At 74.3% G+C, this 57048-nt stretch carries 48 protein-coding genes and 1 pseudogene (2 of these 49 only partly in view); 28 read left to right on the top strand and 21 right to left on the bottom strand.

What is annotated here, in order from left to right; translation table 11 throughout:
• The 4 genes from ACFYWQ_RS16025 to ACFYWQ_RS16010 form a co-directional block, all read right to left on the bottom strand.
• Positions 1–1535: the 5' portion of a flavin monoamine oxidase family protein gene (locus tag ACFYWQ_RS16025; RefSeq protein ID WP_389516805.1), read on the bottom strand. It extends 472 nt beyond the left edge of the window; 1535 of the gene's 2007 nt are visible here — the first part of the coding sequence; its start codon is at positions 1533–1535; its stop codon lies beyond the left edge, outside the window.
• Between the two features lie 202 nt (positions 1536–1737).
• On the bottom strand, positions 1738–2463 hold the full coding sequence (locus tag ACFYWQ_RS16020; protein ID WP_389516803.1) for a metallophosphoesterase: 726 nt from the start codon (positions 2461–2463) through the stop codon (positions 1738–1740).
• Positions 2460–2783, bottom strand: coding sequence for a BON domain-containing protein (locus tag ACFYWQ_RS16015; RefSeq protein WP_389516800.1), 324 nt, complete (start codon positions 2781–2783; stop codon positions 2460–2462). The genes ACFYWQ_RS16020 and ACFYWQ_RS16015 overlap by 4 nt, the downstream gene beginning before the upstream one ends.
• Complete coding sequence (locus tag ACFYWQ_RS16010; RefSeq protein WP_389516797.1) at positions 2780–3472, bottom strand: nucleotidyltransferase domain-containing protein; 693 nt, start codon at positions 3470–3472, stop codon at positions 2780–2782. The genes ACFYWQ_RS16015 and ACFYWQ_RS16010 overlap by 4 nt, the downstream gene beginning before the upstream one ends.
• Positions 3473–3647: 175 nt before the next feature.
• Between ACFYWQ_RS16010 and ACFYWQ_RS16005 the strand changes: the two genes are divergently transcribed.
• Positions 3648–3959 carry a hypothetical protein gene (locus ACFYWQ_RS16005; protein WP_389516795.1) on the top strand — a complete coding sequence of 104 codons (312 nt, stop codon included), beginning with the start codon at positions 3648–3650 and terminating at the stop codon, positions 3957–3959.
• A gap of 408 nt (positions 3960–4367) precedes the next feature.
• Here the strand turns inward: ACFYWQ_RS16005 and hypE are convergent, their stop codons facing one another.
• From hypE to hypA, 6 genes are all read right to left on the bottom strand, one after another.
• Positions 4368–5357, bottom strand: a complete 990-nt coding sequence (gene hypE / locus ACFYWQ_RS16000) for a hydrogenase expression/formation protein HypE (RefSeq protein ID WP_389517430.1) — start codon at positions 5355–5357, stop codon at positions 4368–4370.
• Positions 5358–5421: 64 nt separating this feature from the next.
• Positions 5422–6525, bottom strand: a complete 1104-nt coding sequence (gene hypD, locus ACFYWQ_RS15995; protein WP_389516793.1) for a hydrogenase formation protein HypD — start codon at positions 6523–6525, stop codon at positions 5422–5424.
• Positions 6522–6818 carry a HypC/HybG/HupF family hydrogenase formation chaperone gene (locus ACFYWQ_RS15990; RefSeq protein WP_389516791.1) on the bottom strand — a complete coding sequence of 99 codons (297 nt, stop codon included), beginning with the start codon at positions 6816–6818 and terminating at the stop codon, positions 6522–6524. The genes hypD and ACFYWQ_RS15990 overlap by 4 nt, the downstream gene beginning before the upstream one ends.
• Positions 6818–9280 (bottom strand): carbamoyltransferase HypF, encoded by a 2463-nt coding sequence (hypF, locus tag ACFYWQ_RS15985; protein ID WP_389516789.1) that lies wholly within the window; start codon positions 9278–9280, stop codon positions 6818–6820. Before hypF ends, ACFYWQ_RS15990 begins: the two co-directional genes overlap by 1 nt.
• Positions 9277–10170: a hydrogenase nickel incorporation protein HypB gene (gene hypB / locus ACFYWQ_RS15980; protein WP_389516788.1), complete on the bottom strand. Its 894-nt coding sequence runs from the start codon at positions 10168–10170 to the stop codon at positions 9277–9279. The genes hypF and hypB overlap by 4 nt, the downstream gene beginning before the upstream one ends.
• On the bottom strand, positions 10170–10523 hold the full coding sequence (gene hypA / locus ACFYWQ_RS15975; protein WP_389516786.1) for a hydrogenase maturation nickel metallochaperone HypA: 354 nt from the start codon (positions 10521–10523) through the stop codon (positions 10170–10172). Before hypA ends, hypB begins: the two co-directional genes overlap by 1 nt.
• Before the next feature lie 145 nt (positions 10524–10668).
• On the opposite strand from hypA, the gene ACFYWQ_RS15970 reads away from it, so the two are divergent.
• From ACFYWQ_RS15970 to ACFYWQ_RS15925, 10 genes are read left to right on the top strand one after another with little or no spacing between them, the layout of a single operon-like run.
• Complete coding sequence (locus ACFYWQ_RS15970) at positions 10669–12393, top strand: enoyl-CoA hydratase-related protein (protein WP_389516784.1); 1725 nt, start codon at positions 10669–10671, stop codon at positions 12391–12393.
• Between the two features lie 50 nt (positions 12394–12443).
• Positions 12444–13499: a hydrogenase expression protein HypE gene (locus ACFYWQ_RS15965; protein ID WP_389516782.1), complete on the top strand. Its 1056-nt coding sequence runs from the start codon at positions 12444–12446 to the stop codon at positions 13497–13499.
• 43 nt (positions 13500–13542) lie between these two features.
• Positions 13543–15345 carry a nickel-dependent hydrogenase large subunit gene (locus tag ACFYWQ_RS15960; protein WP_389516780.1) on the top strand — a complete coding sequence of 601 codons (1803 nt, stop codon included), beginning with the start codon at positions 13543–13545 and terminating at the stop codon, positions 15343–15345.
• Positions 15345–15875, top strand: coding sequence for a NifU family protein (locus ACFYWQ_RS15955; RefSeq protein ID WP_389516778.1), 531 nt, complete (start codon positions 15345–15347; stop codon positions 15873–15875). The genes ACFYWQ_RS15960 and ACFYWQ_RS15955 overlap by 1 nt, the downstream gene beginning before the upstream one ends.
• Positions 15872–16528, top strand: coding sequence for a DUF5947 family protein (locus ACFYWQ_RS15950; RefSeq protein ID WP_389516776.1), 657 nt, complete (start codon positions 15872–15874; stop codon positions 16526–16528). Before ACFYWQ_RS15955 ends, ACFYWQ_RS15950 begins: the two co-directional genes overlap by 4 nt.
• Positions 16513–16719, top strand: a complete 207-nt coding sequence (locus ACFYWQ_RS15945) for a hypothetical protein (RefSeq protein WP_385069196.1) — start codon at positions 16513–16515, stop codon at positions 16717–16719. Before ACFYWQ_RS15950 ends, ACFYWQ_RS15945 begins: the two co-directional genes overlap by 16 nt.
• The gene (locus tag ACFYWQ_RS15940) at positions 16716–17417 is read left to right on the top strand and encodes a DUF6084 family protein (RefSeq protein ID WP_389516774.1); all 702 of its coding nucleotides are present in this window, start codon (positions 16716–16718) and stop codon (positions 17415–17417) included. The genes ACFYWQ_RS15945 and ACFYWQ_RS15940 overlap by 4 nt, the downstream gene beginning before the upstream one ends.
• Positions 17414–18439, top strand: a complete 1026-nt coding sequence (locus ACFYWQ_RS15935) for a hypothetical protein (RefSeq protein WP_389516772.1) — start codon at positions 17414–17416, stop codon at positions 18437–18439. Before ACFYWQ_RS15940 ends, ACFYWQ_RS15935 begins: the two co-directional genes overlap by 4 nt.
• Positions 18436–19200, top strand: coding sequence for a hydrogenase maturation protease (locus tag ACFYWQ_RS15930; protein ID WP_389516770.1), 765 nt, complete (start codon positions 18436–18438; stop codon positions 19198–19200). The genes ACFYWQ_RS15935 and ACFYWQ_RS15930 overlap by 4 nt, the downstream gene beginning before the upstream one ends.
• Before the next feature lie 8 nt (positions 19201–19208).
• The gene (locus tag ACFYWQ_RS15925; RefSeq protein WP_385069203.1) at positions 19209–19340 is read left to right on the top strand and encodes a DUF6893 family small protein; all 132 of its coding nucleotides are present in this window, start codon (positions 19209–19211) and stop codon (positions 19338–19340) included.
• A 310-nt stretch (positions 19341–19650) separates the two neighbouring features.
• Here the strand turns inward: ACFYWQ_RS15925 and ACFYWQ_RS15920 are convergent, their stop codons facing one another.
• On the bottom strand, positions 19651–20961 hold the full coding sequence (locus ACFYWQ_RS15920) for an MDR family MFS transporter (protein ID WP_389516768.1): 1311 nt from the start codon (positions 20959–20961) through the stop codon (positions 19651–19653).
• A 301-nt stretch (positions 20962–21262) separates the two neighbouring features.
• On the opposite strand from ACFYWQ_RS15920, the gene ACFYWQ_RS15915 reads away from it, so the two are divergent.
• Together ACFYWQ_RS15915 and ACFYWQ_RS15910 are read left to right on the top strand one after the other, a co-directional pair.
• Positions 21263–22459: a glutamate--cysteine ligase gene (locus ACFYWQ_RS15915; RefSeq protein ID WP_389516766.1), complete on the top strand. Its 1197-nt coding sequence runs from the start codon at positions 21263–21265 to the stop codon at positions 22457–22459.
• A gap of 370 nt (positions 22460–22829) precedes the next feature.
• On the top strand, positions 22830–24611 hold the full coding sequence (locus tag ACFYWQ_RS15910; protein WP_389516764.1) for an N-acetylglutaminylglutamine amidotransferase: 1782 nt from the start codon (positions 22830–22832) through the stop codon (positions 24609–24611).
• Here the strand turns inward: ACFYWQ_RS15910 and ACFYWQ_RS15905 are convergent.
• Positions 24593–24811, bottom strand: a complete 219-nt coding sequence (locus tag ACFYWQ_RS15905; protein ID WP_389516763.1) for a hypothetical protein — start codon at positions 24809–24811, stop codon at positions 24593–24595. The two genes, ACFYWQ_RS15910 and ACFYWQ_RS15905, sit on opposite strands and share 19 nt — an antisense overlap.
• A gap of 246 nt (positions 24812–25057) precedes the next feature.
• Here ACFYWQ_RS15905 and ACFYWQ_RS15900 point away from each other — a divergent pair, with 246 nt between their 5' ends.
• On the top strand, positions 25058–27196 hold the full coding sequence (locus ACFYWQ_RS15900; RefSeq protein ID WP_389516761.1) for a S9 family peptidase: 2139 nt from the start codon (positions 25058–25060) through the stop codon (positions 27194–27196).
• 350 nt (positions 27197–27546) lie between these two features.
• Here ACFYWQ_RS15900 and ACFYWQ_RS15895 read toward each other — a convergent pair whose 3' ends face one another.
• Positions 27547–30909, bottom strand: a complete 3363-nt coding sequence (locus ACFYWQ_RS15895) for a hypothetical protein (protein ID WP_389516759.1) — start codon at positions 30907–30909, stop codon at positions 27547–27549.
• Positions 30906–31364, bottom strand: a complete 459-nt coding sequence (locus ACFYWQ_RS15890; protein WP_389516757.1) for a hypothetical protein — start codon at positions 31362–31364, stop codon at positions 30906–30908. Before ACFYWQ_RS15890 ends, ACFYWQ_RS15895 begins: the two co-directional genes overlap by 4 nt.
• Positions 31365–31658: 294 nt before the next feature.
• On the opposite strand from ACFYWQ_RS15890, the gene ctaD reads away from it, so the two are divergent.
• The 3 genes from ctaD (at position 31659) to ACFYWQ_RS15875 (ending at position 35062) form a co-directional block, all read left to right on the top strand.
• On the top strand, positions 31659–33380 hold the full coding sequence (gene ctaD, locus ACFYWQ_RS15885) for a cytochrome c oxidase subunit I (RefSeq protein WP_389516755.1): 1722 nt from the start codon (positions 31659–31661) through the stop codon (positions 33378–33380).
• A gap of 3 nt (positions 33381–33383) precedes the next feature.
• The gene (locus ACFYWQ_RS15880) at positions 33384–33935 is read left to right on the top strand and encodes a hypothetical protein (RefSeq protein WP_389516753.1); all 552 of its coding nucleotides are present in this window, start codon (positions 33384–33386) and stop codon (positions 33933–33935) included.
• Between the two features lie 434 nt (positions 33936–34369).
• Positions 34370–35062: a response regulator gene (locus ACFYWQ_RS15875; protein WP_389516751.1), complete on the top strand. Its 693-nt coding sequence runs from the start codon at positions 34370–34372 to the stop codon at positions 35060–35062.
• 207 nt (positions 35063–35269) lie between these two features.
• Here the strand turns inward: ACFYWQ_RS15875 and ACFYWQ_RS15870 are convergent.
• Positions 35270–35470, bottom strand: a pseudogene (locus ACFYWQ_RS15870) (hypothetical protein); the annotation flags it as partial.
• Between the two features lie 192 nt (positions 35471–35662).
• On the opposite strand from ACFYWQ_RS15870, the gene ACFYWQ_RS15865 reads away from it, so the two are divergent.
• Positions 35663–36703, top strand: a complete 1041-nt coding sequence (locus tag ACFYWQ_RS15865) for an Acg family FMN-binding oxidoreductase (RefSeq protein WP_389516749.1) — start codon at positions 35663–35665, stop codon at positions 36701–36703.
• A gap of 114 nt (positions 36704–36817) precedes the next feature.
• Here the strand turns inward: ACFYWQ_RS15865 and ACFYWQ_RS15860 are convergent, their stop codons facing one another.
• Positions 36818–37240, bottom strand: a complete 423-nt coding sequence (locus tag ACFYWQ_RS15860) for a pyridoxamine 5'-phosphate oxidase family protein (RefSeq protein ID WP_389516747.1) — start codon at positions 37238–37240, stop codon at positions 36818–36820.
• Positions 37241–37435: 195 nt separating this feature from the next.
• On the opposite strand from ACFYWQ_RS15860, the gene ACFYWQ_RS15855 reads away from it, so the two are divergent.
• Positions 37436–37789: a VOC family protein gene (locus tag ACFYWQ_RS15855; protein ID WP_389516746.1), complete on the top strand. Its 354-nt coding sequence runs from the start codon at positions 37436–37438 to the stop codon at positions 37787–37789.
• Between the two features lie 117 nt (positions 37790–37906).
• Here the strand turns inward: ACFYWQ_RS15855 and ACFYWQ_RS15850 are convergent, their stop codons facing one another.
• From ACFYWQ_RS15850 to ACFYWQ_RS15840, 3 genes are all read right to left on the bottom strand, one after another.
• Positions 37907–38704 carry a hypothetical protein gene (locus tag ACFYWQ_RS15850; protein ID WP_389516744.1) on the bottom strand — a complete coding sequence of 266 codons (798 nt, stop codon included), beginning with the start codon at positions 38702–38704 and terminating at the stop codon, positions 37907–37909.
• Between the two features lie 333 nt (positions 38705–39037).
• A complete protein-coding gene (locus tag ACFYWQ_RS15845; RefSeq protein WP_389516741.1) occupies positions 39038–40819 on the bottom strand; it encodes a GAF domain-containing protein in 1782 nt (593 codons plus the stop codon).
• Positions 40820–41041: 222 nt separating this feature from the next.
• A complete protein-coding gene (locus ACFYWQ_RS15840; protein ID WP_389516739.1) occupies positions 41042–41593 on the bottom strand; it encodes a winged helix-turn-helix transcriptional regulator in 552 nt (183 codons plus the stop codon).
• Positions 41594–41880: 287 nt separating this feature from the next.
• Between ACFYWQ_RS15840 and ACFYWQ_RS15835 the strand changes: the two genes are divergently transcribed.
• The 3 genes from ACFYWQ_RS15835 (at position 41881) to ACFYWQ_RS15825 (ending at position 45305) form a co-directional block, all read left to right on the top strand.
• Positions 41881–43197, top strand: coding sequence for an MFS transporter (locus ACFYWQ_RS15835; protein WP_389517428.1), 1317 nt, complete (start codon positions 41881–41883; stop codon positions 43195–43197).
• Positions 43198–43296: 99 nt separating this feature from the next.
• Positions 43297–43929, top strand: coding sequence for an O-methyltransferase (locus ACFYWQ_RS15830; RefSeq protein ID WP_389516737.1), 633 nt, complete (start codon positions 43297–43299; stop codon positions 43927–43929).
• 350 nt (positions 43930–44279) lie between these two features.
• Positions 44280–45305, top strand: coding sequence for an amidohydrolase family protein (locus ACFYWQ_RS15825; protein ID WP_389516736.1), 1026 nt, complete (start codon positions 44280–44282; stop codon positions 45303–45305).
• Positions 45306–45378: 73 nt separating this feature from the next.
• Here the strand turns inward: ACFYWQ_RS15825 and ACFYWQ_RS15820 are convergent, their stop codons facing one another.
• Both ACFYWQ_RS15820 and ACFYWQ_RS15815 read right to left on the bottom strand, forming a co-directional pair.
• The gene (locus ACFYWQ_RS15820) at positions 45379–45807 is read right to left on the bottom strand and encodes a RidA family protein (RefSeq protein ID WP_389516734.1); all 429 of its coding nucleotides are present in this window, start codon (positions 45805–45807) and stop codon (positions 45379–45381) included.
• An 86-nt stretch (positions 45808–45893) separates the two neighbouring features.
• Positions 45894–46457 carry a GNAT family N-acetyltransferase gene (locus ACFYWQ_RS15815; protein ID WP_389516732.1) on the bottom strand — a complete coding sequence of 188 codons (564 nt, stop codon included), beginning with the start codon at positions 46455–46457 and terminating at the stop codon, positions 45894–45896.
• Positions 46458–46696: 239 nt separating this feature from the next.
• On the opposite strand from ACFYWQ_RS15815, the gene ACFYWQ_RS15810 reads away from it, so the two are divergent.
• The 6 genes from ACFYWQ_RS15810 to ACFYWQ_RS15785 form a co-directional block, all read left to right on the top strand.
• Positions 46697–46849 carry a hypothetical protein gene (locus tag ACFYWQ_RS15810; RefSeq protein WP_389516730.1) on the top strand — a complete coding sequence of 51 codons (153 nt, stop codon included), beginning with the start codon at positions 46697–46699 and terminating at the stop codon, positions 46847–46849.
• Between the two features lie 90 nt (positions 46850–46939).
• Positions 46940–48931 (top strand): non-ribosomal peptide synthetase, encoded by a 1992-nt coding sequence (locus ACFYWQ_RS15805; RefSeq protein WP_389516727.1) that lies wholly within the window; start codon positions 46940–46942, stop codon positions 48929–48931.
• A complete protein-coding gene (locus ACFYWQ_RS15800) occupies positions 48928–52101 on the top strand; it encodes a condensation domain-containing protein (protein ID WP_389516724.1) in 3174 nt (1057 codons plus the stop codon). The genes ACFYWQ_RS15805 and ACFYWQ_RS15800 overlap by 4 nt, the downstream gene beginning before the upstream one ends.
• Positions 52098–52460, top strand: coding sequence for a phosphopantetheine-binding protein (locus ACFYWQ_RS15795; protein ID WP_389516722.1), 363 nt, complete (start codon positions 52098–52100; stop codon positions 52458–52460). The genes ACFYWQ_RS15800 and ACFYWQ_RS15795 overlap by 4 nt, the downstream gene beginning before the upstream one ends.
• 25 nt (positions 52461–52485) lie before the next feature.
• Positions 52486–56046, top strand: coding sequence for a beta-ketoacyl synthase N-terminal-like domain-containing protein (locus ACFYWQ_RS15790; RefSeq protein ID WP_389516720.1), 3561 nt, complete (start codon positions 52486–52488; stop codon positions 56044–56046).
• A gap of 197 nt (positions 56047–56243) precedes the next feature.
• Positions 56244–57048, top strand: partial view of a 3-hydroxyacyl-CoA dehydrogenase family protein gene (locus ACFYWQ_RS15785; RefSeq protein ID WP_389517426.1) — the 5' portion only. It continues 29 nt past the right edge of the window; the window shows 805 of its 834 coding nt (coding positions 1–805); its start codon is at positions 56244–56246; the stop codon falls past the right edge of the window.

The raw sequence follows: 57048 nt of genomic DNA, 5'->3' as shown, positions 1-57048 counted from the left end.
GCGGCGTAGTGCACGCGCTGCGCCGGACTGATGTGGCCGCGCGGTACGGACGGGTGGGCGCCCAGCAGGCTCCCGTCGTCGGGCACCCGGCCCGCCCGGTAGTCGTCGTACAGCCCGGCGCGCACGGCGTCCAGTTCCCGCTTCCAGTCGGCCTCCGTGAACTCCCACCAGCGGCGGGCGAACTCCAGCAGCACCTTGGTCGCGCTGTCGTAGTGCAGCTCGGCCACGGCCCGCCGCTTCTTGTACGACATCAGCGGCCTGACCTGCACCTGACGCAGCCCGGAGAACGGCACCGTGACGATCGCGGCGTCCCCCGTGAACTGCTCGCGCACGACCTCGCCGTCGCGGCCCTCGGAGACGGTGTCGATCCATACGTGCGGGCCGTCCGCGCGCACGTGCGCGGTGCCGTCGGTGCCGCGCCCGTCCGGCGCCCAGTACTCGACGCGGGTCGCGCGCCGGTCCAGCCGCAGCACGTCGGAGACCTCCCGCAGCAACGCGTCCGGGAGCGTGGCCGTGCCGCCGACCAGCTCCCAGAACTCGGTGTCCGGGCTGATCAGCGAGGCGCTGATGAAGCTGTGGATGAAGGAGAGCGGCAGCCGCGAGGTGAGGTTCTCCAGGGTGCCGACGAGATCGATCGTCCGCTCGTCGAGACCGGCCGCCTCGGTCAGGAACCGGTACATCGACCAGTCCCCGTACCGCTGCACGACCCGGGCCCAGCCCTGGACGCGCTCCGGCATCGGCTTGTCGACGCGCTTGCCGTCGGCGCCGACGGTGCTGAACTCGTCGCGGACCGGGTCCAGGGCCGCGCGCAGGATGGCCGAGGAGGGGGTGTCCCAGTACTTCCGGGGCACCCCGAAGGACCGGTTGACCCTGCGGGGCGACGCGGCGTACGCGGAGCGGCGCACGCGGACGCCGTTGACGTGCAGCCAGGCGTTGTTGACCGGCTTGCCCTCGGCGTCCACGTCGATCAGGTGGAACCGGCGGCGCTCCACCCCGAGCCGGTCGGTCAGGGCCATCACCAGCGGGTGGCTGCCGGGGAGCCGCATGGCCCCCGCCTCCGCGTACTGAAGGGGGTCGGCGAACGCCCGCGGCGCCTGCTCGTGCCCGCCGGTGCGGAAGGTCTTGATCCGGCCGCCGACCCGGTTGCCGTTGGCCTCCACGAGGGTCACGCGGTGCCCGGCCCGCTTCAGCAGCCAGGCCGCCAGCAGCCCGGCCGGCCCCGCGCCCACCACGAGCACCTTCTTCGCGGTCCGCGTCCCGGCGCGCGGCAGACCGGAGTCGAGGATCTTGAGATAACCGGGGACCAGCGGCCGGTCCTGCTCGTCGACCACCAGCAGCGCCCGCGCGACGGCGAGGCAGGTGGCCCAGTCGGCCGTCGACCTCGGCGCGCTCGGGGCCTGCGGGGCCGGGGCGGCGGTCGCCGGGCTCGGGACCGCGGTCAGGGCGGCGGCACCGGCCGTACCGGCCGCGGCCGCGGCGGTGAACCGCCGGCGGGTGAGGGAAGGGGAGTCGTCAGAGGCACGGAGATCATCCATGCGCTCTGGATACGGGGGAGCGGCCGCCCGGCGGGGAGGTCCCGGGCGATCATCACCTGAACGTGTCAGCGCCCCGGCGTACGCACGGCGCGGCCCGTGCCCCGGGGACACGGGCCGCACAACCGGGCGCTCCCCACGCGACCGGGGAACGGCGCCGGAACGTCCGGGCGGCGCTCCCGGCGGAGGGGAGACCGCCCCGGTGTCAGTCGCCGTGCAGCTGGTACACGTTGAACGCCCGGCGGATGACCGGCTGGGCCACGTTCCTCACCCGCACCCCGCCCGCGGTCATCCCGTGCTCCGTGCCCGCGTGGGCGTGGCCGTGCACGGAGAGGTCGGCACCCGCCGTGTCGATCGCCTCGGCCAGCAGGTAGCTGCCGAGGAACGGGTAGATCTCCAGCGGCTCACCGGCGAGGGTGTCGGCGACGGGGGAGAAGTGGGTGAGCGCGATCCGCACGTCGCAGCCCTCCCGGTCCAGCTCCTCCAGCGCCGTGCGCAGGGCGTCCGCGCTGCGCCGGGTGGTGCGGACGAACTCCTTCATCAGCGGCTCGCCGAACTCCCCGGCGCTGCGCCCGACGAACCCGCCGCAGAACCCCTTCGTCCCGGCGATCCCGACGCGCGTCCCCTCGCACTCGACGACCGTCCCCTCGCCCTCCAGGACCGTCACGTCCGCGTCCCGGAGGATGTCGGTGACCTTCTCGGGCTGTTCGTCGTGGTGGTCGTGGTTGCCCAGCACCGCCACGACCGGCACCGGCAGCCCCTGCACCTCCCGCGCCACGACGCGCGCCTCCTCCGGCGTGCCGTGCCGGGTGAGGTCGCCGGCCAGCAGCAGCAGGTCGGCGCACTCGGGCAGGGTGTCGAAGGCGGGCCGCAGCAGGCCCTGGCTGTCCGGTCCCATGTGGATGTCCCCGACGGCGGCGACCCGGATCATGGCAGGTCCTCCGCGTGGTCCGGGGAGGCGGTCTCCGCCACCACGACATCGGTGTGCACGGCGAGCCCGGCCAGCTCCTCGCGGACGGTCCGCAGCAGTGTCTCCCGGCACTCCGAGGACGGCACCGTGCCGGTCACCACGACCGACCCGGCCCGCACCTCGGCGCGTACGCCCAGCTCGCCCAGTTCCTCCGCGGCGAGCCGGTCGCGCAGATGGGCGACACGGTATTCAGGGTTCTCGGGATTCCCAGGGTTCTGGGGATTCTCGGGGGCGGAGCCGGTGCCCCCGGCTCCGCCCGCGTGCTCCGCGAGGGGCCTCATCGCTGTTCCTCCTTCGGCCTCGGCGGGATGACCTCCAGCCGTTCCAGGAAGTAGAAGAACGCGTCGGGCATCGGATCGTCCCCGCACGCCCGGCGCACCCGGTCCCAGTCGACCCGCTCCCGCAGCGTCCGGGCGATCGGCAGCACCGCCCCGAAGTCGCAGTGGTGCTCGGAGAAGGCGGCCACCAGGCTGTGCACCAGGTCGGTCGGCGACAGCACCGGCATGAACACCGAGTCCACCGACAGCTCCTGGGCCCGCTCCAGCATCTCCGAGGTGACCGGCTGGTGCGCCAGCTCGAAGATCAGGTCGACCTGCTGGCCGAGGCAGCTCGCCTTCAGCAGCCAGTCCTCCGGCGGCGCGTGCACCGGCAGCCCGGCGTCCCGCAGCGTCTCGGCGACGTCCCCCGCGTCCTCGGGCCGGAAGCAGAAGTCGACGTCGTGCTGGAGGTTCTGGGTGCCGCCGTGGGCGTACACCGCGACGCTCCCCGCGAGGGCGAACCGGTGCCCCTTCCGCTTCAGGATCGCGCCGACCTGCTTCGCGGCCTGGAGGATCGCCTGGTTGCGGTCGAGGGGAAGGTCCTCGGCGAGCGGATCGCGCCGCGGGACGAGGCCGTGCTCCCCGGAGGCCAGACGCAGCTCCGCGACGCCGGCGTGCTGTTCGTGAGCGTGGTCGTCCGCGTGCTGCGTCATCTCTGCCCCCTCGTTCCTGTTCCTGGTCGGCCCCGCGGCCCGGCCCGCGTCCGGCGGACCGTCCGGCGAGGCCGTGACGGCGAGCTCATCGAGTACCCGGCCGCGCCCCGACGACACGGACCGCGACGACGGATCCGTACGTCTCCCGCTCCCGCATCGTGGGCACCCGGCCCGCATGAAGAGCGAGGACACGCACCGGCCGGCCCCCACCGGGGAACGCCGGACCGTCGACCGGCTCGTCGAGGCCTGGCTGGCGGAGACCGAACGGCACGACGCGGCGGCCGCCCGCGAGGCCCGCGCCGGCTGGGAGCGGGGCACCCTCCCGGACCGCTCCGCCCAGGACCTGGCCCATTGGGTGACCGCCCGCGTCACCGACACGGCCTTCAACGAGGACGAGGGCCCGTGGATCGGCGCTGCCGTCCGGATCACCCCGGCGGACAAGGAGACGGTCCACCGATGGCTGAAGGACCGCGGCCACCGGATCTGACACCCCGGCACCCGACCGGGACCGCGCCCCACCGACGCGGCCCTCCCCGGACCTGACGGCCACCGGACGGCCCGCCCCCTGAACCCCGACGGCCTGGCGCCCGATCCTCGACGGCCTGGCGCCCGGACCTCGACGGCCTGGCGCCCGATCCTCGACGGCCTGGCGCCCGGACCTCGACGGCCTGGCGCCCGATCCTCGACGGCCCGACGCCCGGACCTCGACGGCCTGGCGCCCGATCCTCGACGGCCCGGCCCCCGATCCTCGACGGCCCGCCGCCCGGACCTCGACGGCCCGCCCGGACGCAGACTGTCCGCCCGGACCCCGAGGGCCCGGCGCCCGGATGCCGACGGCCCGCCCGGACGCCGTACGGCCGGCACGAGCCGCCGCGCGCACGCGCACGCCGCCGCCTCAGCAGATGCGCGGCAGCTGCTCCCCCAGCGGCAGGTCCACGACGCGGGTGCCGCCGAGGCCGGTGCGGGCGACGACCATGCCGGGGTGTTCGGCCACGCAACGGCCGACGACGGCGGCGCCCGCGCCCTGCGGATGGGCGCGCATCGCGGCGAGGACGGCGTCGGCGTGCTCGGGCGGCACGAAGGCCACCAGCCGCCCCTCGTTGGCCACGTACAGCGGGTCGAGCCCCAGGAAGCCGCAGGCGGCGGCCACGGAGCCGGGCACGGGGACGGCGCTCTCGGTGAGCGAGACACCGGTGCCGGAGGCGGTGGCGATCTCGCACAGGGAGGTGGCGAGCCCGCCCCGGGTGGGGTCGCGCAGGACGTGGACGTCCGGTGTCACCGCCAGCATCGCGGCCACCAGCCCGCCCAGGGGAGCGGTGTCGCTGACCACGTCGGAGCCGAACTCCAGCCCCTCGCGCACGCTCAGCACCGCCACACCGTGCGCGCCGACCGGCCCGCTGACGATGATCACGTCCCCCGGTGCGGCGCGCTGCGGACGGATGTCGACGCCCGGCGGGATCAGCCCGATGCCGGAGGTGTTGAGGTACACGCCGTCGCCGTGGCCGGACTCGACGACCTTGGTGTCGCCCGTCGCCACCGTCACCCCGGCGGCGGAGGCGGCGGCTCCCACCGCCTGGGCGATCCGGCCGACCACGTCCAGGGCGACGCCCTCCTCCAGGATGAAGGCCGTCGACAGGTACGCCGCCCGGGCGCCGCTCATCGCCAGGTCGTTGACCGTGCCGTTCACGGCCAGGTCGCCGATGCTGCCGCCGGGGAAGAACAGCGGGCGCACGACGTAGGAGTCGGTGGAGAACGCCAGCCGCGCCCCGCCCAGTTCGACGGCGGCGGAGTCGGCGAGCGCGGCGAGCGTCTCGTTGCCGTACGCCGCGGCGAACAGGTGCCGCGTCAGCTCGCCGGAGAGCGCCCCGCCGCCGCCGTGGCCCATCACGACCACCGGGTGGTCGCGCAGGGGCGCGGGACAGGACCAGTTCGCCGGGTCCACGGTCGTCTCAGCCAACGGGGGCCACCTCCAGCCGCCGGTACAGGTAGTACGCGGCACAGGCCCCCTCGCTGGAGACCATCGTCGCGCCCAGCGGGGTGCGCGGGGTGCACGTCGTGCCGAAGGCCGGGCACTCGTGGGGCTTGATCAGGCCCTGGAGCACCTCGCCGCTGCGGCACTCGGGGGACTCGGCGGTCCGTACGTCGCCGACGTCGAAGCGGTGCTCGGCGTCGTACGCCCGGAACGCCTCCGACAGCCGCCAGCCGCTGTCCGGGATGGTCCCGATGCCGCGCCAGGAGCGGTCGGTGACCTCGAAGACCTCCTCGATCATGCGCAGCGCGGCCGGATTGCCGGCCTCGCGCACCGCGCGCGGGTAGGCGTTCTCCACCCGGTGCTCCCCGCGCTCCAGCTGGTGGACCGTACGGCGGACGCCCTCCAGGATGTCCAGCGGCTCGAAGCCGGTCACCACGATCGGGACGCGGTGGCGCGCGGCCAGTTCGGGGTACTCGGCGGTGCCCATCACGCTGCACACGTGACCGGCGGCGAGGAAGGCCTGCACCCGGCACCCGGGCGCCCGCATGATCGCCTCGACCGCGGGCGGCACCCGTACGTGGGACACCAGCAGGCTGAAGTTGCGGATGCCCTGCCGGCGGGCCTCGTGCACGGTCATCGCGTTGGCGGGGGCCGTGGTCTCGAAGCCGATGCCGAAGAACACGACCTCCTTGTCCGGCTCGCGGCGGGCGATGTCCAGGGCGTCCAGCGGCGAGTAGACCACCCGGACGTCGCCGCCCTCGCCCCGCACCCGGAACAGGTCGCGGCCGGTCCCCGGCACGCGCAGCATGTCGCCGAAGGAGCAGAAGACGACGTTCGGGCGGGACGCGATCTCCAGCGCCTTGTCGATCATCTCCAGCGGGGTCACGCACACCGGGCAGCCGGGGCCGTGGATCAGCTCCACCTCGTCGGGGAGGAGCTGGTCGATGCCGTGGCGGATGATGGAGTGGGTCTGCCCGCCGCAGACCTCCATCATCGCCCAGGGGCGGGTCACGGTGGCCCGGATCTCGGCCAGCAGCCGCCGGGCCAGCGCGGGGTCGTTGAACTCCTCGATGTACTTCACCGGACGTCCTCCTGCTCCGTGGCCGCCTCCGCCTCGGCGCGCGCCCAGGCGTCGCCGAACTCCTCCTCCAGCAGCCCGAGCTGCTCGAACAGGTCCAGCGAGGCGCGGGCCGACTCCTCGTCCAGCCGCTGGAGCGCGAAACCGACGTGGACGATGACGTACTCGCCCACCTCGGCGTCCGGGACGTAGGCCAGGCACACGTCCTTGACCACGCCGCCGAAATCGACCCGCGCCATGCGCGTGCCGTCCCGGTCCTCGATCCCGACCACCCGGCCGGGCACCGCCAGGCACATCAGCGTCCTCCTTGTCGTTGCGGAAGTTCTCGTCGCGGAAGTCCGTGGTGCGGAAGCTCGCGTTGCGGAAGTCCTCGTCGCGGACGTTCCGTGCGACGGCCGCGGGCCGCCACGACCAGCTGGCCGAGCGCGAGACCGCCGTCGCCCGGTGGCACCCGCCGGTGGCGCAGCACCGTGAAGCCGTCCGCGGCCAGCAGCGCGGCGCACTCGGCGTCGAGCAGCGCGTTGGCGAACACCCCGCCCGACAGCGCGGCCACCCCGGTCCCCGTCCGCCGGCGCGCGGACCGGCAGACCGCCAGGACCGCCCGGGCGACCGCCCGGTGGAAGCGGGCGGCGATCACCGGCACCGGCACCCCGCGCCGCAGGTCGGCCACGATCGCGGCCAGCGCGGGCCCGGGGTCCAGGCCCTCGGCGAAGGCGTACGCCCCGGTCGCCTCCGGCCAGGCGGGCAGCGCCGCCGACTCCAGCTCCAGCGCGGCCTGCGCCTCGTAGCGGGTCCGGTGGCAGACCCCGACGAGGGAGGAGACCGCGTCGAAGAGCCGGCCCATGCTGGAGGTCGGCACGCACGCCGTGCCGCGCTCCAACTGCTGTCGCAGCAGCCGCAGTTCACCCGGCTCGCAGGCGGCGACGCACGGCAGGTCCGCGTCCCAGGGCAGACCGGCGGCGCGCAGCCGGGCCAGCGCGGTGCGGCACGGGTTGGCCACCCCGGCGTCACCGCCGGGCAGCGGCGCGTACGGCAGATGCGCCAGCCGGCGGTAGCCGTCGTAGCCCGCGAGCAGCACCTCGCCGCCCCAGACCGCGCCGTCGTCGCCGTACCCGGTCCCGTCGAAGGCCACGCCGATGACGACGGCGTCGCCGTCCAGCCCGTGCTCCGCCATCAGGGAGGCGACGTGGGCGTGGTGGTGCTGCACCGGCCGCAGGGCGAGACCGGCGGCGTCCGCGGCACGCCGGGCCCACCGGGCCGAGTGGTACCCGGGATGCCGGTCCGCCGCCAGCAGCCCGTGGTCGATCCCGGTCAGCGCGCCCAGCCGCCGCGCCGCCCCCTCGAAGGCCCGTACGGTGGCCAGGTCGCCCATGTCGCCGATGTGCGGGGAGAACCAGGCCCGGTCCTGCGCGCCGAGGCACAGGGCGTTCTTGAGGTCGCCGCCCACCGCGAGGGCCGGGGCGACGGGGACGGGCAGCGCGACCGGCTCGGGGACGAGACCCCGTGACCGGCGCAGGACGACCGCGCCGCCGCCGTCCGCGCGGACGCGTACCACGGAGTCGTCGCAGGGCGCCTCGATGACCCGGTCGTGCCAGAGCCAGGCGTCGGCGAGGCCGGCGAGCCGCTCCCGCGCCTCGGTGTCGTCGGTGACGATCGGCTCCCCGGACCGGTTGCCGCTGGTCATCACCAGGACGCGGGGCCCCGGCGGATCACCCGGCAGACCGAACAGCAGTTGGTGCAGGGGGGTGTACGGCAGCATCACGCCGATGTAGGGGGCGCCCGGGCAGACCGACTCGGCCGGTCCCGCGGTGCCCGCCGCCCGGCGCAGCAGGACGATCGGCCGCCGCCGGCCCGTCAGGACGGCGCGTTCCTCGGGTCCGATGCGCGCCAGCCGCTCGGCGTCCGCCAGGTCGGCGCACATGACGGCGAACGGCTTGCCGCCGCGCCGCTTGCGGGTGCGCAGCGCGGTGACGGCCCGCTCGTCGCGGGCGTCGCACGCCAGGTGGTACCCGCCGAGCCCCTTGACGGCCAGCACGGCGCCCCGCGCCAGGAGCCGGCGCGCCTCCGCCAGGGCCGCCTCGCCCTCCCGGGGCCGCCCGCCGGGCAGGGTGAGCCGCAGCCGGGGACCGCAGGCGTGGCACGCCACCGGCTGGGCGTGGAAGCGGCGGTCGGCCGGGTCCGCGTACTCGGTGGCGCACTCCCGGCACAGCGGGAACACCGCCATGGTGGTGGTCGCCCGGTCGTAGGGCAGCCCGGTGGTGATGGTGAAGCGGGGGCCGCAGTGCGTGCACGTGATGAAGGGGTGCCGGTGGCGGCGGTCCGCCGGGTCGGCCAGTTCCCGCAGGCAGTCGTCGCAGGGCGCGGTGTCCGGCGGGACGAGCGTCCGGCCCGTGCTCCCGCCGGCGCCGCCGCCGGCGCCGTCCTCGTCCCCGTCCTCGGAGGGGTGGATGACGAAACCGGGCGTACCGAGCGCCGGGACCGTCTCGTGGACCACCTCCCGGACGTCCGCCAGGGGCGGTGGCCGTTCGGCCAGGGCCCGGCAGAACTGGGCCACGGCCTCCGGGGCGCCCTCGACCTCGGCGACCACGCCCGCCGCGCCGTTGCGCACATGACCGGCGAGGTCCAGCTCCGCCGCCAGACGGTGCACGAAGGGCCGGAACCCCACGCCCTGCACGGTGCCCCGCACGACGACCCGTCGCCGTTCCGCGGACGGGCCGGCGGCGCCCCCGGCGCCCCCGGCGGTGGCCGTGGAGGTCACGCGGGGGTGGCCCGGGAGGCGTGCCCGTGCCCGTGGTCGCGTCCGGCGCCGTGGTCGTGCCCGTGGTCGTGCCCGTGCCCGTCGTCGTACGCGTGAGCGTGAGCGCGCGCGTGGTCGTGGTGGTGTCCGTCGGAGTCGTCCGGCCCGTGGTGGTGTCCGTCGGAGTCCTCCGGCCCGTGGTCGTGCGCGTGCCGGCGGAGGTGGTCCGCCGCGAGGAGCGGGGCGTGCGGCGCCCCTCCGTCGGCCACGACGAGGATCCGGTCGAGCAGGATGTCGACGCCCTGCCCGGTCCGGGCCGAGGTGGGCAGGATCTCCACCCCGGGATTGACGCGCTCCACGGCCGCCCTGAAGGCGGCGTCGTCGAAGCCGACGGGTTCGGCGAGGTCCGTCTTCGTCAGCACCACCAGCTGGGCCGCGCCGAAGGCGGTCGGGTACTTCAGCGGCTTGTCCTCGCCCTCCGTCACCGACATCAGCGTCACGCGCAGGGTCTCGCCCAGGTCGTAGGAGGCGGGACAGACCAGGTTCCCGACGTTCTCCACGAACAGCAGACGCGTCGCGGGCGGGAGCCAGCCGTCGATCAGGCCGCGCACCTGCGCCGCCTCCAGGTGGCACAGGCCGCCGGTCAGCACCTGCTTCACCGGCGCCCCGGAGCGCGCCAGCCGGCGGGCGTCGTTCTCGGTGGCCAGGTCGGCGGTGAGGGCGGCGACGGTCACACCCCGTTCGCGGGCCCGGCGCAGCGCCAGTTCGAGCAGCGCGGTCTTGCCGCTGCCGGGGCTGGAGAGCAGGTTGACGGCCGTCACCCGCCGTCTCGCCAGGTCGGCGCGGAGCTCGGCCGCCAGACCGTCGTTCTTCGCCAGTACGGCCGTCCGTACGTCGACGCTGCGGCACATCACGGGTTCCCTGCCATTCGTACCTCCGCCAGTTCCAGTTCCCGCCCGGTCAGCAGTTCGGCCGCGGCGGTGTCGCAGTGCGGGCACCACAGCGCGGGGGGCGATCCGACCGCGAACCGCGCCTCGCAGCCGCCGCACCGGGCCCGCGCGGGCACCTCCTCGATGACCAGCTCCGCGCCGGCCAGCGCCGTGCCCTCGGCGACCAGCGAGAAGGAGAAGCGCAGGGCGTCCGGGACGACCCCCGCCAGCTCGCCGATGCGCAGCGTCACGCCCGTCACCGCGGCCGCCCCGTGGTCGCGGGCCACGCCCTCGGCGTTCTCCACCACCGCGGCGGCGATCGACAGCTCGTGCATGCCCCGCACGGTAGGCACGGCCGGGGCCCCGCCCGGTCACGCGGAGACGGACGGGGGGTGTTTTCCCCCGGGCGGCGCAAGCCCGCCCGGCCCGGGGCGTGCCTACCGCGCCGGGCGCGGGTCGTCGGGGGAGCATCGCCGGGTGATGCGGATTCTGCTGCTTGCGAGCGCGTTCAACAGCCTCACCCAGCGGGTCTTCGTGGAGCTGCGCGACCGCGGGCACCCCGTCGCCGTGGAGCTGGCCCTCGGGGACGACGAGCGACTCACCGCCGCCGTGCGCCGTCACGCGCCCGACCTGGTGATCGCCCCCATGCTGACGACCGCCGTGCCGGAGGCGGTCTGGTCGGCGTACTGCTGCCTGATCGTCCATCCGGGGCCGCCCGGCGACCGGGGCCCGTCGTCCCTCGACCGGGCGGTGCAGGAGGGCCGCGGCCGCTGGGGCGTGACGGTCCTTCAGGCGGTGGCCGAGATGGACGCGGGACCGGTGTGGGCGTCGGCCGGCTTCGGCGTGCCGCCGGACGTCGGCAAGAGCGACCTGTACCGGGGCGAACTGGCCGACGCCGCCCTGAGGGCGGTCCTGCTCGCCGTCGAACGCTTCGCCTCCGGCACGTACGCCCCGCTCACGCCGCCCGAGCACACCTGGCAGCCGTACCTGCGCCAGGAGGAGCGCCGGATCGACTGGCACCACGACCCCACGGACACGGTGCTGCGCAAGCTCCGTGCCGCCGACTCGCAGCCCGGTGTGCTGGACGCCTTCCTGGGCGGTGAGTGGTACCTGCACGGCGGCCTGCCCGAGTACCGCCTCACCGGCCCGCCGGGCGAGCTCCTGGCCACCCGCCACGGGGCGATCTGCCGGGCGACGACGGACGGCGCGGTCTGGATCCCGGAGCTGCGCCCCCGCCGACGCCCCGGGGAACCGGCGACGTTCAAACTGCCGGCGACCACGGCCCTGGGCACCGCGCTGCCGACAGCGCCCCGACAGGGGCGCGGGGAACTGCCCGAGCAACCCCCCACGGCGGACAGCCGGAACCCGACAGGCGGGAGCTACGAGGACATCACCTACGAGGAACACGGCACCGTCGGCCACCTCCGCTTCCGCTTCCCCGGCGGAGCCATGAGCACCGGTCAGTGCCGCCGTCTCCTCGACGCCTACCGCCACGCCCGCACCCGCCCCACCGACGTCGTCGTCCTCGGCGGGACCCGGGACTTCTTCTCCAACGGCATCCACCTGAACGTCATCGAGGCCGCCCCCGACCCCGCCGCCGAGTCGCTGGCCAACATCGAGGCCATCGACGACCTGGTCGAGGAGATCCTCACCACCACCGACCGCCTGGTGATCGCCGCCCTGCCCGGCAACGCGGCCGCCGGCGGCGCCATGCTCGCCCTCGCCGCCGACGAGGTGTGGTGCCGCGAGGGCGCCGTCCTCAACCCGCACTACCGCCTGATGGGCCTGTACGGATCCGAGTACTGGACCTACACGCTGCCCCGCCGGGTCGGTCCGGCGGCCGCCGAGCGGCTCACCCGGGACGCCCTGCCGGTCGGCGCCCACGCGGCCCGCACCCTCGGGCTGGTCGACCGGGTCCTGGGGTGCGGGCCGGGGGACTTCACGGCGGAGGTCACCCGGATGGCCGACCGGCTGGCCCGTTCCGCCGGGCTGTCCACCCGGCTGGGCGTGAAGAAGGCCGCGCGGGAGCGCGACGAGGGCGTCCGCCCGCTGCGCGCCCACCGCGCCGCCGAGCTGGAACGCATGCGCGCCGTCTTCGACGACCCCGCCGCGCCCTACCACGCCCTGCGCTCCGCCTTCGTACGCAAGCGGCGGCCGGACGGGACGCCGGAGCACCTCCTAATGGACTTTTCGAATGGTGGCTGATTGTCCGGTATGTCAGCCTGCTGCGGGGGACGCCGCCAGGAAGGGATCCCATGAGCACCGACACCGAGGCCCCCGCGGCCGTGGAAGAGGTCCACATCCTGTGGACCTCCGAGGGAATGAGCTGTGACGGTGACACCGTCTCGGTCACGGCCGCCTCGCTGCCCAGCCTCGAGGACGTGGTCCTCGGCGCCATCCCCGGACTGCCCAAGGTCCACCTGCACAACAAGGTCCTCGCCTACGAGACCGCCGACGACTTCACCCGCCCCTTCCACCAGGCGGCCGACGGCACCCTGGGCGCCCCGTACGTCCTCGTCGTCGAGGGCTCCGTCCCCAACGAGCGCATCAACGGCGACGGTTACTGGACCTCGATGGGCAACGACCCGCGCACGGGCGAGCCCATCACCTTCAACACCTGGATCGACCGGCTCGCCCCAGGAGCCTTCGCCGTCGTCGCGGTCGGCACCTGCGCCACGTACGGCGGCATCCACGCCATGGCGGGCAACCCCACCGGCTGCATGGGCCTCGCCGACTACCTCGGCTGGGACTTCCGCTCGGCCGGCGGGCTGCCGATCGTCAACGTGCCCGGCTGCCCGGTCCAGCCCGACAACTTCATGGAGACCGTGACCTGGCTGCTCTACCAGGCCGCCGGCATGGCCCCGCCCATCCCGCTCGACGAACAGCTCCGGCCCACCTGGCTGTTCGGCAAGACCGTGCACGAGGGCTGCGACCGCGCCGCCTACTACGAGCAGGGCGACTTCGCCAAGGACTACAACTCGCCCAAGTGCCAGGTGAAGATCGGCTGCTGGGGCCCCGTGGTCAACTGCAACGTCACCAAGCGCGGCTGGATGGACGGCATCGGCGGCTGCCCCAACGTCGGCGGCATCTGCATCGGCTGCACGATGCCCGGCTTCCCCGACAAGTTCATGCCGTTCATGGACGAACCGCCCGGCGGCAGCGTCTCCTCCGGCGTGCTCTCCTCCACCTACGGCCCGCTGGTGCGCACGCTGCGCGCCATCACCAACCGCTCGGTCAACAAGGAGCCCAAGTGGCGCCACAACCGCGGCGAGCTGACCTCCGGCTTCGCGCCGCGCTGGCCCGGCAAGTGACCCCTCACCTCCCGCACCGCCTCGTGTGAAAGGAACCCGTCGAGTGACGACGAGCCAGGCCGCCCCGGCGCAGCAGCGCACCCTCACCGATGTGGCGTTCGATCCGATCACCCGGATCGTCGGCAACCTGGGCATCTACACGAAGATCGACTTCAATGCCCGTGAGGTCGTGGAGTGCAAGAGCACCTCATCGATCTTCCGCGGCTACAGCGTCTTCATGAAGGGCAAGGACCCCCGCGACGCGCACTTCATCACCAGCCGCATCTGCGGCATCTGCGGGGACAACCACGCCACCTGCTCGGTGTACGCGCAGAACATGGCCTACGGCGTGAAGACCCCGCCGCTCGGCGAGTGGATCGTCAACCTCGGCGAGGCCGCCGAGTACATGTTCGACCACACGATCTTCCAGGACAACATGGTCTTCGTCGACTACTGCGAACGCATGGTCAAGGAGACCAACCCGGGCGTGTGGGAGCGGGCCGAGCGCACCCCCGCGCCGCGCGGCGACCGGCACGGGCACCGCACCGTCGGCGACATCATGCGCTCGTACAACCCCTTCGAGGGGTCCACGTACAAAGAGGCGCTGGTCATGAGCCGGCTCACCCGCGAGATGATCTGCCTCATGGAAGGGCGCCACGTGCACCCCTCCACGCTCTACCCGGGCGGTGTGGGCACGGTCGCCACCCCCCAGCTGTTCACCGACTACCTGGTCCGCCTCACCCGCTGCCTGGACTTCGTCAAGCGGGCCGTCGCCATGAACGACGACGTCTTCGACTTCTTCTACGAGGCCCTGCCCGGCTACGAGGAGGTCGGCCGGCGCCGCACGCTGCTCGGCTGCTGGGGCGCCTTCCAGGACCCCGAGATCGTCGACTACAGCTACAAGAAGATGAACGAGTGGGGCAACCGCATGTTCGTCACCCCGGGCATCGTGGTCGACAACCAGCTCGTCACCACGGACCTGGTCGACATCAACCTCGGCATGCGCATCCTGCTCGGCAGCTCCTACTACGAGGACTGGACGGGCGAGGAGACCTTCGTCGACAAGGACCCGCTCGGCAACCCGGTCGACAAGCGGCACCCCTGGAACCAGACCACCCTGCCCGCCCCGCAGAAGCGCGACCTGGACGGCGGCAACTACAGCTGGGTGATGAGCCCCCGCTGGTTCGACAAGCGCACCAACGACTTCCTCGCCCTGGACACCGGCGGCGGCCCCATCGCCCGCCTGTGGGCCACCGCCCTCGCCGGGAAGGTCGACACGCCGTACGTGCGCTCCACCGGCCACAGCGTGCAGATCGACCTGCCGAAGACGCCGTCGTCGGCCGAGGTCCGGCTGGAGTGGACGCCCCCGCCGTTCCCCAACACCATCGAGCGCAACCGGGCCCGCATGTACTTCGTCGCCTACGCGGCGGCCATGGCCCTGCACTTCGTCGACCAGGCCCTCAACGAGGTCCGCTCCGGCGTCACCAAGACCTTCCAGGACTTCAAGGTCCCCAAGGAGGCCATCGGCGTCGGCTTCCACGAGGCCGTCCGCGGCGTCCTCAGCCACCACCTGGTCATCCGCGACGGCAAGATCGCCAACTACCACCCGTACCCGCCGACCCCGTGGAACGCCAGCCCGCGCGACTTCTACGGCACCCCCGGCCCGTACGAGGACGCGGTGCAGGGCTGTCCGATCTTCGAGGAGAACGGGCCGGACACCTTCAAGGGCATCGACATCATGCGCACCGTCCGCAGCTTCGACCCCTGCCTGCCCTGCGGCGTGCACATGTACCTCGGCGGCGGCCGCACCCTCACCCAGTCCCACTCGCCGACCTTCGGCGCCCTCGCGGACCAGGGCGGCCGTTGATGCCCTGGGAACCCTGGGACGACACCCACGCCCGCCGCCAGGTGGCGCTCGCCGAGGAGCGGCTGTCCGGCCTGGACGCCCTGCCGGACGGCCTGGCCGCGGCACGGGCCGGACAGACCGTCGAGACGCTCGTCGGACTGTACGGACAGTGCCTGGGACGGATCACCGCCCATCTGGCCGGCCACCCGGACCTGCTGGACCGGCTGGCCGCCGACGACCTCGTCGGCCACCTGCTGCTCGTGCACGACCTGCACCCCGACCCGGTGGAGACACGGGTCCGGCAGGCCCTCGCCGCGCTGCCCGAGCCGCCCGAGATCCTCGAACTGACCGGCACGGCGCTGCGGGTCCGGGTGACCGGCGGCGGATGCGGCGCGGCCGGGGCCGAGCAGGCCGTATGCGACGCCGTGGCCGCCCGCGCCCCGGAGATCGACGACGTCCGGGTGGAGACCGCGGGCCCGGCCGAACCGCTGATCCCCGTCGACTCCCTGTTCCGGGACCGTACGCCGGTCGGCGGGGGAGCCTGCGGATGAACGGGCTGCGCCGGGTGGCTCGGCAGGCGGCCCGGGCCGACGGCCGGGACGCCGTGGAGCGGTGCGACCTGTGCGCCCAGCCACTGCCGCCCGGCCACCCGCACCGCCACGTCCTCCAGCCCGCCACCGGCACCGTCTCCTGCGCCTGCCCCGCCTGCGCCGTGCTCTTCGACCACGACGCCGGGGCGGCCGGCGGCCACCGGCTGCTGCCGCGGGAGCGGCGACGGCTCGACGGCTGCCGGATCGACGACGCGGCGTGGGCGGGCCTGGGCGTCCCCGTCTCCCTCGCCTTCTTCACCCGCTCCGGCGGGAGCGGCGAGGTCACCGCGGCCTACCCGAGCCCGCTGGGCGTGCTGCGGGCCCCCGTCCCCCCGGACAGCTGGCGCGACGTCGAGACCTGCCACCCCGACCTGCCCGAGCACGTCACCGACGTACGGGCCCTGCTGGTCGACCGGGGCCACGGGGCGAGCGAACACTGGCTCGTCCCGCTCGACGACTGCTACCGCCTGGCCGCCGTCGTGCGCGCACACTGGAAGGGACTGGACGGCGGCCCCGAGGTGTGGCAGCGGGTCGAGGACTTCTTCCGAGCACTGGCCGACCCCACCGACCCCACCCCCTTCTCCCCCCAGGAGGCGTCATGGGCATCACCGTAGGCACACCCGACGTCGAGCCCGACAAGCCCGCGCACGTCGCGGGCGTACGGCGCGGCAACCACCGGGGCCTGTACAAGCGCCAGCCGGGGCACCGCCGCGACGACCGCTCCACGGCCCGCCGCTCCACCGGCATCAACGCCCGCCACCGCAACCCGGTCGACCGGGACATGCCGAACCTGTCACCCGCATGACGGCGCCGCCCGCGCTGTCCGCCCCCGCCGCCCCGGTCCTGGCGTTCACCGTCACCGGGGCGGAGGAGGAGCGCTTCGCCGCGCTGCCCGTCCTCCGCTTCGACCTGGAGATCACCCGGACCGCCGGCCGGCCCGTCGGCTCCGTCGCCCTGACCACCGTCGTCCGCATCGACGTCGCCCGCCGTCGCTACCGCCCCGAGGCACGGGAGGCGCTCGGCGAGCTGTTCGGGGAGCCCGAGCAGTGGGCGGCCGGCATGCGCCCGCTCGTCTGGGCCCGCACCACCGTGCACGTCCCGGCCTTCGACGACCGCACGACGGTCCACCTCCCCGTCGAGTGCTCCTACGACACCGAACTGGCCGTCACCAAGTACCTGCGCGCGGTCGGCGACGACGGCGACGTGCCCCTCGACTTCCTCTTCAGCGGCACCGTCTTCCACCGCACACCCGACGGACCCGGACTCGTGGCGTCCCGCGTCTCCTGGGCCGACGGCGACACCCGCTACGACCTGCCCGCCGCCCTCTGGCACTCCCTGACCGACCGCTACCACGCGGGCAGCCCCTGGCTGCGGCTGACCCGCGCCACCTACGACCGCCTCGACGCCTACCGCGCCCGGCACGTCCTCACCACGCCCGACGACGCCGTGCGCGCCCTGCTCGACGGCACCGCCCACCACCACTCGGGGACCTCCAGCACATGACCCTCACCGACCACCGCGACCACCCGGACCTCTCCGACGTCGAGAAGATCACCCGGACCTGCCTGTACGAGGGCTACCTGCTGTGGCCCTACCGCAGGTCCGCGCTGAAGAACGCCAAGCGCTGGACCTTCGGCGGCGTCTTCCCCGCTTCCTGCGCCGACGCGCTCGGCGAACCGGACACCATGACCACCCAGGTCCTCCACGAAGGACCCCTGGACGACCTCACCGTACGGGTGCGGTTCCTCCAGGTGGTGGACCGCACGGTCACACGGGACGGCCGTCCCGTCGACGAGCTGACCGTCGCGGGGGAGCGGTACCTGAGCTGGCAGGAGGCGACCGAGCGGGAGGTCGTGCTGACCGGCGCCCCCGCCCGCGCGGCCGTCGACGTCCCCGAGGGCACCGACACCGAGGAGCTGCCCGGCGGGACCGCCCGGCTCGTCCGCGGCTGGCGCCGCCTCACCGGCACCGTCGAGGTCACGGCCGAACCGGTCGCCGACGGGGTGCACCGGCTGACGGTGCGGATCGGCAACAGCACGCCCTGCCCGGTGCCGGACCCCGGGACCCGGCACGCGCGGGAGGCCACCGCCCCCTACGCCTTCGTCTCCACCCACACCGTCCTGCACGCCGGCACCGGCCGCTTCGTCTCCCTCCTCGACCCGCCCGCCTCCTTGCGCGAGCACGCCGCCGCCTGCCGCAACCAGGGCACCTGGCCGGTCCTGGCCGGCACCGACACGGGCGACGGCCGGGCCGGCACCGTGCTCTCCTCGCCGGTCACCCTGTACGACTTCCCGCGGGTCGCGCCGGAGAGCCCGGGCGACCTGTTCGACGGGACCGAGATCGACCAGCTGCTCGTGCTGAGCGTGCTGAGCCTGACCGAGGAGGAGCGCGCCGAGGCACGGGCCTGCGACCCCCGGGCGCGCGAGATCCTCGACCGCTGCGCCGGGCTCGGCACCGAGGACCTCATGGCCCTGCACGGCACGATCCGCGAGTTCCGCGCGGCCGGCCCGGGGGAGGAGCGGTGAACGGCGTCTCCTACCGTCCCGGCACCCGCGTGCGGCTCCGGCCGTCCCGGCGCGCCGACATCATGGACCTCGCCCTGACCGGCCGGATCGCTGAGGTCGCCGCCGTGGAGGAGGACTTCGAGGGGCAGGTGCACGTCGCCGTCGTCCTGGAGGGCGACCCGGGCCGCGACCTGGGCGCCGCGAGCCAGATCGGCCACCGGTTCTTCTTCGCCCCCGACGAGCTCGAACCGCTCCCCGGCACCGACGGCGGCCCGCCGGCCCACCGGGTGCTCGTCGCGGGCGTCGGCAACCTCTTCCTGGCCGACGACGGCTTCGGCCCCGAGGCCGCCGCCCTCCTCGCCCGCCGCACCCTGCCCGACGGCGTCCACGTCGCCGACTTCGGCATCCGCGGCATGGACCTCGCCTACCGCATGCTGGACGGCTACGACACCGTCGTCCTGCTGGACGCCACCCCGCACGGGCAGCCGCCCGGCACCCTCAGCGTCATCGAGCCCGACCTCGACGCGCTCCCCGCCGCGGGCGCCCCCGAGGCCCACGCCATGGACCCGGTCAAGGTCCTCGGCCTCGCCCGGCAGCTGGGCGACGGGCGGCTGCCCCGCGTCCTCGTCGTCGGCTGCGAGCCCGAGGTCCGGATGCGCGGCGACGAGGTGGACGTCGTCGTCGGCCTCAGCGAACCGGTCCGCGAGGCCGTCACCCGTTCCGTGCCCTTCGTCGAGTCCCTGGTGGCCGACATCCTGGCCGACGCGGCCGAGAGGAGGTGAACCCTGCCATGAAGAGAGGCATCTTCATCCCCGCCGGCGTCGTGCGCGCCGTGGTCGGCGCCGTCGGCGCCGCAGCCGTACTGATCGCACTGACCGAACTGCCGGAGGTACGCCGGTACATCAAGCTCAAGACCATGTGACCCGGGCGCCCGGCGGCGCGGGCATCCGCCCGGTGCGGGCGCCGTGCGGGCATCTGCTCTTTCCGGGCGTCCGGCGGTGCTCTCGCACCGGGTGCGCTCCGGCACCGGCGGCGCTCCGGCACCGGGTGCGGTCCGGGCGCGGGCGCGGAGCTCGGTCCCGCGCCCGGTCGGGGTGGTGGGCGGGAGCTCGGTCGTCTCGGGTGCGGTCGGGGTGCTGGGCTGGAGCGGTCTCGGGTGCGGTCCGGGTGGTGGGCGGGAGTTCGGTCCGGCGTCCGGTCCGGGTGCCGGGTGCCGGGTGCCGGGAGGGCGATCAGCGTGCCGTGTCCGGCTCACCGGCACGCCCGGTCCCCGGCGTCGCGCGCCGTGGCACCGACGCCACCGCCAGCGCGGGGACGGCGGCGAGGACGAGCCAGGGGACGGCGGGCGGGAGGCCCAGGTCGAGCAGGGAGCCGGTGGCCGCGCTGCCGACGAGGACGATCAGTCCCGAGACGGAGGACAGCGCCCCGGTGTAGAGGCCGATCCTCCCCTCCTCGGCGAGGTCGGGCACCCAGGCGCGGGCGGCGGGGACGACCAGCATCTGGCCGAGGGTGAGCAGCACGACGAACCCCGCGGCGGGGAGCAGCCCGGCGGCGCCGGTCCAGCCGGCCGGGCGGGCCGCGGCCACGACCGCGAACCCGGCGGCGATCGTCAGCAGCCCGGCGGTCAGGGAGCGGCGCAGGCCGAGCCGGTCGCCGGCCCAGCGGGTGACCGGCAACTGGGCGAGGACGACCAGCAGGGAGGAGAGGGCGAACAGCCAGGACAGCGGCGCCTGGGAGCCCGCCGCCCGCCGCACCTCGTCCGGCAGGGCCAGGTAGAGCTGGTTGTAGGCGAGCAGGTAGCTGCCGTAGGCGCAGCACAGGGCGAGGAAGCGGCGGTTGCGCAGCAGGGCGCGCGTGCCGCCCCGTCGCGGTGACCGGTCACGGCCGGGGACGCGCTGCGGCATCAGCCGCGCGTGTCCGGCGAGGACCAGGACGAAGACGGCGGCCCCGGCCAGGCAGGCGGTGCGGAAGTCCACCGCGAGCAGCAGCGCGCCGAGCAGCGGTCCGACGAACGCGCCGGCCTGGCCCGCCACACTGAACAGGGCCAGGACCCGGGTGCGCGGTCCGTGGCCCGCCGCCTCCCACGCCACCGCCTGACGGGCGACCTCGGACTCCACCGCGGGGGAGAACAGGGCGGCGGCGAAGCCGATCACGAGCACCGCGCCGATCACCGCCCCGGTCGCCTCCGCGGACCCGAGCCAGGCGAACCCGGCGATCCGCAGGCCGCAGCCCGCCAGGACGACCGGGCGCACCCCGTACCGGTCGACGAGCCGGCCGCCGACCACGAACATCCCCTGCTGGCTGAAGGTCCGCAGGCCGAGGACGAAGCCGACCAGCCACCCGGCCATACCGATGCCGCTGCCGAGATGTTCCGCGAGGAACGGCAGCACCGCGTAGAAGCCGACGTTGAAGGCGAGCTGCGTGAGGATCAGCAGCCGCAGCAGGGGTGACAGGCTCCGGCAGGTGTCCAGGGTGCGTTCCCGTGGGGGCCCGGGAGCACGGGCGGCTCGGCGGCGGGGGGTACGGGAGACGCGGTCTGTCATGGGGTGGTGTCCGTCACTCGGCGGGCTCGGGGCGGGCGGCGCATGCACTCATGCACATGTAGATGCACATGGCTTGCACTTGCGCAATCTTATGGAGGAGGTCGCAGAGGGAGGCGATGCGGCCCCGAAGCGACCGTCGTCGGCGCTCAGGTGAGGGGGGCGCGCTCCTGAAGAGCACCCATGCTTGGGCCTTGGCCAAAGGGGAACTCCGGGAGGGATAGCTCGCCGCCCCGTACCACCGACGGGACCGGATGCCGGAGCACGGCGGCGAAGCGTCCGCCCGTCACCTCTAGGAGTAGCTGTGACCGTTCGCATCGGAGTGGAGGAGGAGTTCCACCTCGTGGAGGTGGAGACCGGCCTGCTGGTGCCCCGCGCCGACACAGTGCTGGAAGGACTGTCCGCGCAGACCTTCACGACCGAGTTGCAGCAGACGACCGTGGAGTCGAACAGCGGCGTCCACGCCACCCTGGACGACCTGTACGACGACGTGACCGGCACCCGGCGGCAGCTGGACACGGCCGCATCCGCCAACGGCCTGGCCGTCGTGGCCGCGGGCACGGTACCCCTCGCGCGCCCGGAGGCGATCCACCCCACCGCCGGTCTCCGCTACCGCCACATGGTCGACGAGTACCGGAAGGTCGCCGACGAACAGCTCATCTGCGGGGCCCACGTCCATGTGGACGTCCCCGACCGCGACACCGCCGTACGGATCATGTGCGAGGTGTCGCCGTGGCTGCACGCCCTGCTCGCCCTGTCGGCGAGCTCACCGTTCTGGCTGGGCGCCGACACCGGCTACGCGAGCTGGCGGACGATGCTGTGGCAGCGCTGGCCGACCGCCGGGCCGGTGGGATGCTTCGCCGATGCCGCCGCGTACGACGCGGCCGTGCGGCAGCTCATCGACTCGGGCGTCATCAGCGACACCGGGATGATCTACTACGACATCCGGCCCTCGGCACACCAGCGGACACTCGAACTGCGTATCTGCGACTCCTGCCCGCGCGCGGAGACGGTCGTGCTCGTCGCGGCGCTCTTCCGCGCCCTGGTGACCGACGCCGGGCAACGCCTGGAAGGCCCCGGCGCACCCCGTTGCGAGGGCCGGCACGAGTGGCTGCGCGCCGCCACCTGGCGGGCCGCCCGGTCCGGCCTCGAAGGCTCCCTGGTCGACCCGGTCACCCGCCACGAGGCGTCCGCGGCGCACGTCGTCCGCGGCCTGCTGGCGCGGGTGCGCCCGGCGCTCGAGGCCGCCGGGGACTGGCAGACCGTCCAGGCGCTCACGGAGAAGGCCCTGTCCGACGGCAGCGCCGCCCACCGGCTGCGCCGCACGGCCGCGGAGGAGGACCTCCTGGCCTGCACCGATCTGGCGATCGCCGAGACCCGCGGCGACAACGGCAGGCGCCGTCGGCCCGCTCCCGCCCCGAACGGGCGCGTCCCCTCCCACCCGCTGGGCACGGAAGGCGTCGCCCGCGGCGGCCGGCCGGTGAGGATGCCCGGCCGTTGAGACGCCCGCACCCCGCCCGGACGGCCGCCCCCGGCGGACCCCGCGTGGACCCTGCGCGGACCCCGCACGGGCGGCCGCTTCGGCGGAGCCCGCGCGGACCCCGCGCGGACCTCGCCCGGACGGCCGTTCCGGCGGAGTCCGCCCGTCCCGCACCGTCCCCGCCACCTCGGCGAGCCTCGGCGAGCCTCGGCGAGTCATGGCGAACCACGCCCGTGTCCACCCCCACGCCTCACCGGCCCACTGCCCCCACCACCCCACCGCGAAGGAGACGTACCACCATGGCCATCAGCCCGGACCAGGCCTCGACGGGGAGCTCCGCGCGCGTCGGACCTCCCCGGACCGCTGACGCGCCCAGGGGAGGTGGTGCGTGATGTGCGGCCTGAGCGGGGAGATCCGCTTCGACGGCGAGCGGCCCGACCTCGCGGCCGTGGAGCGCATGAGCGACCGGCTCGCCGCCCGTGGCCCCGACGGCGAGGGCCTCTGGTCACAGGGCGCTGTCGCGCTGGCACACCGGCGACTGAAGATCATCGACCTGTCCGAGTCCGGGGCCCAGCCGATGACCGACGCCCGGCAGGCCATCACCGGCGTCTTCAACGGATGCGTCTACAACTACCGGGAACTCCGTGAAGAGCTGACGTCCCTCGGCCACCGCTTCCGGTCGACCTCCGACACCGAGGTCGTCCTGACGGCGTACCGGGAGTGGGGCACCGCCTGCGTCGACCGCTTCTACGGCATGTTCGCCTTCGCCCTCGTCGAGCACCGGACCGGCCGGCTGGTCCTGGCCCGCGACCGGCTCGGCATCAAGCCGCTGTACCTGGCGCGGACCCCCGGGCGGCTGCGGTTCGCCTCGTCGCTCCCGGCCCTGCTCGCGGGCGGAGACGTCGACACCTCGCTGGATCCGGTGGCCGTCCACCAGTACCTCAGCTGGCACGCGACCGTGGCCGCGCCCCGCACCGTGCTGGCCGGGGTGCGCAAGCTGCCCCCCGCCACCGTACGGGTCGTCGAACCGGACGGCAGCCACCGCGACCACCGTTACTGGCAGCCCTCGTACACCCGGCGCCCCGAGCACGCGGGCATGGGCCCGAGCGAATGGCGGGACGCGGTGCTCGAGGCTCTGCGGACCGCCGTACGCCGGCGGATGGTCGCCGACGTGCCCGTCGGCGTCCTGCTCTCGGGCGGTCTGGACTCCAGCCTGATCGTGGCGCTGCTGGCCGAGGAGGGGCAGCGGGACCTGGCGACGTTCAGCGTGGGCTTCGAGTCGGAAGGCGGCGCCGAGGGGGACGAGTTCGCGTACTCCGACCTGGTGGCCCGGGAGTTCGCCACCGACCACCACCAGCTGAAGGTCCCCTCCCAGCGGGTGTCGGCGGCGCTGGACGGCGCGGTGGCGGCGATGAGCGAGCCGATGATCAGCCACGACGTGGTCGCGTTCCACCTGCTGGCCGAGCAGGTGGCGAAGGAGGTGAAGGTCGTCCAGAGCGGGCAGGGCGCCGACGAGGTGTTCGCCGGCTACCACTGGTACCCCCGTCTGGCCTCGGCCGCCCGCGACCGGGCGGCCGACCGGTACACCGACACCTACGCCGACCGGCCGCACGCCGACCTCGCCGGGATGCTCCAGCCGCACATGCTGCTCCCGGACGACGTCTCCGGCGGCTTCGTCCGCGCGCACATGGCGGAGCCGGGCGCGGAGACCTCGCTCGACGCGGCGCTGCGGCTGGACACGCACGTCATGCTCGTGGACGACCCGGTGAAACGGGTCGACAACATGACCATGGACTGGGGCCTGGAGGCCCGTGTGCCCTTCCTGGACCACGAACTGGTGGAGCTGGCGGCCGCCTGTCCGCCGGAGCTGAAGCTGGCCGACGGCGGCAAGGGCGTCGTCAAGGAGGCCGGCCGCAAGCTGCTGCCCCACCAGGTGGTCGACCGTCCCAAGGGCTACTTCCCCGTCCCGGCCATCACCCACATGGCCGGGCCCGTCCTGGACCGGGTGCGGGAGGCGCTGAACGCCCCCGAGGCACGGCGGCGCGGGCTCTTCCGGGACGCCTACCTCGACGAACTCCTCGCGGCCCCCGACGAGCACCGCACCCGGCGCGGAGCGAACGCGCTGTGGCAGGCGGCTTTGCTGGAGATATGGCTTCAGACGCACGGAACATGACCGACGGACGCGCCGCGTACGACAGGGACGCGTACGGCGGTGACGCGCGCGGTGGTGACGCGCGCGGTGGGGATACCCACAGCGGCGACGCGTACGACAGGGACGCCCACGGCGGGGACGTGCGTGGCGGGGATGCCCACGGCGGGGACGTGCGCGGTGGGGATGCCCACGGCGGGGACGTGCGTGGCGGGGATGCCCACGGCAGGGATGCGCGCGGCGGGGACACCCACGGCGGTGACGCGCGCGGCCCTCGCGCGGGCGCTGCCGGTCCGTCCTCCGCTCCCCGCGCGGCCGCCGCCGCTCCGCCCCCCGTCGCCGACCCGGCGGGGGACCCGAGCCGGGCCCCGGCGGGAGGCCGGAGCCGGGCCCCGGCGGGAGGCCGGAGCCAGGCACCGGCGGGCGCGGACAGCCGTACCCCGTCCACCGCCTTCGCCGCCCCCGCCCGCGTGCCCCTGCCGGACGCCTCCGGCCCGCGCGACGCCACGACGCGGCTCACCGCCCACGGCTGCTGGTATCCGTCCGCCGATCCCGGCGGGGCGCGGGTGGCTTTCATCTGCGACCGCGGCGGTGTGCCCCAGGTGTGGGCGGGGTCCGTCGACGGCGACGAGGTGCGGCTGCTCGACTCGGAGCCGGACCCCGTCCGCGAGGTGTCCTGGTCGCCCGACGGCCGCTGGATCGCGTACACCACGGCCCCCGGCGGCGGCGAGCACACCCGGGTGCTGTGCGTACGCCCCGACGGCACCGGCCGCCACATCCTGGCCGGGGCCGAGCCGGGCACCTCGGCCCACCTGGGCTGCTGGGCGCACGACGGATCGGCCGTCGCGGTCACCGTCGCCGTCCCGACCGGCCTGCCCGCGCCCCGGTCCGGGGACACCGCGGCCGGCGTCCCGGCCGAGTCCGGCGCGTACGCCGACCGCCTGCCGGCCGGCTGGTCCGGCCGCGGCGGTGACGCGGTCCTCCTCGGCGCCGCACCCCTCACCGGCACGGGGACCGGGACGCCGTCCGGTTCCGTGACCGTCGGCGCCCCGGCCTCCCTCGACCCGCGGGCCGCGCGGACCGCCCCGACGGCCGGTTTCGGCGACGGTCTGTCCGCCTACCTGATCGATCCCGACGGGGTGGCCGCCGCGGTCCTCCTCGCCACCGAGGCGGACGCCGCGACCCTGCGCGTGTGCGACCTCAGCCGCGACGGCCGGCTGGCGCTCCTGCGCCGTGGACCCCGCGGACGGCGCGAGGCGGTGGTGATCCGTACCACCGACCGCGCCACGACACAGGTCGTGCCGGTGGCCGACGGCGACCCGTGGATCGGCCGGTTCTCGCCCCGGGCGGACGTCCTCTGGCTGCGCAGCGACCTCGACCGGGAGTTCGCGGCCCTGCTCGCGGTCGGCCTCGACCCCGAGGGCCGTCCGCGCGGCCGGTCCGTCGCGGCCGAGCGGGACGGCTGCGACCTGGAACTGCTGGGCTTCGCCCGCGACGGCCGTGCCGCCGTCCTGGCCTGGAACGTCCGGGGCGCGAGCGAACTGGAGATCGTCGACACGCACCCGCCCGGCACGACGGAACCGCTCACCGAACCGCTCACCGAATCGCTTGCCGAACCGCTCACCGGGCTGCTCACCGGGCCGCCGCGGCCCGTGCCCCTGCCCCACGAGGTGGTCACCCGGATCGTGCCGGCCGGCACCGGGCGGCTCGCACTGGCGCTGTCCGGATCGCAGCGCCGCCCGGGAATCTGGTGGCTCCCCGGCGGCGTGTCCCTGCTGCGCACCCCGTGGTCGTCCCTGGACGAGGACGCCGTTCCGCCGGGCCGCCCGCCCGTGCGGCCCTTCCCGCTGCGCCCGACCGCACGCGACGGACTGCCCCTGCACGGCTGGTACTACCGCGCGCCGGGGCGGGGACCGGCCGAACCGGCGCCCTGCGTCATCCACCTGCACGGCGGACCCGAGGAGCAGGAACGCCCCATCTTCAACCCGCTCTACCACGAGATCCTGGGACGCGGAGTGGACATCTTCGCGCCCGACGTCCGGGGTTCGTCAGGCCACGGGCGGTCGTTCGTCGACGCCGACCTGGGCACGGGCCGGTTCGCGGCACTGGACGACGTGGCCGACTGCGCCGCCCACGCGGTGGCGGCGGGCCCGGCCGACCCGTCCCGGCTGGCGGTCATGGGCCGCTCGTACGGCGGCTACCTCACGTTCGCCTCCCTGGTGTGGCATCCCGCCCTGTTCCGCACGGGGGTGGCGGTCTGCGGCATGTCCGACTTCGCGACGTTCTTCGAGGGCACCGAACCGTGGATCGCGCAGTCGGCGGCCCACAAGTACGGCCATCCCGAACGCGACCGCGAGCTGCTGCACTCCCTGTCGCCGATGAGCCGGGTCGACGCGCTGCGCGTCCCGGTGCTCGCCGTCCACGGGGAACACGACACCAACGTCCCGCCGCGGGAGTCGGAGCAGTTCGTACGGGCGGCACGCGAACGCGGCCGCACCGCCGAACTGCTCACGCTGCTCAACGAGGGGCACGACTTCCAGCGCGCCGACAACCGGCGGCTGTTCCGCCGCGCCGCCGCGGACTGGCTGCAACGGCACCTGACCGGCTGATCGGCGACCGGCGACCGGCGACCGGCGGACCGGCGACCGGCGGACCGGCTGATCGGCGACCGGCGAACCGGCAGACCGGCTGATCGGCAGACGGCAGACGGCAGACGGCAGACGGCAAACGGCAAACGGCAGACGGCAGACGGCAGACGGCAAACGGCAGACGGCAGACGGCTGATCGCCTGATCGGCGGACCGGCAGACGGCTGATCGGCGGACCGGCCCTCGCCCGTGCGGCGGGCCGCCGGGCACGGCCGCCGCACCGCCCGGCTCGGTCCTCCTCCCGGGCGGTCCCCCCGGGCCTCGCTCCCGCGGCGCGGCGCGGCGTGGCGCGGGAGCGAGGCCCGGCGGGAGTCAGTCGGTCTCGCGCAGACGCACGAGGGCGGCCACCGCGTCACGGCACAGCACGCCGTCGTCGAGGAGCGCGTGCAGCAGCGGGCTCCAGGCGCCGCCGCCCGCCGTCTGGACGAGCGCCCCGACCGCGGTGCACTGCCCGCCGCACCGCCAGGAGCGTGCCAGCCGGGCGAGCTCCTCCGGGGTGACGACGCCGTGGTTCACCGCGCGCACCAGCAGTTTGACGCCCAGGGCCGCGGCCGGCCCCCGGGTGGGGAGCGCGCCGGCCGCGGCCGCCGCGCCGTACACCCCGAACGCGGCGCGGGCCTCGGCCGCGCGCCGCTCCTCGGGGAGTTTCAGGGCGGACTCGAAGCAGGTCCGGGTGAGCGCCACCCACGCTTTGGCGGGCTCGCCCGCGCAGTCGCCGCTCTCGGCGGCCCCGCGCAGCACCTCACGCAGGGTGCCGAGGTGTGGCCGCGCGCCCTCGGGGTAGCCGCGCAGCCAGCTGTCCAGCGCCGTGTAGAGCGTCTGCCGTTCGCCCGGCGTCGCGTCGGCGCCGCCGCAGGTGAGGAGGGCGGGGGCGACCAGGCCGGCGGCGGGGTCCTGCGCGCGCAGCAGGGCGTCGAGCAGGGTCACCGCCGAGCGGCGGGTGCCGGACCAGCGGGAGGCCAGGAGCGTGCGCCACTGGCCGGCGGTGAGCAGGGTGCCCTGCTGCGAGGCGGCGCGCAGGCTCCCGGCCGCCTGCCGGGCGGTGACGTCGTGCGCCGTGTCGGCGGCGACTTCCACCAGCCTGTCCAGGGGCAGGTCGCGCAGGGTGTCGCGGTCGGGAGAGTCTCCCCGGCGGCGTTCCGGCTCCCTGCCCCGTCGGCGCGTCGGCGGCGCGAGCCGTGCCAGCCACCGCCCCAGCTCGGCCCGTTCGTCCGGCGAGGCGAGCGAGGGCAGCACCCGCTGGCCGATGCCGTAGAGCACGGCGGCCCCGTCGCCGTCGTCCCCCGGCGCGCCCTCCGCACCCGTCGGCCCGGCGGTGCCCGTGCCGACGTCCGTACGGGGGCCGACGTCCATGGCGACCAGCCGAGCGAACGTGTCCGAGGCGACGGCCGGATCGGCGCAGAGATCGCCCACCACGTTGGCGGCACGCAGCCGGACCTCCGCCGAGCCGGCCGTCGGGCCGAGGTGGGGCCACAGCCGGTCGCGCAGGGCGGGACGGTCGGCGACGAGCCGTACCGCCGCGTGCTGGGCGAGCCGGCTGTCGGGGCAGCCGTCGAGGTCGGTGATCAGCGCGTCGAGCACCGCCTCGGGCGCGCGGCCCGTGCCGAGCATCGCGCCGGTGACGAACTCCGCTCCCGCCGCGCGCGGGACGTGGACCTCCGCCGGCAGCGTCCACAGGAAGCGCAGGAACGCGGCGGTGTGCCCGGGGGGCGTTCCGGGCGCGAGCAGGAGCCGGACGAACGCCTCCCGTGTGGCGCGCCCGGCCTGCGCGAAGTCCTCCTCGACCGCGCGGACGGTCCCGGTGGAGACCGGCGCGCCGACCGCGAGCGCCGGGTCCAGCATCAGCTGGAGCACCTGGTCGGGCTGCCGGGCGACGGTGGTCCCGAGGGGCGGCCAGTCCGCCCGCCGGCCGTGCACGGCACGGACACCGTCCGCGAGATCGACGGCCTCCCCGCCCTCGCCACGGCGGACGGCCAGCAGCCCGTACAGCCCGCCCGCCTCCGCGACCTGGGCGTACGGCAGTTCGCGCAGCCCCCGCAGGGCGGCGGCCCGCGCGGCGGCGAGGCCCCGTCCGGCGACGGTCTCCAGGGCTTCCCACAGGGAGCGCAGCCGTTGGTCGATCCGGCGCGTGGCCTCGGCCGCCAGCGCGGTCACATAGGTGTCGTTGCCGCAGTTCGCCACGGCGAACGCGGTGTTGCGGAAGACGCCGAAATCGCCCAGGGGCAGCAGCGGGAAGACGTCGTCGAGCTGGTGAAGGGTGTCCTCCATGCCGACCAGGTGGCGGAGCACGGGCAGCGCGAAGCCGCGCTCCGAGGGACGCTCGCGCAGCTCGTCGTAGAAATCGCTCCGTTCGTCGTCGAGTTCCACCAGCCACTGGGCCACGGCGTACTCGGCGAGGGTCTGGTGGCGGAACTCGACGACCTGGCCGCGCTCCACCGTGTTCAGGAACCCGTCGTCGCACAGTTCCCTGAGCGCCGCCCGGATCCGGCCGGCGCCGGTGCCCGCCGCGCTGCCGGTGCCCGTCGCGCTGCCGGTCAGCCGTGCCGCGGGGACGCGGTCGTGGAAGCGTGAGCGGGTGCGGGAGGCGTGCCAGAGGAAGGCCGCCATACGGCGGCAGAGCGTCTCCTTGTCCTCGATCCGCTGGTCCGACGCGTCCGCGGACCCGGTGAGCCGGGTGCGCGAGACCTTCTCCTCCCAGTACCTCGCGTACAGGCCGCTGGTGGTCAGGTCCTGCGGGACGTGCCCGCCGGTCTCCCCGAAGACCTCGCACACCATGGCGAGGAGGAGCGGGCTGCTGAGCAGCCGCCGCAGCCGGACGTGCGCGCCGCCGGCGGACAGCGCGACGAGACGCCCGCCGAACTCCTCCTCGCCGACGGCCGGGGGGATGCCGCGGTCGGTGAGGAACTGCCGGGTGAAGTCGACGATCTCGTCCTCGTCGAGGGCGGGCACGTCCTTGAGGACGGCCATCCGCCCGTTGCCCTGGACGGCCGGGATCAGACCGCTCGCGTGGTCCTCGTAGTCCCGTGGACGGCAGGTGAGCACCACGGTGATGCCGATGTCGACGAGTTCGGAGAGGTACGAGCCCAGCGGCTTGCTCCAGCGCGGCGACAGCAGCAGGTCGAGCGTGTCCAGGAGGAGCACGGGGCGCTCGCCCGCGTACTGCTGGACGGCCGCCGTGAGCAGCCCCGACCCGGCCGCCGCTCCGAAGGCGTGGTCGAGGAGGGCGGTGGGGGACACGGCAGGCAGCGGCTCGCCGGGGCGGGGCGCGGGCGGGGCCGGTGACGCGTCGGGGAGGACGACCTGGTCGCAGCGGACGAGGACGGCGGGGGCCGGCGGGGGGCCGAGCGCACTGCCCGGCCCCTCGCCGGCGTGGTCGTTGCCGTCGCTGCGGCTGTCGCTGCGGCCGTCGCTGTCGCACAGGAGCTGGAACAGGTGGCCGAGCAGGACGGTCTTGCCGGATCCGGCTTCCGCGACGACCGACAGCAGGCCGCCCGCACCGGAGGCGCGCATGTCCTGGACGATCGGCAGCAGTACGTCGGTGGCGTACGACCGCGCGAGGAGCGGTACCCGCTGCGGGGCGAACTGTTCGCGGAGGGCCGTCTGCTCGGAGCGGAACCGGCGTTCGGGCGCGCCCCAGTCCGGGCCGCCGGGACGGATGCCGGGGATCGTGGTCACGCGGCGGACACCTCGGTGGTCTCGGCGACCGCCGCCGTCTCCTGGACGGCGTGCGCGAGCGCCTGCGCGCCGGGCAGCGGCGTGTTCAACAGGGCCGCACACAGCGGGAGCTGGGCGTGCAGGCCGGCCAGCGACGCCTGGACCTCGGTGCGGTAGGCGCTCTCCCAGCGCATCTGGTTCAGCCCCGGCGAGTACGCGTCGGCCGCGGCCTGGCGCAGCACGGCGCGCAGCCGGCCGAGTTGATTGCGCTTCTCCAGAACGGCGACCTGGCGATTGGCGTGCTCGGCGAGGCGGTTCGCCTGCGCGGCGAGGAGGTTCGCCCGCTCGGCGACCTGCACGGCCTCTTCTGCCCGCCGCACAGCCTGCCGGGCGGAACGCGCCTGCAACCAGGCGAACACCGCGGCGACGGCCGCCACCGCCAGACTGCCCACCGCGACCAGTTCTTCGCCGTCCACCGCCCGCGCACCCTTCCCCCGTACGGACCACCGCGCCTCACGCGCACCTACCAGGCCGCAGGGTACCCGTGCGCGACCCCGCGGTGCCCGCCCCCCTCCACGGACGCCCGGCTCGGCCGATAAGGGCCGTTGGGCCCCGTCGTGGGGCCGGTGCGGGGGCCGTTCGGCCCTGTCCGGGCAGGGGGTGCCGGCGGTGATCATGTGGCGGCGGCCGGGAGGCGCCGCGCTGTCCCCCGCACCTGAGGCGCCTCCCGGTCCGTGAGCGACATGAGCGGATGGGGAGGACGTCGTCCGATGGACGAAGCGCAACTGGACCAGGCGAAGCACACGGACGGGGCGCCGACGCGCCCCACGCTCCGCGAGGAGGCCGGCCCGGCCGTGCGGGCGGCGGACCGGCCGTCGTGGGCGGCGGACCGGCCGTCGTGGGTGGAGTGGCTGACGACCACCGATCACAAGAAGATCGGGACGCTGTACCTGGTCACCGCGTTCGTGTTCTTCATCGTCGGCGGCGTGATGGCCCTGATGATGCGTGCCGAACTCGCCCGGCCCGGCTTGCAGATCATGTCGAACGAGCAGTTCAACCAGGCGTTCACGATGCACGGCTCGATCATGCTGCTGATGTTCGCCATGCCGCTGTTCACCGGCTTCGCCAACTGGATCATGCCGTTGCAGATCGGCGCCCCGGACGTCGCCTTCCCCCGGCTGAACATGCTCGCCTACTGGCTCTTCCTGTTCGGCTCGTCGATCGCCGCGGCCGGGTTCCTCACCCCGGGCGGCGCCGCCGACTTCGGCTGGTTCCTGTACGCCCCGCTCTCCGACGCCGTCCACTCACCGGGCCTCGGCGCCGACCTGTGGATCATGGGCGTCGCGCTCTCCGGCTTCGGCTCGATCCTGGGCGCGGTCAACTTCATCACCACCATCGTCTGCATGCGCGCCCCCGGCATGACCATGTTCCGCATGCCGATCTTCACCTGGAACGTCCTGCTGACCGCGCTGCTGATCCTGATCGTCTTCCCGGTCCTGGCGGCGGCCCTGTTCGCGCTGGAGTGCGACCGCACGTTCGGCAGCCATGTCTTCGACGCGGCCAACGGCGGGGCACTGCTGTGGCAGCACCTGTTCTGGTTCTTCGGCCATCCCGAGGTGTACATCCTGGCCCTGCCGTTCTTCGGCATCGTCTCCGAGGTCATCCCGGTCTTCGCCCGCAATCCGATGTTCGGCTACATGGGCCTGGTCGCCGCGACGATCGCGATCGCCGGCCTCAGCGTGACGGTATGGGCGCACCACATGTACGTGACGGGCGGTGTGCTGCTGCCGTTCTTCGCCTTCATGACGTTCCTGATCGCGGTGCCGACCGGGGTGAAGTTCTTCAACTGGATCGGCACGATGTGGAAGGGCAGTCTCTCCTTCGAGACGCCGATGCTGTGGACCGCCGGCTTCCTCGTCACGTTCGTCTTCGGCGGTCTGACCGGCGTCATCCTGGCCTCGCCGCCGATGGACTTCCACCTCTCCGACTCGTACTTCGTCGTGGCCCACTTCCACTACACGGTGTTCGGCACGGTCGTGTACGCGATGTTCGCCGGCTTCCACTTCTGGTGGCCGAAGCTCACCGGCAGGATGCTCGACGAACGCCTGGGGAAGATCACGTTCTGGACGCTCACGGTCGGCTTCCACCTCACCTTCCTGGTCCAGCACTGGCTCGGCGCCGAGGGCATGCCGCGCCGCTACGCCGACTATCTGGCCGCCGACGGCTTCACCGCCCTCAACACCCTGTCCACCATCGGCTCGTTCCTGCTCGGCCTGTCGATCCTGCCGTTCCTCTACAACGTGTGGAGGACCGCGAAGTACGGCACGCCGGTCACCGTCGACGACCCCTGGGGCTACGGCCGCTCCCTGGAGTGGGCGACCTCCTGCCCGCCGCCGCGCCACAACTTCACCTCGCTGCCGCGCATCCGCTCCGAGTCCCCGGCCTTCGACCTGCACCACCCGGAGATCGCCGCGGCCGAGACGGCGGGGTGAGCCGTGGCGCACCCCCTCCTGGCCCTGGCCGCCGCGCTGGCGACCGCTTCCGGCTGCGTCTGGTACCTGCCCGCCCTCGCGGAGGTGCGCGCGGGAGCCGACCGGCCGGACTCCCTGCGCAGCTCGGCGGCGGCCTGCCTGAGCGGCTGGACCACGCTCGCCGGCATCGCCGTACTGCTCCTCGTCGCCGACCCGTGGTGGCTGCCCGGCGCCGTGGCCGGGGCGGGCGCGGCCCTCACGGCCGCTCTTCGGACCCGCGCCGCCGTGCAGCGCCGCCGGGAGATCCGGGAGGCCGTCCGTGACCGGGCCGCGTTGGAGCAGGGCCCGCCGCCGGCCGGCCCCGAACCCTCCCGGCACCTCTTCGCCGCCCTCGTGGGGGCCGGCCTCGCCGCCTCGGCGGCCTCGGCGGTCCTCCTGACGGCCGCCGGCCCCGGGGCGAGCCCGGGATGGGTGACGCTCGTGGTGCCCGCCACGACGACGGGACTGTTCCTCACCCTCGCGATCGGCTGGGCCGGAGTGGTCCGCCGGGCCGGGGAGGGCCACCCCAGGCGATGACGCACGGAGGCGGGCGGCACGCCGGGCCCGGTCGGTCGACCGTCACCGACCGGGCCCGGCGTGCCGCCTCCGGACCCACGACGGCGAACGTCCACCGCGCTGCCGCCGCCGTCCCGACGGCCGCCCGCTCCGGCGCGTCGGTGTCGGCGGCCCCTTCCTGCGTCCGGGGCCGGGCGGGCGGCCGCGGTGGCGCCGGTACGGCGGCGCATCACGTCCTCGGGACGCTGCGGAACAGGAATCCGCGCGGGCGGTAGGGCCGACCGGCCCTGGCCCCAGGGCCAGGGATCACGCAGGATCGGTGACAGGCAAGCCGACAGGCAAGCCGCCAGGCAAGCAAGGACCGGTCGTGCTCGGTGGGCCGGACCCGGTGCGGGAATCGGACAGCGCGGAACGCGGAACTCGGACAGCGCGGAACGCGGAACAAGGAGCATGCGATGGCGGACGGTGAGCGGCCCGGACCCGACCACCCGATCCGGGTCTTTCTGCTGGACGACCACGAGGTGGTACGGCGTGGCGTGCACGACCTGCTGGACGACGAGCCGGACATCACGGTCGTCGGGGAGGCGGGCACGGTCGAGCAGGCCCTCGTCCGCGTCCCGGCGCTGCGCCCCCGGGTGGCGGTGCTGGACGTGCGTCTGCCGGACGGCGACGGGGTGACCGTGTGCCGCGAGCTGCGCTCACGCATGCCGGAGCTGGCCTGTCTGATGCTGACCTCGTTCGACGACGAGGAGGCCCTGCTGGACTCGATCATGGCGGGGGCGTCCGGCTACGTGCTCAAGCAGATCCGGGGCTCCGACCTGGTGTCGGCCGTGCGCACGGTGGCCGCCGGCCAGTCCCTGCTCGACCCCAGCGCCACCGCCAGGCTGATGGCCCGCCTGCGCCAGGGCCAGGAGCCGGAACCCGAGCCCGACGCCCTGCCCGGCCTGACCGCGCGGGAGCGGGAGATCCTGGCTCTGATCGGCGAGGGACTGACCAACCGCCAGATCGGCCGCCGGCTCTACCTCGCGGAGAAGACGGTGAAGAACCACATCTCCCGGCTGCTGGCCAAGCTCGGGGTGGAGCGGCGCGTCCAGGCCGCCGTGATCGCCACCCAGGCCCAGGACCGGTCCAGGCACCAAGGCCACTGACGCCACGCCGCCACACGGCGCCCTGCCCCGCTCCTGCGCCCCGCCCCACCCCGCTCCTGCGCCCCGCCCCGCCCCGCTCCTGCGCCCCGCCTCGGGCTCGCTCCCGGCTCCCTCGGGCTCGCCGCCGCCTCCAGGGCGAGCCACGGTCGCCGGTGCGGGCACGTCCCGCAGAACACGGCGACGCGTCGTCGCCGCCCGCGCCGTGGGGCCGGTGAGGGTGTGCCAGGGCTTGCCGCGTTCGGTGTCGATGACGAACGGCGAGTACCGGCGGCCGCCCGTCTCCGAGCCCGACCACCCGTAGGAGGCCATCACGGCGCGGGGCTGCGTGAGGGTGTCGGCGAAGGCGATGCGCTCCGCCTCGCGCTCGGCCGCGCGCCCGACCAGGTCCTCACAGCCGGTCTGCCGCTCCGGCCCGCGGGCGTGGCCGCCCGTTGGGCCGCCGCCGACCCCGTCCTACTGCTGCGCGGCACGCTCTTCTCGGCCCCGGTCGCCGGATGAGGCCCTTTGGCCCCCGGTCTGGGGCCGGCCAACCCTCCCCCGAGGGTGGAGACACGGCGCAGGGTGGACGGAGCGGAGAAGAAGCCTGGTGGAGGAGCCGTGATGCGGACCCGGGAAGTCGACGCCACAGCCGTTCAGGCCCTGCTGGCCGCGGCGGTGGCGGCGCCGTCGATCCACAACAGCCAGCCCTGGCGGTTCGGCCTGGATCCGGAGAGCCGGTCGATCGAGGTCCGGCTCGACCGGCGGCGGCAGCTGCCGATGGCCGATCCCCATCTGCGCGCCCAGCACCTGTCGGTGGGAGCGGCCGTCTTCAACCTCCGGGTGGCCGCCGCGCACCTGGGCTGGCGTCCCGTCGTCCGGCTGCTGCCCACCACCGGCGATCCGGACCTGCTGGCCACGGTGCGACTGGCCCCGCCCACCGCGGACGTGCGGCTGCCCCTGGGCGAGCTGTACGAGACGATCGAGCGACGCCACACGAGCCGGATGCCGTTCACCGGGCGCCCGGTGCCCGACCCGGTCGTGACGGAGATGACGGGTTCGGCCCGGGCCGAGGGCGCCCACCTGGACGTGCCCGACATCCCGGGGACCCGGCGCCTGCTGCGTCTGACCCAGGCGGCGGAAGCGCGCAACGCCGTCCATCCGGCCCGCGTGACCGAGGCACGCACCTGGCTCACCGCTCCCGGAACGGACGCCCCCTACGGCATCCCCCTCACGGCCCTGGGCCCCCGGGACGCGTCCGGACGGATGCCGGTAAGGGACTTCACGGGCCGACTGCCCGTCCCCCAGCTGCCCGCCCTGCGGTTCGAACGCCACGCCCAGGTGGCGCTGCTGTGGACGTCTCACGACCGGCGGGAGGACTGGCTGCGGGCAGGTCAGGCGCTGGAGCACCTGTTGCTCACGGCGACCCGGCGCGGAGTGCGCACCTCCATGCTCCACCAGGCGATGGAGTGGCCGGACCTGCGGGCGGCGATGGCCGGATCGAGGCGGGGGTGCTGCCCGCAGTTGCTGATCCGCTTCGGGCACGGCCCGGAGGGCGTCCGCACACCCCGCGCGTCAGCGGAAGACGTACCGGCTCCCGCCACGCTGCCGGAGCCGGCCGTCCCCTCCTCGTGGAGCGCTGCGCGGGCCGAGCCGACGGGCTGACTCCGTACCGTCGGCCGGCACCACAGACTCAGCGCTCCGCACCCCGGGGGCCCGGCGGCCGGCGCCGGCACCCGCCCGCGGGCCGGTCGCCGGTCGGCTGCCGGCCCCCGCGCCTCACCGCGTGCCGCGCGCCCGCCTCAGTTCGCGGCCGGTGACCATCTCGGACTCGATCCGTACGAACACCGTGCCGTGCAGGGGCATCCAGGACGTGGGTCCGGCCTGTGACAGCCGTTCCTGCTCGGCGGGATCGGTCACCACGGTGGCCCGTCCGGTGACGACCACGCTCCAGCCGGACCGGGTCGCCGCGTCGAACTCGTCCGCCTCGAAGGCGACCACGACGCCGTCCACGGCACGGACGAGGTCGGAGCCGGGTGAGGTGCTCAGCAGGACGGAGGCGTCCGTGTCCAGGGAGAAGTTGACGGGAAGGACCGCGGGCAGTGCCTGCCGGGTGTAGACCACGCGGCCGACCGGCACCTCGGCGAGCAGGCGCAGGCACTCCTGTCGGTCGAGTGGACCGAAGGCGTCGTTCTGGAACATCGGTCCAGCGTCCCAGCGGCCGGGGTGAGGGGGTAGGGCCGACCGGCCCTACCCCCTCACCCCGCGCGGACGGCGGACGGCGGCCGCCGCCGACCGGCGGGCGACCGAGGGTCCGCGACGCGGCTCGACCAGGCGGATCATGCCGGGTTTCGCGGGGGCTGGCATGATCCGCCGGAGGGTCCTTAGACTCGCCGGATGACCTTGGAATGGAGACATGTCATCGTCCACTCGGCTGATCCGGTGGCCTTGGGACAGTGGTGGGCCGAGGCCCTCGGCTGGGTGGTGGTGCACTCCTCCGACGTGGAGTTCGCGATCCGCCCGGCGCCGGACCGACTGCCGGGGCTGGAGTTCGTCCGGCTCGACGAGCCCAAGAAGGCCAAGAGCCGACTGCACCTCGACTTCGTTCCCGACGACCAGGACGCCGAGGTGGCTCGCCTGGTGGCTCTCGGCGCGCAGCATGTCGACATCGGCCAGGGCGATCAGTCGTGGGTCGTCCTGGCCGACCCCGAAGGCAACGAGTTCTGCCTCCTCGGCCGACGACCTCAGTGAGCCTGCCGCCTCGGTGAGCCTGCCGCCTCGGTGAGCCTGCCGCCTCGGTGAGGTGGCCGCAGGCGCAGATCACGGCGGCCGGTGATCAGTTGTCGGCGTACTGATCGCGGCCGTCTCCTATGGCTCGCCGTGGAAGAAGCCGGATCTCAGGTCCTCGATGGTGGCGTCGAGTGGATGCCCACTGACGATGAGCGGCCCGCTCCAGGGCGCGCTGAGTGCGAAGAGCAACGCCAGGCTCAGCCCGACCACACTCGCCACACCCACGATGAGCAGCGACGTCCGCAGGCTGCTGCGGAAGACCAGCGCGCCGGAGTTCACGATCAAGGCCAGTCCGCTGACCACGAGCGTGACGACGTAGAGCGCGGGGACATCGCGCGAGGCGGCCGCGACGCGGGCGCGACGACTACTGGTGACACCGTCCAGGGAGACCACCAGCTCCGTGCCGGTCGTGGTTCCCACCTCGGGCCGGGCCGCCTCGGCGCGCACGGTCCGCTCCAGCCGTGCGATCGCGCGAGCGGTGGCCGGGTCGGCGCCGGACGACGCCGCCGCACCCTCCCACTCCTCGGCACGCGTGGTCTTCAAGTAGTCCAGCAGTGCCGCGTGGATCGGCTCCGACCGGACCCGCGGACTTGTCGCCGCCCATGCCAGACGGGAGGCCGAGGCCGCCTCGTCGCTCACCAACGCCTCGGCCGCGCGCAGGTAGCCGGCCTCGCTGGCCAGTGAGAGTGCCGCGAAGATCGCGAAGGCGGCGCCGAGTGTCGGCATCAGGGGCGTGGCGATCTGCGGCACCCGATCCCGTTCCTCGACCGGTACGAGGGCCCGGACGCCGATCCGCGCCACGGCCGCGACCAGCAAGGCAAGGAGGAGTCCGCCCACCACCAGCACCGCCGCCGGCAGCGAGGTCAACCAGTTCACCACATCACCTACAGCGCGTTCCCGCGAGCGCCCGACGGCGGAGGCACACCGGCCGCCGCGACCTGGAGCTGCTCATCGATCACCTTCCGTGAAGGCTCATGATCGCAGTGTCGTAGCCGCTTCGACGCTCGCGACGCCCGGCACGGCGTCCCTTTTCGTTGGCCGAGCAGCCGATTTCGTTGGCCGAACAGCCGAATACGGCCCCCTACGAGGCTGTACCGGCCGAGCACCGACGACGTTCCCTGCCCGTAGGCGGTCGGCGCCGATGTCGTTCCCGGCCGCTAGGCGGTCGGCGCCGCCGATGTCGTTCCCGGCCGGAAGGCGGCTGCCGCGTCACGTCGGAACGACGCCGACGTCCGTCGTGAAGCCGGGCTCGGGCTGTCGGCCGTGCGGAAGGGGCACCGTCCACTCCGCGACGGTGCCGGCGGGCGCGTTCGGCCGGAGGGCGAAGCTGCCGCCGAGGTCGGTGGCGCGTCGGCGGCAGTTGTCGAGGCCGCTGCGGCGGGTGACCGCGGGGTCGACACCGGTTCCGTCGTCCGCGACGCGCAGCCGGAGCCGACTGCCGTCGGTCGCGGCGGTCACCTCGATCCCGGTGGCGTGCGCGTGCCGGGCGGCGTTCGACAGGGTCTCGCGCAACACCGCCAGCAGGTGCTCGCCGTGCTCGGCGGGTACGACGGTGTCCAGCAGGCCTGTCATCCGCAGGGCGGGGGCGAAGCCCAGCGCGCCCGCGGCCCGGTCGGTCTCGGCCAGCAGCCTCGCCCGCAGCTCGCCCCGCCTTCCGGGACGGTCCCGCTCGCGCAGCGCGTAGATCGTGCCGCGCACCGTCTTGATCGTGTCGTCGAGGTCGTCGACCACCCGCTGGACACGCTCGGCCACCTCGGGCCGGTCGGCGATCCGGCCGAGGACCGAGTTGAGGGTCAGCCCGGACGCGAACAGCCGCTGGATGGCCAGGTCGTGCAGGTCACGGGCGATACGGTCGCGGTCGGAGAGGACCATGAGCTGCTCGGCCTCGCGCCGGTGCTCGGCGATCTCCAGGGCGAGCGCGGCCTGATCGGCGAATCCGCTGATCATGGCCATGGTGGCGTCGGAGAACTCCTGCCGGCCGGGCAGCCCGGCGACCTGGAGCACTCCGCGGGCGTGCTCGTGGCCGCCCAGCGGAAGCAGGAACCCCGGCCCCAGGTCGATCTGTCCCGCCGAGCCGCCGCCGTCCTGCGGCTCCTCCGACAGGGCGCCGCTGGCGATCCGCTCGTTGGAGCGGTAGACCTGCGCGGCCAGCGTGGCGGGCGGCAGCACCAGCCCGCGCACCCGCTCGGAGCCCTCCCCGTCGGCCGCCTCGATCACGAGATCGTCGTCACCGCCGTCCAGGGGCACCGCCACGGTCACCAGATCGGCCCCGGCCAGGGCCCGTACGGTGGCGGCGACCTGGTGCAGCACCTGGCCCGGATCGGTGCCCGAGAGCAGACTGCGGGTCAGGTCGCTGCTCGCCGCCAGCCACTGCTCCCGGCGCCGAGAGTCCTCGTACAGACGGGCGTTGTCGATGGCCACGCCGGCCGCGGCGGCGAGCGTGCGCAGCACCGCCTCGTCCTCGTCGTCGAACTGCGCCCCGCCGCGCTTGTCGGTCAGGTACAGGTTGCCGAAGACACGGTCGCGCACGCGCACCGGTGTTCCCAGGAACGTGGTCATCGGCGGATGACCCTCGGGGAAGCCCACCGAGGCGGGGTGCGTACCGAGGTCGGCGAGGCGCAGCGGCTGCGGCTCCCTGATCAGCAGCCCGAGGATGCCGTGGCCCTCGGGGTAGGGGCCGATCGCCCCGATCGTCCCCTCGTCCATGCCGACCACGATGAACTGCTTGATCCGCCCTTCGTCGCCCAGCACCCCCAGCGCCCCGTACTCGGCGTCGACCAGGGCCACCGCGGACTCGGTGATCCGTCGCAGCACCACGTCGAGGTCCAGGTCGGAGCCGATGGTGAGGACCGCGTCCAGCAGCGTGTGCACCCGGTCCCGGGTCGCGCGCACCTGCGCCACCTGCGCCTGGAGGCCCTCCAGCAGCTCGTCCAGGCGCAGCTGGGGCGCCGTCGGACCGTCCTTGCGCCCCGCTGCCGGACTCTCCGCCATCCCCGCTCCCTCCGGGAGGACACCAGCGGTGGCACCCTCGCCCGTCGTGCCCGGACGGCCCTGTGGCGCGCGCGCCCGTGCGCGAGGCACTGCCGTCCCGGCAGCGCAGATCCTATTGCTCGGCGGTTCCCGTGACCGAGCCGGTCCCCGGGGCCCCGGTGCAGCAAGGCGGCCACCCTCGGCCCGTACGGACCCTCGGCCCGTACGGACCCTCGGTCCCCGTTACTCGGATCCCGCCGTGACGGTGTCGGTGACCACCGGTTGCAGCAGCCGCTTCGGGCGCAACAGCGCCCGGCTGACCGGGTCCGCCGGGTCGGGGTCGAGCCCGGGGCCCGGCAGCATCTCGACGTCCGCCACGGCCACGACGGTCGCGCAGACGGGGCATTCGCCGTACGGGCCGAGTTCGGTGCCGCAGTCGGCGTGCCGGAAGATCCGCAGGGGTACGAGGTCGTAGTTGTCGCGCCCCCACGTCGACAGTGCGCGCAGGGCGGGCCACAGGGCGGTGCCGCGGTCGGTGACGACGTACTCGTCCCTGGGGGGCGACTCCTGGTAGCGGCGCTTGTCGAGGATTCCCTCGGCGGTGAGCGTCTGGAGGCGGTTGGCCAGGACGGCGCGCGGGATGCCGAGGTGGACGAGGAAGTCGTTGTAGCGCCGGACGCCGTAGAGCGCGTCGCGCACCACCAGCAGCGTCCACCGTTCGCCGACGACCTCCAGCGCGCGGGCGATCGAGCACTCCTGCTTCGCGTAGTCCTTGCCCAGTGTCATGCCGTCCACTGTAACCAATTTCCCCGCGTCGATTCAGTGACTGAACCTAGGGTGCTAGCCTGAAGTCCTCGTCAGTTCAGTCAGTGAACTGACCTGCCCAGTCAGGCGTTCCTCGATCGTGTCCGCGGTCCAGCCGCGGCCCGGAAGGACGGACACCCGTGAACGACACCGCAACCGGCACCGACGTCGAGGGGAAGACGGGGAGCGGCTCCTCCCTCGCTCCCGGCGGCACCGCCGCACCGAAGGGGGACCGGTCCCGCCCCGACGCGCCCCCGCGCCCCGGTCTCACCCTCGCCCTGACCAGTGCCGCCACCGCGGTGGCCCTGATGACGTACACCGCGCCGACGGTCACGCTCCCCGAGACCGCCGCCGACCTGCACACCCCGCTGTCCGCGCAGGCATGGCTGCTGAACGGCACCCCGCTGGGCCTGGCCGCCCTGCTGCTGGTCGCGGGGAGCCTCGCCGACGACCACGGCCGCCGCCGGGTCTTCGTCTCCGGCACCTTCGTCCTCGGCCTCACCACCGCCCTCGGCGGATGCGCGACGTCGACCTGGCTGTTCACCCTCGCCCGCATCGCCCAGGGCGCGGCGAGCGCGGCGCTCCTCGCCAGCGGCCTGGGCCTGATCGTCCACGCCTTCCCCGCCCCGCGCGCACGGATGCACGCCACCGGAGTGTGGGGCGCCTCCGTCAGCGCCGGCGGCGCGGTGGGCCCGCTGCTCTCCGGGGCGATGCCCTCCTGGCGCCTGTCGTACGGCGTCCTGGGCGTCGTCGCGCTGATCGTGGCCGTCCTCGGGGTGCGCGGCCTCGCGGAGTCGCGCTCCCCGCGTGCCGGGCGGCCGGATCTCGCCGGTGCCGTGGCCTTCGGAGCGGCGCTGATCGCGCTGGTGGCGGCGCTCACCCTGGGGCGGGACGGCTGGCTGCGGACCCCCGTCGTCCTGCTGCTGGCGGCGGCGGTCGGGCTGACGGCCGTGTTCGCGCTGGTGGAGCGCCGCGCCGCGACCCCGATGATCGACCTCACCCTGCTGCGCCGCCCGCTCTTCCTGGCCTCCTCCGCGGGTGGTCTGTTCACCGGGCTCGCGGTGATCGGCCTGTTCAGCTTCCTGCCGACGCTGATCCAGCAGGCGACGGGGACGTCACCGATGGGCACGGCATGGCTGTTCCTCCTCTGGTCCGGCGTCTCCTTCGTGACGGCCCTCCTGACCCGCCACCTCGGTGGTCGCGTCTCGCACCGCCACCAGCTGGCGCTCGGCTTCGTCCTGCACGCGGCCGGGGTGCTGGTGATGCTGGGCGCGGTCGGCGCCGGCTCCTGGCCCCGGTTGCTGGCCGGCCTGGTCGTCGCGGGCATGGGGAGCGGCCTGCTGAACGCCGCACTGCCGCTGCTCGCCGTGGAGTCGGTGCCGATGGCCCGGGCCGCGATGGGCTCGGGTGCGCAGCAGACCTTCCGCTACATCGGTTCGTGCGCCGGGGTGGCCCTGACGATCGCGCTCGCCGCGTCGGCCGGGAGCACGGCACGGGGCGCGGACGTGGCGTTGGCGGTGTCGGCGGGACTGGCGCTGTCGGCGGCGGTGGGCGTGGCGGTCCTGCGGGACCGGGGGCACGGCCCGGCGGCGTGAGGGCCGCGCCCCCGCTCGACAACCACCCCGCTGACACGCGCTCCCTGGGCGAAATGAACGACGTTGCACGGGCAAGCGCGGCGCGTGCACCATCCCTGGATGGACGACACACCGAACACGCTGCCGCCCGCCCTGTCCGCGCTGCGGGTCGCGGCGCGAGAGGCCGGCTTCACCATGTCGTGCGAGGAGCGGACCGGCGGCTTGCTGGCCGTGCTCGCGGCCGCCCGGCCGGGCGGCCGCATCCTCGAACTCGGCACCGGTGTGGGCGAAGGCACCGCCTGGCTCCTGAGCGGGATGGACGGATCCTCTCGTCTGGTCACGGTCGAACTCGACCCCGGTGTCCAGGCGTTGGCCCGTCGGCAGCTGGGGTCCGACCCGAGGGTGACCTTCGTGGCCGCGGACGGCGGGGAATGGCTGGAGAGCTACGACGGAGAGCCCTTCGACCTGGTGTTCGCGGACACGTGGCCCGGCAAGTTCACCCACCTCGAACGAGCCCTGGACCTCGTGGCGCCCGGCGGGACCTACCTGATCGACGACCTGCTCCCGCAGCCGGGGTGGCCGGAGGCCCATGAGGCCTCCGTGCGACGGTTGCTGGCCGACCTGGAAGGACGTCACGATTTCCGGTCCGTCCGCCTCGCGTGGTCCAGCGGGCTCGTCATGGCGGTGCGGGGTGCGTCGGGGGCGACGGCCCCGCATGATGCGGCCCACGCCGGAGACCGGCCGGAGGGCTGAGACCTCCTGCCGGACCAGCCGAGAGCCGCCGGATCGGGCCGGTCAGGGCCGGTCCGGTCCGGGCCGGCCGCCGGCCGGGGCGTCGTCGCCTGCGGCACTCCGGCCACGGGCACGACCTGTGGTCGTCCTGGGGTGGACCGTCCCGGGACCGGGACCGGGGCCAGGGTGGAGGGCGGAGGCGGCACTCACGATGTCAGCACAATTGTCAACAATTATGTTGCGGATTATGCTGCTGTCGCAGCCGCCCGGGAGCCGGACGACACGCCGCGCGTGCCGACGACCGGCGTCATGGCCGCACACCAGGCTGTACCGAGCCCGGCAGCCCGACCTCTGTAGCGAGGAGCAGCTTAATGATCATCGACTGTCACGGTCACTTCACCACCGCGCCGGCCGCGCTCGGCGCCTGGCGCGACCGGCAGATCGCCGCGCTCGGCAGTCCCGCGGAGGCTCCCGACCCCGCGGATCTGCGCATCAGCGACGACGATCTGCGGCAGAGCATCGAGCCGAACCAGCTGCGCATGATGGACGAGCGGGGCATCGACGTCACGGTCTTCTCCCCGCGCGCCTCCTTCATGGCCCACCACGTCGGGGACTTCGCGACCTCCTCCCAGTGGGCCTCCCTCTGCAACGAGCTGTGCGCCCGGGTCGCCCGGCTCTACCCCGAGCGTTTCGCCATGGCGGCCATGCTCCCGCAGTCCCCGGGTGTCGACCCGGCCACCTGCATCCCCGAGCTGACCCGGTGCGTCGAGGAGTACGGTGCGGTCGCCGTCAACCTCAACCCCGATCCCTCCGGCGGCCACTGGACGGCGCCCCCGCTGACCGACCGCTCGTGGTACCCCCTGTACGAGAAGCTGGTCGAGTACGACCTCCCGGCCATGGTGCACGTCAGCACGAGCGTCAACCCGGCCTTCCACACCACGGGCGCGCACTACCTCAACGCCGACACCACCGCGTTCATGCAGCTCATCCAGGGCGACCTGTTCGCGGACTTCCCGACCCTGCGCCTCGTGATCCCGCACGGCGGCGGCGCGGTGCCCTACCACTGGGGGCGTTTCCGCGGTCTGGCGATGGCGCTGAAGAAGCCCGAGCTGGAGGAGCACGTCCTGGGCAACGTCTTCTTCGACACCTGCGTGTACCACCAGCCCGGCATCGACCTGCTGCTCGACGTGGTGCCCCGGCGCAACATCCTCTTCGCCTCCGAGATGATCGGCGCCGTCCGGGACATTGACCCGTGCTCGGGCCACCACTTCGACGACACGCGACGCTACGTCGAGGCCGCCGGCCTGTCCACCGCCGAGGTCGCCGAGATCCAGGAGCACAACGTCCGCGCCGTCTATCCGCGCCTGGACGCGCTCCTCAAGCAGCAGGGCCGATGAGCCGATGAGACGAAGCCCGGAGTCCGCCCCCGCCTCGCGGACTCCGGGCGGGCGGCGCGCCCGGGGCGGTGTCCTACGCCGGGAGGAGTGCCAACGCCTCCACCTCCAGCAGCAGTTCGGGCCGGAAGAGGGCGGCCACCTGAACCGCGGTGCTGGCAGGGGGGCGTTCGACGTCGATGTACTGGTCCCGGACCTCCCGCACGGCGGGCAGGAAGGCCACGTCGGTCACGTAGTAGGTGAGTTTGACGACGTTCCCGAAACCGGCGCCCGCCGAGGCGAGGCAGCGGCGGAGATTGTCGAAGACCTGCCGGGCCTGCGCGGCGGGGTCGCCCTCTCCGACCAGTTTTCCGTCGGCGTCGAACGAGACCTGCCCCGACACGGCGATCAGCCGGCCGGTCCCCACGACCACGTGGGTGTAGCCCGTTCCCGGGGCCACGCCGTCCGGTTCGCCGATGTGGGTGAGCAGGGAGCTGTCCTGAGCGGGTTCAGTGGTGGGTTCCATGCCCCGCATTCTGGACCGGGCGCCGCGGTCCCGGACAGGAGGGCCGGGGCGGCGGGGCGCGGAGGGGAACACCGAAGCCCCGACGGTCAGTCCGCAGGCTGACGATCCGCCGGATCGCCGGCGAGGAGTGCCCAGATCTCCAGGTCCTGGCGAACCCCGTTGAAGGGGAAAACCTCTCGGAGGGTGCCCTCGTGGCGCATTCCCAGGCGCTTGGCGACGGCGATGCTCCGGATGTTCGCGGGGGTGACCCGCCATTCCACGCGGGCCATTCCCCGTTCCTTCAGTGCCCAGTCGACGAGGTGGCGGGCCGCACGGGTCACCAGTCCCCTTCCCTCTGCCTCGGGGGAGAGCCAGACGCCGAGTTCGCACACGCCGGACGGGGTGTCGAAGATCCGGAACAGGGCGCCGCCCACCAGTTCTCCGTCCGACCAGATTCCGAATATCCGGCCACCGCCCCTGGCCTGTTCGTCCGCGTACCGCTGGAGGAATTGCCGTGATGATTCGGGGTCGGTGATGGTATGCGCCCAGGGCAGCCAGGGCACCAGGTGGGAGCGCACCCGGTCCACGTAGGTGCAGAATTCCTCCGCCTGCCAGGGCTCTAGCGGGCGCAAGTCCGCGTTTTCGGTCAAGGGATGGCTGAAAAGTGTCATAGTGAACCTCCTGTGGGCTGATTTCTGGATGCTCGGCTGCCGTGCGGAGTCATCGTAGATCAACTGCCTGAAATGCGGGGGGTGATGTCGAGCTATATCGGGAATATGGGCCCCGCGTGATCCTGCGATGCATGGATGTGAAGGCTAAATCCGTTGCGACGGTTTCCGGAAATTCAGCAAGATCAGGAGTCGGGCGAACCGCCTTATCGACATATCTGTTGACTAGGAAGGAACGGCACATGAACACGGCGTTTCTCCAGTGCTTTGCCGCGGTCGTCGTGGCTATATTCGGTGCTTCTTTGTTCGTCATTCCGTCGCAGTCGGGTGCGGGACAGGGCGGATTCGGCGCCGCCGGGACGAAGGTGCTCGCCGACCACGGCTGGGGGCCTTGACGCCGTCATGGCGGACAGCGCCTTGCACACTTCGGTCCTTCGAGGTCCACGAGTCCGATGCGAAGTCCGATGCGGGAATGAGGACGGGCTGTGACGGCAGTTTCCAGCGTGCATGACGTGGTGGCACAACAGGTCGAGGAGCGCAGCGGCGACTGTGCCGTGCGGGATCCGGCAGGAGGGTACGGGCTGTCGTACGGCGAGCTCTGGGAGCGGGCCGGGTGGCTCGCCGCGGAGCTGGCGCGGCGCGGAGTGCGCCGGGGCGATCTGGTCGCGGTCCCCCAGGACCGGTCCGTCGACCTCGTCGTGACCTTCCTCGGCATCCTGCGCTGCGGAGCCGCCTACCTGCCGCTCGACGGGCTCGCCCCGAAGGACCGGCTGGCCGGCATCGTCGCCGAGTCGGGCACCCGCTGGGCCGTTCACTCGCCCCGCCAGGACACGCTCGCCGGACCGGCCGGCCGCTGGGCGGACCTCGCCTCGTGGCTGCCGTCCGGCGTGGAGCCGCTGCCCGTGCCTCCCGCGGACCCGGGACACCCGGTGCCCGATCCGGGGACCGTGGGGGACGACCCCGCGTACGTGTCCTTCACCTCCGGCTCGACGGGCCGGCCCAAGGGCGTCGTGGTCCCGCACCGCGCGGTGCTGCGACTGGCCCTGCGCTCGAAGTTCTGCTCCGTCGCACCCGGCGACCAGGTGGCCAGCGCCGCCAATCCCGCCTTCGACGCCACCACCTTCGAGCTGTGGAACGCCCTCACCGCCGGCGGCACGGTGGTCGTCTTTCCGTCGGCCACCGATCTGCCCCTGGACGACTGGGTCGCGCTGACCCGCGCCGAGCGGATCGACACGATGTTCCTGACCACCTCCCTCTTCCACACCGTGGCCAGGGAACGTCCGGACGCCTTCGGCGCGCTGCGCAACCTCGTGGTCGGGGGCGAGCAACTGGAGATGACGGCCGTGCGCAAGGTGCTGGCGGCCGGACCGCCCGGCCGGCTGGTCAACGGGTACGGGCCGACGGAGACCACGACGTTCGCCGCCTACTTCGACTGCACCGAGGACAGTCTCGCCGGCCTGGAGCGCATCCCCGTCGGACACCCGCTCCAGGACACCACGCTCCACCTGCTCGACCCGGACCTGAACCCGGTCCCGCCCGGTGAGACCGGCGAGCTGTGCGTGGGCGGCCCCGGCGTCGCCCTCGGGTACCTGGGGCGTGAGGAGCTGACGGCCGAGCGGTTCGTCGTCCACCCCGCGACCGGCGAGCGGATCTACCGGACCGGCGACACCGGGCGCCGGCTTCCCGGCGGAGCGGTCGAACTCCTCGGCCGCAGCGACCGTCAGGTGAAACTGCGCGGCTTCCGCATCGAGCTGGAGGAGATCGAGCGGGCCGCCCTGGCCTGCGGGCTGGCCGACTCCGCCTTCGTGGAGAAGATCGGCGAGGGCCCGGCCGCCTCCCTGGTCGGCTTCGTCCTGCCGTCCGCGGACGGACTCGCCGCAGCGAACACGAACACGAACGCGAACACGAACACGAACACGAACGCGAACAAGAACGGGGACGCGGAGGCGGCGACGGGTGCCGGTGCCGCCGCGGCCGCACTGCCCGCTCTGCTGAACGCCCGGCTGGGCCGGACCCTGCCCCGCTACATGCTGCCCGCCCGCTGGCTGGTGCTGGACCGGGTCCCGCTCGGCTCCACCGGCAAGGCCGACCGGGCACGGCTGCTGGAGCTGCTCTCGGCCGAGCCCTCCGCCGCGCCCCCGGGCGGCACCGCCCGCACCACGGGGGCCGCCCCGGCCACGCGGACCGCGGAGCGGGAACTGGTGGCGCCGCTCGGTGACATCTGGCGCGAAGTGCTCGGCGTCGAGCAGGTGCTCCCCGAGCAGAACTTCCTCGACCTGGGCGGGAATTCGATCCTCGCCATGCAGGTGGCGGCCAGGGCCCGGCAGCGGCTCGGCGTACCCGTCGACGGGGGAGCGGTGCTGCTCTGCGACACCCTGGGTGAGCTGGCCGCCCACGTGGCCGAGGCCTGTGCGGCCGGCGGCCCCGCGGCCGGGTCCGAACCGGCCGGCGCGCTGCGGGGCGGGGTGGCGCCGTGACGGCCGGAGCCGGTGCGCGGAGCGCCACGGCGCGGCTCGCACCGCGGCTGTTCCCGCTGTCCTTCGCGCAGGAACGGCTGTGGTTCGTGGATGCCGCCGCCCCGGGCAACGCCACGTACAACGTGCCGCTGCTGTTCCGCTCCCACCAGCCTCTGGACGCCGTGGCGCTGGCCCGTGCCCTGGAAGCGGTCACGACGCGGCACGCACCGCTGCGGACCGTCTTCCGGCTGGCCGACGGCCGGCCCGTGCAGAGGGTGCTGGAGCCGCGTCCCGTCGAGGTCGAGGTCATCGACGTCGCAGACGCGGCGGACGCGGACGAACGTGTGCGGGCGGAGGCCGTCGCCCGCGGCCGACTGCCCTTCGACCTGGCCGGGGGACCGCTGCTGCGGTGCACGGTGTGGCGGGGTCTGCCGGAGGGCGGGGACGCCGTACTGCTGACGATCCATCACATCGCGGTGGACGGCTGGTCCCTCGCTCCTCTGTTCGACGACCTGGCGGCCGCGTACGAGGCGGCTCTGGACGGTCGCGACACCGCCCTGCCCGCCCTGTCGGCCGCCTACCCGGACTTCGCCGCGCACGAGCGCGCCACCGAGGACGACCCCGCCTTCCGGCAGCGCGTCGAGGACCGGGCCGCCGAGCTGGTGGGCATCCCCGCCGGACTGGAGCTGGCCGGACGCGCGCCGCGCGACGCCGCCCCGGACGGCTCCCGTCCCGGCCGGCAGGTCACCCGTCCCGTGGGGGAGAAGGTCCGCGAGGGCGTGGCGCAGCTGGCGCGCTCGCTCCGGGTGACTCCGTACGTGGTGCTGGCCGCGGCGTTCCAGACGGTGCTGCACCGGTGGTCGGGCCGGAGCGAGTTCCTGCTCGCGACGATGACCGCCAACCGGACGCACGCCGACCTGGAGCAGGCGGTGGGGTTCTTCGTCAACACCGTGCCGCTGCGCTGCCGGGTCGATCCGGAGGCGTCCTTCGCCGAGCTGTGCACCGCAGCGCGGCGTGCGGCGTTCCGTCAGCTGACGCACCAGAACGTTCCCTTCGACCGGCTCACCGCGGCCGCCACGGCGGCGCTCGGACAGGGCCGGCGGCCCCTGGTCGACATCGGGTTCGTCTACCAGAACATGTCCGCGCCGAAGTCGACGCGCACCAGGTGGACGCCGCCCGAGGTGCTGCACACCGGCACCGCCAAGTTCGATCTGCTGCTGATCGTCGACGAGGCCGAGGACGGGCTCGCCCTCACGGTCGAGTACGACACCGACCGCTATCCCGCGCGGACGGCCGAGGCCGTCGCGGACGGCGTGGCGGCGCTCCTGGAGCGGGTCGTCGAAGACCCCTCGGCAGCCTTGCGGGAGCTGCCCGCGCTGCCCGGTCAGCCGTCCGCCGAGGAGCTGCCCGCGCCGCCGGCCGCCGGCCTCGACGCCGCCGCGCGGTCCGGTAACCGTACGGCACAGCCCGGGGCGGCCCAGTCCGCCGGGGGCTCCGGGCTCACGGAGGGCGAGCGCCGTGCGGTGGGCTCCGGGCCGACGGAGGGCGAGCGCCGTGCGGCGGGCTCCGGGCTCACGGAGGCCGAGCGCCGTGCGGCCGGGCTCTTCGCCGCCGCACTGGCCGGCCCCGGTTCCGTCCTCGACCCGGCCGGGCTGCCGCCCGACACGAACTTCTTCATGCTCGGCGGCCACTCGCTGCTCGCCGTGACGATGCTCGCGGACGCCCAGCGCCGGTACGGCGCCGCCCTCTCGCCCCGGGACTTCCTCGCCGAACCCACGGTCGCGGGCCTCGGCCGGCTGCTCGCCGCCGGGACGACGGGGGAGCGCCGAGGCGCCCCGTCCGACGCCGGCCGGCCGCAGGCCGTCGCGGTCCCCGACGAGCGGCAGCACCCGGCATCCCCCATCCAGCAGCGGTTCTGGTTCCTGGACCGGCTGCCCTCGCTGCGGGCGGCGTACCTCATCCCGACCGTCGTGGAGTACACCGGCGCGGTGGACCGGGACGCGCTGCGCGGCGCGGTGGACGTGGTGCTCGCCCGGCACCCCTCACTGCGGTCCCGGTTCTTCCTCGACCGCCGCAAGCGGCAGGTGTGCTACAGCACCGACGGCACACCCGCGGTCACGCCCGTCACGGACGCCTCCGACTGGAACGCCGCACGGCTGCGCGAGCACCTGTCCCGCCTGTGCTGGGCGCCGATGGACCTGGCGCTGGGCACCCTCGCCCGGGCGGAGATCGTGATCGCCGGGGAGCGCACCCTGCTGGTGCTCGTCGTGCACCACATCGTCGCCGACGGCTGGTCGCGCGACCTGCTGACGGCCGAGATCACCGAGGTGTACCGGGCCGCCACCACCGGGCGCGAGCCGGAGCTGCGCGATCCCGTGCACCCCTCGCTGCTCACCGACGGTGACGGCGACGGCCCCGGCGCCGCGGACGTGGCCGCGCAGACGGCGGCGCTGCTGGAGCACCTGCGCGGCGCTCCGGTGGACGTCGAGCTGCCGCACGACCGGCCGCGCGGCGAACTCCAGACCACCGACGCGGGCCTGTGCACCACCCGGCTCGGCGGTGACGTGGCCGCCGGGCTGCGCGCGGTGACCGGCGCCGCCCTCGGGTGCACGATGTTCATGACGAGCGCCGCGCTGCTCGCGGTGACCCTCGCCCGGCGCGGCGACCAGCGGGACTTCCTCTTCGCCTTCCCCTGGGCCGGCCGGGAGACCAGCGGCAGCGCCGACGCCGTGGGCATGCTCGTCAACACCCTGGTGCTCCGTGTCGACCTGCGCCGGACCACCACCTGGGCCGGTCTGCTGGCCCAGGTCAGGGAGAGCTGCGTGGTCTCCTACCGCAACGCCCATGTCGCGCTGGACGCGCTCGCCGCCGAGCTGCACCCCGACCGCGACCTGAGCCGTCCGGCCCTCACACCGGTCTACCTCACCTTCCAGGGCAGCGCACCGGTACCGGACGAGCTCGCCCCCGGCGTCACCGGCCGTCATCTGCCGCTCGACCCGCTGCACCTGAAGTACGAACTCGAACTCGTGGTGACGGAACACGGGGCGCGGGACATGGAACTGGCCTTCTCCTACACCACCGGCCTGTTCGGCGAGGACACCGTGCGCGGGCTGCTCGCCGAGCTGGCGGTGGCCGCCGCGGACCTGGTCGCCGACCCGGATTCGCATCCACTCAAGAGGAGCTTGTCGTGAACGACGCCACGGCCGCACAGGCACCGGCCCCGAATCAGACGGAACTTCTCCTCAAGGTCCGGCAGGCCTGGGCCGACGTGCTCGACCTGGACAGCGCGGACCAGGTGCCCGTCGACGTCAACTTCCTCGAAGCGGGCGGCAGTTCGCTGCTGCTGATCATGCTCTGGGAGGAGCTCCACCCGCTCGCCTCCCACGCCCTGAAGGTGTCCGACCTCTTCCAGCACAGCACCGTCCAGGCCCAGGTCTCCCTGCTGGCCGGCACCGACGAGGCCGGTCAGGAGCCCGGCACCCGGCTGGGCGCACCCAACCGCGAAGGGCTGCTGAGCCGGGCGCGACGAAGCCAGCTCGTCTCCGAGTGACGGCGAACGGAACGGATCCCCAGCCATGACGAACAGCACGGACATAGCGGTCGTCGGTGTCGGCCTGCGCTACCCGGACGCCACCACCCCTCAGGAGTTCTGGCGGAACGTCGACCGCGGTGTCGTCTCCATGCGGGAGATGTCGGAGGACCAGCTGAAGGCCGCCGGGATCACCGGCGAGATGCTCGCCGACCCCGCCTTCGTACGCGTGGCCACCTCCCTGCCGGGCGTCGAGGACTTCGCCTCCGAGTTCTTCGGCTACCCGCCGCGTGAGGCGGCGACGATCGACCCCCAGCAGCGGCTCTTCCTGGAGGCGTGCTGGGAGGCCCTGGAGGCCGCGGGCCATCCGGCCCGCAAGGACGGTCCCGTGACCGGCGTCTTCGCCGGCAGCGCCGCGGGGAACTACTCGGCGGCCCTGCTCGCGGCCAAGGCCCGGCGGGAGGGGCTGCGCGCCGCGGTGGACGACCTGGAACTCACCGTCGGCGGCCAGGCCGACTTCATGACCTCCCGCGTCGCCTACAAGCTGGGTCTGCGAGGCCCGGCCCTGAGCATCCAGACCGGCTGTTCCTCCTCCCTGTACGGGGTGCACTACGCCACCCTGAGCCTGCTGTCGGGCGAGTGCGACATCGCGCTGGCCGGCGGCGCCACGGTGCTGGAGCCCTTCCGCGGCTACCGCCACCAGCCCGGCGGGGTCCTCTCCGAGGACGGCTACTGCCGCTCCTTCGACGCGAGTTCCACCGGCACCACCTACAGCTCCGGCATCGGCGTCGTCGCCCTGCGCCGCCTGGCGGACGCCCTCGCCGACGGTGACGAGGTGCTGGCGGTGGTCCGCGGCAGCGCGGTCGGCAACGACGGAGGGGACCGGCTCGGCTTCGTCGCCCCCAGCCCCCACGGCGTCGCCGACGTGATCGCTTCCGCGCTGCGCACCGCCGACGTCTCCGCCGACCTGGTGCGGTACGTCGAGGCCCACGGCACCGCCACCCCGGTGGGCGACAACATCGAACTCATCGCCCTCACCAAGGCGTTCCGTGCCACCACGGCCAAGAGCGGCTACTGCGGGCTCGGTTCGGTCATGTCCAACATCGGACACACCGGCCCGGCCGCCGGCATCGCGGGCTTCATCAAGGCGGTGCACGTGGCGCGGACGGGCAAGGTCCCACCGCACCCGACCTTCGAGCGGCCGCGCGACCCGGGCATCCTGGAGGAGAGCCCGTTCTTCGTCACCACCGCGCCCGAGCGCTGCGCGGCCCCCGAGCGCCACGTCCTGGTGAACTCCATGGGCGTCGGCGGCACCAACGCCGCCGTGGTGCTGGCCCCGCCGCCCGCTCCCGTGCGGCCCGCCGCACCGCCGCGATCCACGGTGCGCCTCGTGCTGTCCGCCCGTACCCGTGCCGAGCTGGACCAGCAGTCCCGCAGACTGGCCGACGCCCTCGACGACGGCGAGCTGCCCGCCGAGGACGTCGCCCACACGCTGCGCGTCGGCCGGGCCTCCTTCGACGAGCGACGGGTGATCACCGCTCCGGCGCACCGCCTGGCGGCCGCGCTGCGGCTGCCGCGCCCGCCCGCCGTACGGACCGGGCGCATCGACGGTGCGCGGTCCGCGCTGGTGGTGCTGCCGCCGGCCGGGGCACCGCAGCCGCCCGCCGCGCTGACGGCGGGGCTGAAGGCCGTGCTGCCGGCGGGCACCGAGGTGGTGGCCGGACTCCCGGAGACGGTGCCCGAGGGCCGCTTCGCGCTGCTCGCCGGGCACGGCGAGCCCGCCCGGGACCGCCATGTGATCAGCGCGCGGTCCTGCGCGGACGCCGACGAGAACGCCGTGGCCGACCTCCTGGAGGAGGCCGCGACGGCGGCCTGGCTGCACGGCGTCGAGGTGGACTGGGAAGCACTGGCGGGCGGGACGGGCCGCCGGGTGACACTGCCGACGTACCCGTTCACCCGCAAGCGGCACTGGGCCCTGGACCGGCTGGCCGGTTTCGACCAGCCCGCCCGGCAGCCGGAGGACGCCGCCGCGGCCCCGGCCGCCGGGACGGCTCCCGCCGGCGGCACCCGCGGTCCGGCGCCCGCCGCGACCGCCGCGCCCGGCACGACTGCCGCGACCGTCGCGCCCGGCACGCTGGAGGCACAGCTCACCGAGCTGTGGCAGGAGCTCTTCGGCCTGGACACCGTCGGCCTCGACGACGAGTTCGGATCCCTGGGGGGCACCTCCCTGCTCTCCGTCCAGATGGTCCTGGAGATCCAGCAGCGGCACGGCGTGCTGATCAACATCCACCGGGCGGGCGGCAGCCAGACCACCGTCCGCCGGCTCGCACAGATCGTCACCGGACTGCGGAACGGCGCCGGACTCGGCGACGCGGAGGTCGACCCCGCCGCCGACGGAGACGGGGCCCTGGTCGACACGGACCTCCAGATCCCGCTGGAGCCGCTGGCCAAGCAGTCGGCCCCCGGCCGGGACGTGCTGCTCACCGGCGCCACCGGCTACCTCGGCGCCTTCCTCCTCGACGCGCTGCTCACCGCGTCCGAGGCGTCCGGGGGCCGCGTCTACTGCGTCGTACGGGCCGCCGACGAGGCCGAGGGCATGGCCCGGCTGAAGGCCGCCGCGGCCAAGTTCGGGCTGCCGGAGCCGGACCCGGAGAGAGTGCGCGCGGTCCCCGGTGACCTGAGGGACATCGCGACCGTGTGCCGCGAGTACCGGGGCGGCGAACTGGCCACGCGCGTCCGGCACGTGCTGCACTGCGCGGCCAAGGTCGTCTTCACCGAGCCGTACCGGATGCTGCGCGAGGACAACGTCCTGCCGCTGGTCGGGCTGCTCAACTGGATGCGGCCGCTGGGCATCCGCGACATCAGCTTCATCTCCACGGTCGCCGCCACGGCGCCCACCGGCGCCGACGGGCAGCTGATGGAGACCCGTGACCAGCCGCTGGACCCGCAGCTGGGCGGCTACGGCGTGAGCAAGTGGGTCGGCGAGCGCATCCTGGACCGCGCCGACCAGGACGGCATGCGGGTCCGGGTCTTCCGGCCCGGCCTGATCATGGCCTCGACCGCTTCCGGGGCCTGCAACGACAAGGACCTGATCTGGTTCCTGCTCGCCAGCGGCCTGGCGGTGGGGGCACGCCCGGTCGACGACCGCGGCATGCCGGTCTCGCCGGTGGACGTGCTCTCCCGCGCGGTCGCCGAACTCGCCCTGTCCGCCAAGTCCGTGGGCCGCGCCTACCACCTGGTGGACGAGGTCTCCCCCAGCCTGGAGGACCTCTTCGCCGCCCTGGAGGAGGCCGGACTGCCCACCCGCACCGTGCCGCTGACCGAGTGGCAGCGGCTGATCGCCGAGCGGGCCCAGGCCACCGGCAGCAAGGTGCTCTCGGCCACGGCCCTGTACGAGATGGAGGGCCACGAACTCGACGAGGCCGGCGTGCAGGCGAAGGGCTGGCAGTCCTGGCTGCGCCGCACCGGGCTGTCCCCGGCCGTCAGCGGCAGCCAGCTGCGCCGGGGACTGGCGTTCCTGTCCCACCGCAGCGAGGACGTCGGCTCCCTGCTGCCCGAGCTGGCGGCGGAGGGCGCGCGGACAGCGGCGAAGGAGGAGGAGAAGTGAGCGAGACCCGCACCAGCGACACCGACGCCCCTGAGGGCGCCGCAGCCGGCTCCGCGCCCGACGCCGCACCCGGCTCCGCACCCGAGGCTGCGCCCGGCGCCGCACCCGAGGCTGCGCCCGACGCCGCCCCCAGCTCCGCCCCCGGCTCCGCACCCAGCCCGGACGGCCACGCGGACGGCCCGGCCCACCGCCTCGCGGTGATCGGCGCCGGCGTCATGGGCACCGGCATCAGCACCCTGGCCGTCGGCCACGGCCTGCCGGTCGTGCTCGTCGACGTCGACCGGGCCGCCCTCGACAAGGCCCGCGCGGGCGTCGCGGCCCAGCTGCGGCTGGCCCGGATGATGGGCAAGGTGCCCCGGGAGGGCGCCACCGGCGAGCTGGTCACCACCACCCGCCTGGCGGACATCGTCCGGGCCACCGCCGTGATCGAGGCGGTCACCGAACTCGCCCCGCTGAAGGCCGAGGTGCTGGCCGAGGCGTCCGCCCTGGTCGCCCCGGGAACCCTGCTGGTCTCCAACACCTCCGCGGTCCCCATCGACGAGCAGGCGGACGCGGTGCGGCGGCCGGAGGACCTGGTCGGCATCCACTTCATGAACCCGCCGTACATGATCCACACGGCGGAGCTGATCCGCGGGCCGCGCTCCGGGGAGCACGCCCTCGCCGCCGCCCGCGCCCTGCTCAAGGCGCTGGGACAGGACGGCATCGAGGTCGGGGACGGCCCGGGCTTCGTGGTCAACCGGATCCTCCAGCGCATGATCAACGAAGCCGCCCGCATCGTGGCCGACGGCATCGCCGACCCGGCGTCCGTCGACGCCGCCTTCGAGGGCTGCCTGGGGCACACCACCGGCCCGCTCGCCACCGCCGACCTCATCGGCCTCGACAACGTGGTCGACTCGCTGCGCGTGCTGCGCGAGCGCACCGGCGACGCCGGTTACGAGCCCTGCGCCCTGCTGCTGGACAAGGTCGCCGCGGGCGACTTCGGCCGCAAGACCGGCCGCGGAT

This window comes from Streptomyces sp. NPDC003247 (assembly GCF_042888135.1).
In the GTDB taxonomy this organism is placed as follows: domain Bacteria; phylum Actinomycetota; class Actinomycetes; order Streptomycetales; family Streptomycetaceae; genus Streptomyces.
This window is presented reverse-complemented; position numbering and strand designations above follow the sequence as displayed.

Excerpts from the sequence above, each read along its gene's own strand:
- ACFYWQ_RS16010 (WP_389516797.1), bottom strand. The coding sequence starts at position 3,472 with ATGACGCAGCACGCGGACGACCACGCTCACGAACAGCACGCCGGCGTC.
- ACFYWQ_RS15910 (WP_389516764.1), top strand. The coding sequence starts at position 22,830 with ATGTGCGGCCTGAGCGGGGAGATCCGCTTCGACGGCGAGCGGCCCGAC.
- ACFYWQ_RS15860 (WP_389516747.1), bottom strand. The coding sequence starts at position 37,240 with ATGTTCCAGAACGACGCCTTCGGTCCACTCGACCGACAGGAGTGCCTG.
- ACFYWQ_RS16020 (WP_389516803.1), bottom strand. The coding sequence starts at position 2,463 with ATGATCCGGGTCGCCGCCGTCGGGGACATCCACATGGGACCGGACAGC.
- ACFYWQ_RS15855 (WP_389516746.1), top strand. The coding sequence starts at position 37,436 with ATGACCTTGGAATGGAGACATGTCATCGTCCACTCGGCTGATCCGGTG.
- ACFYWQ_RS16005 (WP_389516795.1), top strand. The coding sequence starts at position 3,648 with ATGAAGAGCGAGGACACGCACCGGCCGGCCCCCACCGGGGAACGCCGG.
- ACFYWQ_RS15865 (WP_389516749.1), top strand. The coding sequence starts at position 35,663 with ATGCGGACCCGGGAAGTCGACGCCACAGCCGTTCAGGCCCTGCTGGCC.
- ACFYWQ_RS15925 (WP_385069203.1), top strand. The coding sequence starts at position 19,209 with ATGAAGAGAGGCATCTTCATCCCCGCCGGCGTCGTGCGCGCCGTGGTC.
- ACFYWQ_RS15950 (WP_389516776.1), top strand. The coding sequence starts at position 15,872 with ATGAACGGGCTGCGCCGGGTGGCTCGGCAGGCGGCCCGGGCCGACGGC.
- hypB (WP_389516788.1), bottom strand. The coding sequence starts at position 10,170 with ATGTGCCGCAGCGTCGACGTACGGACGGCCGTACTGGCGAAGAACGAC.
- ACFYWQ_RS16015 (WP_389516800.1), bottom strand. The coding sequence starts at position 2,783 with ATGAGGCCCCTCGCGGAGCACGCGGGCGGAGCCGGGGGCACCGGCTCC.
- ACFYWQ_RS15790 (WP_389516720.1), top strand. The coding sequence starts at position 52,486 with ATGACGAACAGCACGGACATAGCGGTCGTCGGTGTCGGCCTGCGCTAC.
- ACFYWQ_RS15945 (WP_385069196.1), top strand. The coding sequence starts at position 16,513 with ATGGGCATCACCGTAGGCACACCCGACGTCGAGCCCGACAAGCCCGCG.
- ACFYWQ_RS15810 (WP_389516730.1), top strand. The coding sequence starts at position 46,697 with ATGAACACGGCGTTTCTCCAGTGCTTTGCCGCGGTCGTCGTGGCTATA.
- ACFYWQ_RS15965 (WP_389516782.1), top strand. The coding sequence starts at position 12,444 with ATGAGCACCGACACCGAGGCCCCCGCGGCCGTGGAAGAGGTCCACATC.
- ACFYWQ_RS15955 (WP_389516778.1), top strand. The coding sequence starts at position 15,345 with ATGCCCTGGGAACCCTGGGACGACACCCACGCCCGCCGCCAGGTGGCG.
- ctaD (WP_389516755.1), top strand. The coding sequence starts at position 31,659 with ATGGACGAAGCGCAACTGGACCAGGCGAAGCACACGGACGGGGCGCCG.
- ACFYWQ_RS15920 (WP_389516768.1), bottom strand. The coding sequence starts at position 20,961 with ATGACAGACCGCGTCTCCCGTACCCCCCGCCGCCGAGCCGCCCGTGCT.
- ACFYWQ_RS15875 (WP_389516751.1), top strand. The coding sequence starts at position 34,370 with ATGGCGGACGGTGAGCGGCCCGGACCCGACCACCCGATCCGGGTCTTT.
- ACFYWQ_RS15990 (WP_389516791.1), bottom strand. The coding sequence starts at position 6,818 with ATGTGCCTGGCGGTGCCCGGCCGGGTGGTCGGGATCGAGGACCGGGAC.
- hypA (WP_389516786.1), bottom strand. The coding sequence starts at position 10,523 with ATGCACGAGCTGTCGATCGCCGCCGCGGTGGTGGAGAACGCCGAGGGC.
- ACFYWQ_RS15940 (WP_389516774.1), top strand. The coding sequence starts at position 16,716 with ATGACGGCGCCGCCCGCGCTGTCCGCCCCCGCCGCCCCGGTCCTGGCG.
- hypE (WP_389517430.1), bottom strand. The coding sequence starts at position 5,357 with ATGGGCCACGGCGGCGGCGGGGCGCTCTCCGGCGAGCTGACGCGGCAC.
- ACFYWQ_RS15815 (WP_389516732.1), bottom strand. The coding sequence starts at position 46,457 with ATGACACTTTTCAGCCATCCCTTGACCGAAAACGCGGACTTGCGCCCG.
- ACFYWQ_RS15830 (WP_389516737.1), top strand. The coding sequence starts at position 43,297 with ATGGACGACACACCGAACACGCTGCCGCCCGCCCTGTCCGCGCTGCGG.
- ACFYWQ_RS15825 (WP_389516736.1), top strand. The coding sequence starts at position 44,280 with ATGATCATCGACTGTCACGGTCACTTCACCACCGCGCCGGCCGCGCTC.
- ACFYWQ_RS15935 (WP_389516772.1), top strand. The coding sequence starts at position 17,414 with ATGACCCTCACCGACCACCGCGACCACCCGGACCTCTCCGACGTCGAG.
- ACFYWQ_RS15845 (WP_389516741.1), bottom strand. The coding sequence starts at position 40,819 with ATGGCGGAGAGTCCGGCAGCGGGGCGCAAGGACGGTCCGACGGCGCCC.
- ACFYWQ_RS15820 (WP_389516734.1), bottom strand. The coding sequence starts at position 45,807 with ATGGAACCCACCACTGAACCCGCTCAGGACAGCTCCCTGCTCACCCAC.
- ACFYWQ_RS15970 (WP_389516784.1), top strand. The coding sequence starts at position 10,669 with ATGCGGATTCTGCTGCTTGCGAGCGCGTTCAACAGCCTCACCCAGCGG.